A 57,671-nucleotide genomic window follows, 5' to 3' on the forward strand; every position below is an offset into this window, starting at 1 on the left:
AATACGGAGAAGAGGTCGAATACTTACGAGTGACTATCGGTCGAATCCGAAAAAAATTAAAAGCTGCCGGCGCCACAGAGGCGGCGGATCAATTAAAGACGTATCCTGGTATCGGCTACGCCTTACTTTCCTAAGCGCCTTCGGGCGTTTTTTTTATGGAATTGTTACGAAGACACCCTGTCTCTTTATGCGTTTCTTACGGGGTGAGACGTAAAGTATACATGTAAGCGATACCAAAAATAGAAAGGAAGTAACCCCATGAGTACATCCCCAGTTTCTCAACCCGTCTTGCAACCTAAGCGAGAACGAATCCCGTATTGGTGGAAAGTCGTCGCGGTCTTTTTCCTAGGCTGGATGTTTATGTATGCGGACCGGACCATCCTCAATCCGGTCATGCCGAACTTGGCTCAAGAGTTCGGGTTGAACAATGCTCAGCTCGGTTTGATTAACAGTGTCTTTTTCCTCACGTACGCCATCGCCCAAATTCCTTCTGGATCACTTGGCGATAAGTTTGGACGAAAACGCATTTTAGTGCCAGGCTTTATTCTTTTCGGATTATTTACCGGAATTACCGGACTTGCTACAACCTTTCTCTTGTTCATGATTGCCCGAGCAATCACAGGACTTGGTGAAGGAACGTATTACGGTCCGCAATATGCCTTATCATCTGAAGCCATTCCAAAGCAATTTTTGACGATTGGAACAGCCATTATCAACAGCGGTATGGCGCTCGGTATCTCGCTCGGTTACATTTCATCAAGTTATTTGACACTCGAACTTGGAATGAGTTGGCGTACCCCGTTTTACTTCATGACAATCCCGACAATTTTAACCGGGATTTTGATTTGGTTTGTCGTCAAAGAAAAACGCCCAGAACGTGTGGAGGCAACAGCTGAAAAATCAGATTTCTCCATCATGAGTTTGTTTAAAAACCGAAATTTATTAGCGACGTTCATCATGGTATTTTGTTCACTCTATGGCTTCTTTATGATCCTCACGTGGTTACCACAGTACTTGCAAGTCGAACGTGGGTTCCAAGGAAGTGACGTTGGATTTATCTCTTCTCTCGTTCCATGGGCTTCTATCCCAGGCGCATTGTTGATTGGATACCTGTCAGACAAGATGGGCAAGAAAAAGCCACTTGTCTTCATACTCGTCCCTCTATCGATTGCTTCGATCTTCGCTGTCGTATTCGTGGAAAGTACACCGCTCTTATTTGCGGCGCTCATCTTATACGGATTGACTGGAAAGTTAGCTCTTGATCCAGTTCTCCTTTCATTCGTAGCGAATAATGCACCAAAAAAAGTATATGGAACGGTGTTTGGTGTCTATAACTTTGTCGGAATGACTTCATCGATTCTTGCACCGTACATCACCGGTTATTTGGTCGATCAATCAGGATCGATGCAAACAGGCTTTTATTTGGCAGCAGTTCTTCTCGTCATCGGGATGATAGCCATGTTGTTCACAAAAGAAACCGTCAAACCGACGGAAGCGTAAGGAGAGAAACGTATGTTAACCACAATCATTCAAGAAAACACATACCAAGATTCGGTGACACTCATGGTGTTGTCAAATCATGTCTCGAGTCTTGAAGGAATCAATAAAGTCTCAATCATGATGGGAACGCCAGCGAACCTTGATATTTTTAAAAGTACAGGTTTTTACACAAGCGAATTAGAAACAGCAACACCGCAGGATATGTGCATCGTTGTAGATTCAGAAACAGATCAGACAGAGCGACTATTGACCGCCATTCACGACTTCTTGAACAATCAAACGAAACAAGATTCAGGAGATAAACAAGAAGCTCGTTCTTGGAAAGGAGCTTTGGAAGAGTTACCCGATGCGAACTTGGCTTTATTGTCGATTCCTGGACAATACGTTGAATATGAGGCGAGAAAGGCGCTCAATCAAGGACTGAATGTTCATATTTTCAGTGACAATGTTCCCGTTGAAGTCGAACGCGAATTAAAACAATATGCTGATCAGAATGGATTATTAGTCATGGGTCCAGACTGTGGGACTGCCTCACTCGCTGGAATTCCTCTGGCGTTCACGAACGTCGTTCAAACAGGACGTGTTGGTATTGTAGGTGCTTCCGGAACAGGGATTCAAGAAGTGGCGACGTTGATTGATCGTCTCGGTGGTGGTGTATCGCATGCCATTGGAACGGGAGGACGTGACTTGTCTACGGAGATTGGTGGAATTTCGATGAAAGCAGGTATACGAGCTCTTGAACAGGATGCATCGACAGATACGATTGTCGTGATTTCAAAACCACCTGCTAAGGAAGTACGAGAAGAAATTGAACAGCTCCTTCAACAGGTGACAAAACCGATCGTGGCTTTCTTTGTCGGTGAACATGGTCTCGCACCAAGACATCACGTCATTTACGCAGATACATCAGAAGAAGCGGCATTATTGGCGCTCGGTAAGTCGACAACTGAACAGAAACGAATGGAACAGGTCTCGAGGGAAGCGACACGGATCGTCGGATTGTTCTCGGGCGGAACGTTAGCTGCGGAAACTGCCGATTTGCTTGCGCTCTCGTTTGGTGTAGAGGCAGACAGAGAACATCGTGACGGATTCTCATTCGATTATGAAGGAAATGTCGTCATCGATTTAGGTGATGACGTCTATACCCAGGGTAAACCGCACCCGATGATTGATCCGTCGACACGTATTGATTTTATTAATCGTTACTGTGATACGGACGACTCGATTGTACTGCTATTAGATAATGTTCTCGGATACGGTTCTCATGAAAACATGGCTGGCGCATTGCTTCCGACGTTACAAGCACTACAGACGTCACGACCAAACGTTCATGTCATCGTCAACGTATGTGGTACCGAGCAAGATCCACAACGTTATAGTGCTCAAAAACAACTTTTTGAATCAGCGGGTATCTTCGTCGCCGAGAGTAATGTCGCAGCTGTTGAATATGCCCTTCATATGATTGGACAACCTGTACCAAAATTCGAGGAGAAAACAATGCCGTCGGTTGAACGGAACACACCCCAAGTAGAGTCGTCGGACGCCATTCAACAATTATTATGTGCACCTAAAGTGATTAACTTAGGACTTCGCTCATTCGCAGACGCAGTAACGAATGAGGGAGGACAAAGTGTGCAATACAACTGGCAACCGACTGCAGGCGGAAAACCACATCTTCAGCGCTTACTCGCGCTCATGTCTTGAGGAGGAAAACAAATGAGTATCGGAGCTATGATTCAAGAAGCAAATGAAAAAGTCGTACAAACCATTCTGAATGGACAGCCATTTTTGACGGATGTCGTTCCGGCCCACACGGTCATTCCGATTTTAAAAGATAAAGTACTGTTACACGCCGGTCCACCGATTGCCTATCACGAGATGACGGGACCAATGAAAGGTGCAGCGATCGGGGCAGTCATATTCGAACAATGGACAGACGATTATGAGGAAGCGGAACAGATGCTCGAGCGTGGTGAAGTGACATTTACCCCTTGCCATCATGTCAATGCTGTCGGTCCGATGGGGGGGATTACATCGGGACACATGCCGGTGCTCGTCGTTGAAAACCGTAATGGTAGCGCCAAAGCGTATTGCACGATGAATGAAGGAATCGGTAAAGTGATGCGTTTTGGTGCGAACGATGCTGAGGTCATTTCACGTTTACACTGGATGAAAGACGTACTCGGTCCAGTTCTTTCAAAAACGTTAAAAGAAACAGGTGAAGGTGTTAATTTAAACGTCATCATCTCAAAAGCGATCACGATGGGTGATGAGTTCCATCAACGGAATATTGCAGCTTCTGTTCTCTTATTGAAAGAGTTAGCGCCTTATTTAATGCTTGCAGATATTGATGATACGGAGCGGCGAGATGTTTTACAGTTCCTCGCGGACACCGATCAATTTTTCTTGAACGTGATGATGGCGACATGTAAAGCCGTGCTAGATGAGGCGCGTCAGCATGAGGAAGGCACGATTGTGACGGCGATGACGCGAAATGGAAAAGAGTTCGGTATTCGCATCAGTGGGATGGGGGACGAGTGGTTTACAGCTCCGGTGAATACACCAGAAGGTCTCTTCTTTACAGGATATAGCCAAGACGATGCCAACCCAGATATCGGAGATAGTGCGATTACCGAAACGTATGGTGTCGGGGGAATGGCGATGGTAGCCGCGCCAGGTGTCACTCGTTTCTTAGGTCGTGCAGGCGCAAGTGAGGCTCAATCAATTAGTGAAGAGATGATTGAAATTTGCGATCAGCACAATTCAAACTTAAGCATTCCATCTTGGGACTTCCAAGGATCTTGCGTAGGAATCGATATTCGAAAAGTTGTGGAAACTGGAATCACACCAATCATCAATACAGGCATTGCGCATAAAAAACCAGGAATCGGACAAGTTGGTGCAGGTACCGTGCGAGCGCCGCTCGCTTGCTTCGAAAAGGCGCTTGAAGCATATGCTGAAAAACTAGGATTGGTTCAGCACGCATGATTCAAATTGGGGCGGTATACAGCTCGTATGCTGCCTCTCTCCTTCATGATGCATTCCATCCTCTTCAAGTCGAAGCCGTTTTTCAAACTGGCTACAATGTTCGGGCAGGCGCAAACCTGCTCTATATTGGAACGACAAAGAATGGTTACGCGCCATTTGGTATTCATATGAAGACGGTGGATCAATTGAAATGGAGAGTAGGCGATTGTTTACTAGTTGGGACGGGAGCGACCATCCATCATATTTCGACTGGTGTGACAGTTTATCCGAATCAAGTGATGAGAATGAAAGTAGAGCGAATTAAGCCTAATCCTGTTCAACTCACAAGAAATATCGAAGAGATGAATCAATCTCTAAAGAAACTTGGACACGATTGGAGTCGAGCTTATCGAGAAAAAGAACAGCCGTTATATGATTATTTGTCGAACATTGGTCAGGAAAAAGGGAAGCAATTGATCGGTTACGGAAAAGGGTTAACCCCGAGTGGTGACGATGTAATCGTTGGCTATATGGCAGCATGTGAAGTGTTAGGGCGACCGATGGGATGGCAGGTGGATTATGTATCAAGCGCCAAATATCGAACGACCCGAAGTTCAGTCGCTTATTATGAAGCAGCATTACGGGGGGAATACACGAACGAACTGAACCGACTGATCACGGCACTTTTAACACAATCACCTTCTGACTGGCAGAGCGACTGGGAACGACTGATTGAGTTTGGTAGCTCATCAGGCCAAGATACGGCATTGGGAATCTATTTAGCATTGACACATGAAATGGAGGACATGGTTAGATGAAAAAACGAATTGTGATTGCCCTTGGCGGAAATGCCATTTTAACAGATGATGGCTCTGCGACCGCTCAACGCGAAGCGATTACTGAAACGGTACGTCACATTGCTGATTTAATCGAAGAAGGACATGAAGTTGTTTTGAGTCATGGGAATGGACCACAAATCGGTGCAATACTGATTCAACAACAAATCGCAGACTCGGAAAAAACACCGGCGATGGACTTAGGGACATGTGGAGCCATGACTCAAGGGATGATTGGTTACTGGTTCCAACAGTTACTGAGAAATGAGTTATCTCGTCGTGGAATGGAGCGTCAAGTCGTCACGATGATCACCCAGTCAGAGGTCAATGCTTCAGATCGAGCATTTACCGAACCAACCAAACCAATTGGTCCTTTCTATACGGAAATGGAAGCCTCGCATATGCGAGCTCAAGGTGAGATGATGGTTGAAGATGCAGGGAGAGGATATCGAAAAGTTGTAGCAAGTCCAAAACCAATTCAAATCGTAGAAGCCCCAGTCATTCAAGATTTGCTACGTGCCGGTCATCTTGTCATTGCCGCTGGCGGTGGTGGAGTTCCTGTCGTTCGAGAGCAATACACGCTACATGGAGTGAACGCTGTCATCGATAAAGATTTTGCGGCAGCTCAGTTGGCCCAATCAATCCAAGCGACACATCTTATGATTGTAACGGGTGTGCCTAACGTATGTCTTCACTTCAACCAACCTAACGAGGAAAAATTAGAAGAAGTGACCACTTCAAGACTTGAACAGTTGATTGAAGAGAATCATTTTATGGCAGGGAGTATGTTGCCGAAGGTAGAAGCGGCTCTTCAATTTATTCAAGACGACTCTGAACGTGAAGCGGTCATTACCGATATCGCTTCTTTAAAAGGAGCGATATCGGGTACGGCGGGTACGAGAGTTCGATATGATTTTACAGCAGCAGGAATCGTCGACTAAGGTCATTACAAATCGACGACCGATTCAACGCACACAAATGACGTCCTGTTCTTTATGATGAATAAAGAGCGGGACGTCTTTTGTGACTAAAAAATGGGTACTGATTAAGCATTCGGTTTGCCCCCGATCACCGCGACCGTACGATAGTCACGGGAGTTAGGACCGCGCCGCACGGACACTTCCTGAAAGCCGAGCTTCGTCGCCTCAGGGATGAACTGTTCATGGATCAAGTCAGCAATCCCGTTCCACTGCATATCGCCTTTCCCATCGCAGTAGGTAATCACAAACGTGCCTTTCGGTTTCAAGACGCGCTTGATTTCAGATAGGACGGTCGCCACATCTTCCCAAAAATACAGCGTATGAACGCTGAACACATGATCAATGGATGTGTCGTCGATCTTGAGCTGATGCACGTCTCCTTGAATCAGGTGAGCTCGTCCAGTTCGAATCGACGTGGCGTTACGTTTCTCGGCAGAAGCAAGAACGGTCTTCGAACGGTCGAGACCGATCACAGTCACATCTTCACGCTGTTGAAGGATGGTCGCTAGCGCATCACCCGCTCCGCATCCAAGCTCAAGCACGGTCGCGTTTGGATGCATTTGTAATTGATTGATTGTCCATTCGACTTCGATGCGATGTTGGCGCACCATCTTTTCCCCGATATATTTTCCGACGGGACCGCGTGGGTTTTCATACTGACTGTCCACCCAGTTTTTGAACACTTGTGGGAGCATACTGTCACCTCACTTTGAAAGTAGCTCGATTGTAGCACATTGACGAGACAAAGGAGTCAACAACATGCGTTCATTTTGGATACTTGGCAATCAACTCTCGCACGAACTCGAGATGTTGAAGCAGATGAAAGAAGATGACGTCATCGTCATGATTGAGGCGACGTCTCGCGCGACGTGGCGTCCGTATCATAAACAAAAGCTCGTCCTCGTTTTCTCGGCGATGCGACACTTTGCCGAAGAGTTGCGCGACAAAGGGTATACCGTCGATTATCAGGAGGCGGATTCGTTTCAAGACGCTTGGGATGAACATTTTAAACAGTATCAACCGGACGAGATTCATGTCACCGCCGTCACGGATGAACCGATGGCTAAAAGGCTGAAACAGTTCGGCAAAAAACATAAGCTTGTCGAACATACGGACGTTCCGCTTTTCTACTTATCGAAAGAAGAAGCGGTAGACTCTCTTGGAAGCGAGCCGTGGCGGATGGACCGGTTTTATCGCCACATGCGGAAGCGGTTCGATGTCTTGCTCGAAGACGGGAAGCCGCGCGGAGGGAAATGGTCGTTTGATGCGGAGAATCGAAAGCCACCGAAAAAAGGATTATCGTTCCCGTCCGCCATTCATTTTCGACCGGATGCCATCACGAAAGACGTCATCGAAAAGGTCGAGTCGACGTTCTCAGACCACCCAGGGGAGGTGACTCCGTTTCACTGGCCAGTCACACACACCGAGGCGAGACGTGCGCTCAAGCGATTCGTGGAAGAACGACTCGAGACGTTTGGTCCGTATCAAGATGCGATGATGACGGATGAACCTGAGATGTCACACAGTCTGTTGTCGGCTGCCATCAATATCGGTCTGTTGACGCCACATGAAGTGGTCGAGGCGGCGTGTCAGGCGGATGCCCCCTTGTCATCGATCGAAGGATTCGTCCGTCAAATTCTTGGATGGCGGGAATATATGCGCGCCGTCTACCTCGCCGTCATGCCGGGGTATGAAGAGGTGAACACGTTCAAGCACGAGCGCGACTTACCATCCTTCTTCTGGGACGCGAAGACGGATTTGAACTGCCTGCATCAAAGTCTGAAACCGGTCGTGGCGCATGGGCACAACCATCACATCCAGCGACTGATGGTGCTTGGAAATTATGCGACGTTGTTTGAAATCAATCCAAAACAGACGAGCGACTGGTTCAACGAGATGTATATCGACGCTTACGATTGGGTCGTCTTACCGAACGTGCTTGGGATGGCGCTCCATGCGGACGGTGGGAAACTCGCCACGAAACCATACGTTGCTTCCGGAAAATATATCGACCGGATGAGTGACTATTGTCGAGATTGTCCATATAACCCGAAACACACGACCGAAGAGGATGCTTGTCCGTTCAACGCCCTCTACTGGCGGTTCATCGATCGTCACGAGGAACGCTTCTCGAAAAATCAACGGATGAAGATGATGGTCCGCAATTGGCAAGGACGGGACGATGACGTGAAAGCAGACATATTAGTGAAAGCCGAACAGACGTTGACCGATTCCCCGTGAATCGGTTTTTTTACGTTCTCTTCATGAAACTTAGCGATTCCTTTATCGTAGCTTTACAATCATCCGCTACGATAGGAGCTGTGAGACCCCTCACTCCAAGTGAATAGTTACCGGTAGAACCTTTGAGAGACCAACAGAAGCCCGTACGTCCCTGACGTGTCGTTTCTGTTGGTCCTTTTTTTCAAGAAAGGATGATTCAAGTGAATGAAGCGATTGCACGAATCGGGCAGGAACGGATGATTGCCTCGATCAAGAGTCCAAAACAAATCGAAGCGTTTTTGCAGACAGATGTGACGACGACGTTCCTCATGATGGGGACGCTCAGCACGCTCGACCGCTATGTGGCGCATTTGAAACGAGAGAACCGAACGGTCTTCCTCCACGCCGAGCGAATCAACGGGATCAGTCTCGACCGGGATGGCATCGATTATCTCGCCAAACGAGTAGGGGCCGACGGAATTGTCACGACGAAGGCATCGGTACTACAGCACGCGAAACGGGCAGGGCTCTTGACGGTCCAACGCCTGTTCCTCGTCGACTCAGACGCGGTCACGAGCGGCCTTAAACTCGCAGAGACCCAGCAACCGGACGCGATCGAACTCATGCCCGGATTGATTCCGAGTGTCGTCGAAAAGATTTCCCGGGACGTTTCTTTCCCAATCGTGACGGGTGGCATGATTCGGCAACCGATTGATGTGCATCGCGCCCTCGATCATGGGGCATTCGCGGTATCGACCGGGGATGAACGACTTTGGAAAGTCCAAAGTCAGAAGGAGGAAATGGCATGAAAACAATTCAACTACAACAACTGACGAAATCATTCGGGGAGACGGAAGTCATTCGGAGCATCGACGTGACGATTGAAGCGGGAGAATTCTTCGCGCTCGTTGGACCGTCTGGGTGTGGCAAGAGTACGATGCTTCGTATGATCGCTGGGCTCGAATCGATCACGAGCGGAACGCTTCGCATCGACGGGGTGGCGGCAAACGGGATGAAACCGAGCGAGCGTCACTTATCGATGGTCTTCCAAAACTATGCGCTCTATCCACATATGACGGTCGAGAAAAATATCACGTTCGGATTACATACGAAAGGACTGACGAAATTGGAGCAGCGAGAGCGTTGCCTCATGGCGGCCGACACGCTCGGACTTACCGATTATTTGAAACGGAAGCCGCGTGAGCTGTCAGGTGGTCAAAGACAACGCGTCGCCTTGGCACGCGCTATCGTGACCGAGGCACCGATTTGCCTCATGGATGAGCCGCTCTCGAACTTAGACGCGAAACTACGGGCGAAGATGCGCTCGGAGATTCGGCAGTTGCAGCGTAAACTCGGGCTGACGATGATTTACGTCACACATGACCAGATCGAGGCGATGACGATGGCGGACCGCATCATGCTTCTCAATGAAGGGGAAGTACAACAAGTCGGGAAGCCGCTCGACCTATACAACAAGCCGGCGAACACGTTCGTCGCCTCATTCATCGGGTCGCCTCCGATGAACTTAGCCGAAGTCACACGACAAGAAAAAGGATGGATGGCGTCGGACGGACGCATGTTTCATCCGAACGCGATGACAGACGTTTCAGCGGCAACACTTGGCGTCCGTCCGGAGCAAATCAAACCGGCAAATGAGGACGTGACGTTTTATGCGGAATTGAAGAACATCGAAGTCCTCGGGACCGAGACGATTCTCGCATTCGATGTCGGTGGGAATGAATGGCTAGCCAAGTGGCCGGGACAATGGCCACTCAACGTCGGCGAAAAAGTGGCATGCTACGTGGAACCGAAACAGATGTCGCTATTCGATGCGGATGGGCAACGCATCGAGTCGAAGCACCCGAAACTGTTTGAGGCGTTGGAGGTGTTCCAATGACGGTCGCCTTACCGAGGGAGAAAGTCCGCGCGAGACTGTCGGACGCGGCGAGCGGACTGCTGTACTTGTCCCCGTCGATCATCTTGTTTGGTGTCTTTCTCGTCTATCCGCTCCTCCGGACGATGTATTTAAGCTTCTTTCGGACGGATACACAAGGAACGCCACTTGAATTTGTCGGAATCGGTCACTATAGCAACCTGTTCACGAGCGCGGCGTTTTGGCAAAGCATCCAAGCGACGGTCGGATTCGTCCTGTTGACCGTTCCGCTCACGATTCTCATCGCGCTCGGCCTCGCATTACTCGCCAATGAAAAATTGAAAGGCATCGGCATCTTCCGTACGGCGTTCTCGGCGACGATGGGGATGAGTGTCGCCGCGTCATCGGTCATCTGGATGTTCATGTACAACCCGTCGATCGGGATTTTCAACCGCTTCCTCGAGGCGATTGGTGCTAGCGGCTTACAGTGGCTCCTCGACCCACAATATGCGCTTCTTTCTGTGTCGATTGCGACCGTCTGGATGAATATCGGATTCACGTTTTTGATTCTCCTCGGCGGTCTGCAAAATATCGACCGGACGCTATACGAGAGTGCGGACATCGCGGGGACGAGTTACTGGACGCAACTTCGTGCCATCACGATCCCGATGTTGTCCCCGACGCTCTTCTTCGTCGGCATCATCTCGCTCATCAACGCCTTCCAGACGTTCGGGCAGATTGACTTGTTGACGAAAGGCGGACCGACGAATGCGACGAACGTCATCGTCTATGCCATCTATAAAGACGCGTTCATCAACTACAACGTCGGAAGTGCCAGTGCACAAGCGGTGCTCTTATTCATCGCCGTCCTTTTGTTGACATGGCTTCAGTTCAAACTGGTCGAAAGGAAGGTGCATTACCAATGAGATTACGGAATATCGGTGTGTATGTGCTTCTCATTTTGAGCGCCGTCGTCATGCTGTTTCCAATCGCGTATGCGTTCTCGATCAGTCTGATGGACGGGAAGGAAGTGCTCCAAGGGCATTTGCTCCCACGCGACCCATCCTTTGAGAATTACGTGGCCGCGTTCGAACGAATCCCGATGATGACTTACTTAGTAAACAGTCTGATTGTCGCACTCCTCGTCATGATCGGGCAGGTCGTCTTGTCGAGTCTTGCGGCATTCGCGTTCGTCTTCATCGACTTCAAAGGAAAAGGGCTTATCTTTATGCTTTTCCTCGCGACGATGATGGTGCCGTGGGAAGCGACGATGGTGCCGAACTTTTTGACGATCCAGTCGCTCGGCTGGCTCAACACCGTCTGGGGACTATCGGTGCCGTTCTTCGCACTCGCGTTCGGGACGTTTCTACTCCGACAACAGTTCAAGACGATTCCATATGAAATGTATGAGGCGTCGCAAATCGCCGGGATCAGCCGGTTCCGTTTCTTCTGGAATGTTGTGATGCCGGTCTCGAAGACACCGCTCGTCACGTTGTCGGTATATAGCTTTTTGACGACTTGGAATATGTACTTATGGCCGCTTCTCGTCACGAATACGGAACAGGCGCGGACGGTCCAAATCGGGATTAAACAGATGCAGTCGAACGAGGTCGCCTCGGACTGGGGCGTCGTGATGGCAGCCGTTGTCTTGATTATCATTCCGACACTTTTATTGTTATTCGCAGGGCAAAAACATCTACAAGAAGGCTTGACGCAAGGCGCGATCAAATAATAGGGGGACATGACAAATGAAAAAGTTTGGATTATTCGCAGGGTTGGCAAGTTCGGTATTATTACTCGGGGCATGTGGCAGTGAAGAAGCGGCACCAGTCGCGGCAACAACGGAAGACGGAAAGACAGAGGTCGTCTTTTGGCACGCGATGAGCGGGGATTTGGAGACGGCGCTCAACACGCAGGTCGATGCGTTCAACGCGTCGCAAGACGATTATGAAGTGAAGCCGATCTTCCAAGGAACGTATGAGGAAGCGCTGACGAAATTTAACGCGGTCGCCGGTTCGGAAGACGCGCCTGCCATCATGCAGACGTTCGAGGTCGGGACGAAATACATGATTGACTCAAATAAAATCACGCCGGTCCAAGAGTTCATCGACAAAGAGGACTTTGACACGAGCGTATGGGAAGAGAATATCTTGAGCTATTACCAAGTGGACGGCAAACAATACTCGATGCCGTTCAACTCCTCGACACCAGTCCTCATCTACAACAAAGATGCGTTCAAAGAGGCGGGACTCGACCCAGAGAAGGCGCCGCGCACGTATGACGAGTTGAAAGAGGCAGCGAAGAAATTGACGACGGACGACCAGACTGGATTCACGATGCTCAACTATGGCTGGTTCTTCGAACAGCTCGTCGCTGCGCAAGGTGGGCTATACGTCGATAATGACAACGGACGAAGTGGTAATCCGACGAAAGCCGTATTCGATGGAGAAGAAGGGCAGAACGCCTTCAACTTGATCAAAGACATGTACGATGAGAAGACGTTCCTGAACGTCGGTCAAAACTGGGATGACATGCGTGCGGCGTTCCAATCTGGAAAAGTCGCAATGTACTTGGACTCGTCAGCCGGTATTCGTACGGTTGCGGACAACGCGGATTTTGAAATCGGTGCCTCTTACTTGCCTGTACCGAACGAAGCAGATCGTCAAGGTGTCGTCATCGGGGGAGCCTCACTCTGGATGGGTGACGGCATCGCCGAAGAAACGAAAGAAGGCGCGTGGGAGTTCATGAAGTACGTGTCATCAACAGAGGCGCAAGCACAGTGGCATGTCGACACAGGCTACTTTGCCATCAACCCTGAAGCATACAATGAACCGATCGTCGAAGAAATGTGGGCGACATATCCACAGCTCAAAGTGACGGTCGACCAATTGAGTGAGACGAAACCTTCACCGGCGACACAAGGAGCGCTCATCTCGACATTCCCACAATCACGTCAGAGTGTCGTCAACGCGATGGAGAGCCTGTATCAAGGCGTGTCGGTCGAGGACGCATTGAAGCGCGCGGCTGACGAGACGACTTCCACCTTGGGGCAGTGATATGTTGATTTACGCACATCGTGGATATAGCGCCAATTACCCGGAAAATACGTTGTCCGCGTTCGAAGCGGCCCTCCCTCATGTGGATGGCATCGAGCTGGATGTTCAACTATCAAAAGACGGTCGGCTCGTCGTCATCCATGACGAGACCGTCGATCGGACGACAGATGGGGCAGGATGGGTGAAAGACATGACGCTTCAAGAACTGCGTCAATTAAAAATTGACGGATATGAACGGATTCCGACGTTAGAAGAAGTGCTCGGCTTGATTGAACGAAGTGACGTTACGCTTAACATTGAATTGAAGACGGACCAATACGCGTATCCAGGCATCGAACGACTTGCCTGGCTCGCCGTTGACGAGTTCCAACTGACTGACCGGGTCGTCTTCTCTTCGTTTAATCGCGAGACGCTCGTCCGGATGCGGGATGAGGCGCCGACCGCACGCCTTGCTGTCTTGACGCTGACGGGAGAATCGGACACCGTGTCGTTTGCTGAAACAATACAGGCCGAGGCAATTCACGCACAGGCCGAGTTTATCGGTTCGAAAGCGTGGGAAGCGATTCAACGGACGTCCCTCGAGACACGAATCTACACGATTAACGATGTGACAGAGCTGCCTCCGATTCCGGTGGCGGCCATCATGACGGATGAAGTCGAACGATTTACGAGATAACCAAGACAAAACCCCGCTCCTTGAAGGAGCGGGGTTCGTTCATGTCATGATCGGTTCAGATGATTCATAGGTTGAGATGACGACTTGGTTACGCCCCTCACTTTTGGCTTGATAGAGCGCCGAATCGGCGAGGTCGACCATCCGTTTGATTGGAAGGGATGTACCGTGGGCGACCCCTACGGATGTCGTTATGTGAATCGGTGGGAAATCGTCCAAGTAGAACGTTTCAGCGGCAATCCGTTCCCGAATCCGGTTCGCCACTTTATCCACTTTTTCTGGCGTCAAATCGTACATCAAAATGACGAACTCTTCTCCACCGATACGAGCAACGGTGTCGTGTGCACGCGTCTCTACTTTCAAAATGTCAGCGAACTGTTGTAACACGAGGTCGCCGTTCCCGTGACCATATGTATCGTTCACCTGTTTGAAGTGATCGATATCGAGCGCAAGAACATTGTACGTCCGATTCTCTTGTGCGATGGAAGCTGTGTACCGATCCCATACGCGTCGATTATAGAGACCGGTCAAGTGGTCTCGCTCTGATGACTGTTTGTATTCGATCGCACGCCGGGTCGTCTGTTCTAAATCGATGGTGAGGATACTCGAGAGTAGACCCACGAGCATGCCGACCATCCAAATGGTCAAGACGAGGGACACATACGCCGTATTCCATCCCATGTTGATGTAGACGGCAATTGAGATGACGAATAGCGCCCAGACGTTTAAAAAGATGCTTTGTAAGAACAGTCGCTCCCGAAGCAACCGATGAATCCAGAGCATCCCGATACTGACCACGAATGTCGCGACGAAGGCGATAAAAGCTTGTTCCGTCATCCCGAACAAGAAGCGCGTACTCGCAATGACGAGTGTCGCAATAAACAGTGGCATCCGAGCGCCGTAAAACGCGAGTAAGACGAGCGGTAGATGACGTAAATCCACACGCACCGTATCGTTGGCCTCGACGGCGTTGTACATTAAAAAGAGACCGAGCGCACCGGCCAACAGACCGATGATTAAGCTACGGAAAAAATGTGAGTGGAATAGCGTAGAATGATAAATCTTTGAGATGATGTAAAATCCGGTGAACGCAACACAGGCGTTCAGTAACAAGACGGTGAGCGTCATTCCTTCACGACCTTTTCGATAGACTATACATTAACCGTAGCAGTCTTCAAAATAATGTCAATCGGAGATGTGTAAAAATGCTTCTCGTCTTCACGCTTTTTTCTTCGTTCCCCGAAACGCAAAAAACATCGCAATCCCGATACCGATTCCGAGCCACCAGTTATCAAGGGTCAGACCAAAGACGACGGCGAACACGACGGCGACCGGGATAGATAAGTATCCACGTTGTTTCATCTTTATTTCCTCCTCTCTTCATCACTTCTCTATTCCCAAAATTGAATCGCTTTACATCACGAAATGAAAAACATCCGACTGATCGAATCAGTCAGACGTCAATGGAAAGGAGGTTTGTGGCAAAGGACAACTCGTTCGGGTATGAAGCTCGATTGTGAAGGTCGTACCCTCACCGTAAACGGAATCCGCATGGATGCCCCAACCATGGGCTTCTGCGATTCGTTTACAGATCCTTAGACCGAGCCCCGTACCTTTGATCGATTGGTGGGCGGCGGAGTCGACACGATAATATTCATCAAAGACATATGGGAGCGCATCAGCCGGAATTCCAATGCCGGTGTCTGATACGGACAAGACGACCGTATCGCCACATTCCTCGACTTGTGTATGGACCGTGCCCCCATCTGGAGAATATTTGATGGCATTGCCAATCAAGTTATGGAGCAATTGCCGTAACTTTTCTTCGTCGGCTTGAATCCAGACGTCATTCGTTTCAAACGTAACCGTATGAAGCGGCGAGGTCGTTTGATAACCCGACATGACATCTTCTAATAGCGGACGGAGTGCGAATGTCGTCACGGTCAATTGTTCGGCCGTATAACTCTCTTTTTGATAATCGAGAAAGTTATCGACGAGTCGCTCGAGCCGCTCCGATTCTTGTATCACTTGCTCTAGCATATGATACGACTTCTCAGAACCTTCATGTCGCGCCATCAATAATTCGGTATAGCCATGGATGGCGGTCAAAGGAGTACGGAAGTCGTGGGACAGCTCAGCAAGGAAAGCATCTTTTCGTTCTTCAAACCGAACGGCTTCCGTTTGGTCCCGCCACATGATGAAGACGCCCCGAGGTGTCCGAGTGAAGTTGAAGATAAGGTGGAGCGTTCGGTCGTCGAACTGAAGACGACGCGATGTCATACTTGGCCATTTCTCTGTCTCGCACTCCAGCAATTCTTGAATCAAGTGAGTGACTTGGGATATATCTGCGCCATGCGCTTCAAACGTCGTATAGAGAAAACGCGTCAATGCTTCCGTCGTGGGGAAGGATTGGGTCGTCATGGATGGACACCAGTGACGAAGGAGATGATTCGTATAGAGACGGTGTTTCGAGAAATCGATATAACACATCGCATCTTGTACTTCTTCCACAATGGAAGCGATGGAGAACGTTTGACGGTCCTGTTTTTGACGAGCGGATCGCTTTTGCCTAACCCTACGAAATCGGCGCATCCACTTACCTCCTCGCAATCATTTGTACATTCATTCACAACAAGTATACGACATTTGAGGAAGAATCCCTATACAGGCAATAGTCCTAACAGAAACGTACCAAAATTGGGATGGATCGACGAGACGATACGAAAACCTCTCCGCATAGCAAGCGGAGAGGTCGGCTTTAGTCCGTGACTTTCAGTTGTCCCATCATTCCGTTCTCTTCATGTTCGAGGATGTGACAATGGTACATGAACGTGCCGGTTTCAGTGAAGGTAAGTTCAATCTTCACTCGCTCATCTGGAGAAACGGCCACCGTGTCTTTCCAACCTTTCTCATGGTCGGCTGGCGGGTTACCATCTCGACTGATGATTCGGAATTGGACACCATGAATATGGAAGGGGTGCGTCATCCCACCCATCATATCCGGTTTGTTTTCAATCTCCCACACTTCGGTGTCTCCGCGTTTCGCTTCGATATCGGTACGGTCCGGGTCATATGTCTTTCCGTTGATGGATACCATATTGCCCATCCCGAACAGCGTGAGTCGGCGGTCGGTCTTCTCATCTGTAGAGAGCTCGATTGTTTCGCTCGTCGGCATGTCGATGGACGTCTTGTCGAGTTCACCAATACGAAACGTAGTGAACGGGACCCCATTCGCTTCTAAAGCAACGTTATCTTTTACTTGTGAGAAATCAATCAGCACCTCGGCCCGTTCGCCTGGCGTCAACGAGACGGTCTTCATCGGTACTGGGCGTTCCAATAGACCGCCATCTGTTGCGATTTGCGTCATCATCTCTCCGTTCGATAGGGTAAAGTCAAAATCACGCGCGTTCGAACCGTTGACAAGTCTCACTCGGAGCGTCTCAGTCTGAACATCGAACGTGGTATTGACGGCTCCGTTCGCAAGAATCGTATCCCCGGTTGTTCCGTCGACATTCATGTGGGCATCGTAATCCAATTCCCCGTTTTTAGTAAACAATCGGTCTTGTACGATGAGCGGGATATCGTCGACCCCGTATTCGTTTGGAAGGCCGCTTTGTGCATCGTCGGTCACATAGAGGAGACCAGCGAGTCCCTTGTAAACTTGTTCGGCTGTCGATCCCATCGGATGGGGGTGAAACCAAAGCGTGCTAGGCTCTTGGTCGATGTCGAGTCGAACTTGTGCACGTTCACCCGCAGGCACCGCTTGATGTGGCCCCCCGTCCATTTCAGCAGGGATGACAAGACCGTGCCAGTGGAACGTTGTCGGTTCGTCCAATCGGTTGATTGTATCAATCACGACCGTCTTTCCTTTCGGCAGCTCGAGCATCGGTCCGAGTAAGTCGCCGTTATATCCGAGCGTTTCTGTCGATTTTCCATCTTGAAAAAAGCGTGACGTTCCTTCATCCGCTACTACCGTATAATAGATGGCACTCTTCGTGACGCGATCTGGCTTTAATGGCGTTGGAATCGGAAGTGGTTGTTCCGGTTCGTCAGATGCCTCGAGTTCTTGGGTAGTTCCGTGTCCCATCGGCCCGCTATTACCATTCCCCATCATGTGATCATCCATCTGTTCAAACGCCGAATTGTCGCCCCACATATGATTCATATTGTTCATGTTCCATCTTCCATTGAATAAGACGAACAGTAGAACGAGAATGATTCCAATCAATATCCCGATCAAGAGGAACCACATTCCTTTTGATTTCATAATGTAACACTCCTTTTGTGATCAGTCCTTACTCTGTTTTACCACCTAAATGTGAAAGAAACATGAAAGTCAAAATCCGTTTATCCTGATACCGCACAGGGGTATACAACTCGTGTAAAGGAGAGGATATTATGATGGAACATGAGCACCATGAACACCATGAGGAAAGTCACGATTCTCATCATGGCGGACACGGACATGAGCATATGATTGACGATTTCAAACGACGTTTTTTCGTATCGCTCGGTCTGATGATTCCGATTTTGTTGTTGTCGGACATGATTCAAGAATGGCTTCGGTTTGAACTTGATTTCCCGTTTGAAAAAACAATCTTGTTTGTGTTGTCAACGATTGTGTACGTATACGGTGGATGGCCGTTCTTGAAAGGGAGTGTGGAGGAGCTGCGGGATCGTAGTCCAGGCATGATGATGCTCATTGGCTTGGCGATCAGCGTCGCTTACTTTTATAGTGCGGCTGTCGTTTTCGGATATGGAAGTGGGCATGACTTCTTTTGGGAACTCGCTTCACTCATTGTGATCATGTTACTCGGTCACTGGATTGAGATGCGCTCTGTCATGGGTGCGTCGAATGCGCTGGAACAACTCGTGCAACTCCTGCCGAACGAGGCGCATCGCATCAATGGGGAAGACACAGAAGACGTCCCCATCTCTGAACTAAAGGAAGGAGACCGGATTCTCGTCAAACCGGGGGAGCAAGTTCCCGTGGACGGGAAAATCGTGAAAGGACGGACGACCATCGATGAGTCGATGTTGACCGGCGAATCGGTCCCGGTCGAAAAGACAGAAGGCGAAGATGTCATTGCCGGTTCCATCAACCAAGAGGGCAGTTTGACGATTGAAACGATTGGTACGGGAGAAAGCACGTACTTATCAAAAGTGATCGAATTGGTGAGCGAGGCCCAAAAATCGAAGTCACGGGCTCAAAACTTGGCGAACCGTGCAGCGAAATATTTGTTCTATATCGCAATTGCGGCGGGGGTCATCACGTTCACGATCTGGTTTATGCTCGGATACTCGGTCGGGACAGCGGTCGAACGGATGGTGACGGTCATGGTCATCTCGTGTCCACACGCACTCGGACTGGCGACACCGCTCGTCGTTGCCGTCTCGACAGCGTTATCGGCGAAACAAGGTCTCCTCATCCGTAATCGGACTCAGTTTGAGGAAGCACGTCGACTCGATGCCGTCATCTTTGATAAGACCGGAACGTTGACGGAAGGAAATTTCGGCGTCACGGACGTACAAGCGAGCGCATCTTACACGGATGAAGATGTACTTCGGTTAGCAGGGGCTGTCGAACGGGAGTCGCAACACCCGCTCGCACAAGGGATTTTGCGAGAAGCCGAAAAACGAGAGTTGAAATTGTTGGCTGTCGACAACTTCGGGTCGATGACAGGTGTCGGATTAGAGGGGACGGTCGATGGTTCGCATATTCAAGTCGTCAGTCCCCGTCATATCCATGATCAGCATATTCAAATCGATGAGGAGACGTTCCGTCGACTCTCCGAGGAAGGGAAGACCGTCGTCTTTGTTTTGAAAGACGGAGAATGGGTCGGCATGATTGCGATGGCCGATTTAGTACGGGAAGAGGCGAAAGAGACCGTCGAGGCGCTTCGTGAAAAAGGTGTTCGTTCCATCATGTTGACGGGGGACAATGAAAAAGTTGCGCATTGGGTCGCGGGTCAGCTCGGAATCGACGACGTGTATGCCGAAGTGTTACCGGACGACAAGGCGAACCAAGTAAGGGATGTTCAAAAAGATGGTAGTAAAGTGGCGATGGTCGGAGATGGAATCAATGATGCTCCGGCACTTGCGCAAGCCGATGTCGGCATCGCCATCGGAAGTGGGACGGACGTTGCCGTCGAGACGGCAGACATCGTCCTCGTCCGCAGTAACCCGAAAGATGTGCTATCCATTCTAGAGCTATCACAAAACACATATCGGAAAATGATTCAAAATCTATGGTGGGCCGCAGGATATAACATCGTCGCCATCCCGCTCGCTGCAGGGGTGCTGGCTCCGGTCGGAATCATTCTGTCACCAGCCATCGGTGCTGTTTTGATGAGCTTGAGCACGGTCATCGTCGCCATCAACGCCCGACTTTTGAAGATTTAACAAGTTTTTCATCTTTAGCACGTATGCTAGATGGGATGCTATAGATGGAGGGATCGAGATGAAACGAACGTTGATGCTATCACTTTTACTGACGCCACTGCTTTTATCGGCTTGTGGTGCAAAGGAAGAATCGTCAGACACTAATCAATCAGAGAGTATGACGACAACTACAAAAGACGAGTGGCAACGCGTGGGAACGGATGAGATGGTGTCCCACATCCATGGGGCTGGATTTTGGCAAGACGACAACCGTCCGGTCATTGCAACGCATGCCGGATTGATGGAGTATCGAGAAGATGGCTGGTATACACTTCCGACGAATCGCCATGACTATATGGGCTTTGAACTCGTCGAGGACGGGTTTTATGCAAGTGGTCACCCGGATCGCCGAACGGACTATAAAAACCCGCTCGGTGTCATCTACGGGAAAGACCACGGTACGATGTTAGAAGTACGGTCACTCGAAGGAGAAGCGGATTTCCATTATATGAGCGCCGGATATGCGACAGAAACGTTGTACGTCTATTTAGAGGAGGCGACGTCCCAACTCGAGACAGGTTTCCATCGCTCGACAGATGGAGGGAAGTCATTTGAACCGATGCAGGTGAAAGGGATCGAAGGAGGACAAGTAGCAGGGATTGTCGCCGATGCGACGGATGCGGAGCGCGTCTTCTTGTACGGTCCGTCTGGCATCCTCGTTTCGAATGATTCCGGGGATTCATTTGAGCCACTTGTTGAGGCAGAACAAGTAGTCACGGTTGGAGCGGATGATGGGCAGTTGGCTTACGTCCGGCAGACAGACGGTTCTTTCGAAGGTGTTCGATTCAATTTAGAGGACGAGTCGACAGAGACGTTCAATCTTCCAGAACTTCAAACGGACGCTGTGCCAATCGAATTGGGCATCAAAGAGGAGCGCATGTTGCTTGTCGCATCGGATAATAGCGTATATGAGTATACAGACGGGGAATGGGAGATGCGCCTCGACAAAGGTGAGCTCAACTGATCAAAAGACGCCTTTCCATTACAGGATAGGCGTCTTTTTGTCGAGGGGAAGCGTGACGGTGAAAGAAGTACCCGATGCATCGGAGGATACCGTCAACGTCCCGCCGTGGCGAGTGACGATTTGATCGGCGATGGCGAGTCCGAGGCCACTACCACCGGTCTGTCTGGAGCGTGATTTTTCCACGCGATACAGCCTGTCAAAAATATGAGGCAAATCTTCTGTCGGAATGCCTTTCCCGTCATCGCTGATGGTCAAGACGAGGTGTGTGTCCGTGACGTGTGAGTAAAGCGAGACATGCGAGGCCTCGCTATGTTCAATCGCATTATGGGCGATAGAGCGGAAGACTTGAAGCATGCGGTGACGATCTAATGTAAGCGCGATATCTGGTTGTCCTGCGCTCGGTGAAGCATCGAAGCGAATCGTCGTCATCCGGAACATTGTATCGAGCATTCGGCGTAAGTCCGCACAAAACGTGGTGACGGTCACTTCTTCTCGATGCAACAAGAACGTGTTTTCATCGAGTTGTGCCAATTGAAACGCATTTTCGACGAGTTCGGTGAGCGAACGACTTTCTTCTAAAATGGTTTGAATCGATTGTTTGCGAAGTGATTCAGGCGTACTCTCTTTTGAAGCGATCTCGGCATACCCTCTCAAGTAGGTGAGAGGGGTCTTAATTTCATGCGAAAGATCGGAAAGGAACTGATGCCGTTCTCGTCGCAGTCGAGATAGTTCGACAGACATCGATTCGATTGAGCGGGCCAATTCGCCGATTTCATCGACTCGGTTCGTCGGCAATTGTAACTCGTCCGGGTTCGTGAGCACGTTCTCTGTCGCTCGTCTCAACGACTCAATCGGTTTTGAAATGAGACGGCTCAGGAGAATGAACGTCAGCACGGTCGTCACGAGTGCGATGGCCGTGATATATAGAAATCGCCATTGAAGGCGGTGACTGATCCCATGAATGATCTCGGTCGGTAAAAACATATAGACGTATCCATATCGTGTGCCGGCATCGTCCGTAATCGGTGTGCGGACACTCAAATACGGTTCGTTTTCCCAATCATCCTCTAGAACGGTCGTGTCATCAAAGGGACCAGTGCGTTTTTTCGAATCGACGGTGTCGACTAAGACTTGAGGAAAAGAGTGCGAAGTTTGTAGCGTATCATGAGCAGTATCGGTAATAGCGACTTTCGTGTCGGTCTCACTTTCCATGGTGGCCACATGACTGATCGTTTCTTCCGAAAAATTCATCGCCAATACGCTTGCATGGCTCTCGGCCCGAGATTCGAGACGATTGATTTCTTCTACCACGCGTTCCCCGAGTAACGTGTGATAGAGGAGAAGGAATAACACCCCTTCAATCAAGAGGGTGGATAGGAGAAAGACGAGGCTAATCCGAAACGGTAAACTGTTACGACTTCGCTTCATCCAGAACGCTCCTCGGTCCAACGATAGCCACGTCCCCAAACCGTCTTCAAATAGTCGTCGATTGGAAATCCAGCATCCCCTAACTTTTCTCGAATCATACGAATATGTGCATCGACCGTACGAGGGTCGGATTCGGCAGAATAGGGCCAGACGAGGTCATAGAGATCCAAGCGATTGAAAAGTCGATTCGGATGCTGGAGGAACAACTTCAGGATGGCCGTCGCTTTTGGGGTGAGGACGACCTCTTGTTCTTCATAAAGGATGCGTCCGCTCTCTTCGTCGTAACGGAGCGGACCATAATGGATATTCACAACCTTGCTTCGCCGTAAGACGGCACGGATCCGGGCGAGGAGCACGTTCCCATCGAATGGTTTGGTGACGTAATCATCCGCACCGGCATCTAGCCCTTGAATTGTCGTCTCATTGTCTGAACGTGCCGTCAACAAGACGACAGGCAATGTCGGATCGATCGTCTTCAGTTGACGACAAAGGGAGATACCATCCACTTCCGGCATCATGATATCTAAGAGGACAAGGTCCGGGCGTTCTTCAATTTGTTCGAGTGCTGAACGGGCATCGCTTGCTTCTAAACAAGAATAGCCATCGCTCTCGAGAAACAGACGAATCAAATGTCTCATTTTTTCTTCATCGTCCACAATGAGGATTTTCATCACGCATCCCTCCTTCCTGTTATCGTTCCGCGTGCTTCGCGTGATTTCCTTCCGGAACGAAAAGAGTCTGTAGTTGTTCATATGCACGTGTCACGTCTCGACAGTAAATAACTGGTACGCGCGCATCAATCGGTCGATCCGTAATGATAGCCACTGCACCGTTTCGGATAGCTGCTTTCACCAGGTCGACGCCGCGTTCATTGACGGGGCGATTACATACATATAAAAAAGTTTTATTTATTTTTTCTGGTGTCGTCCCGATTCCACGAATCGCCATCTCTTCCGGACGATCGAGATAGGACCACGATAAGACAGAATCCAATGTTGCCAGTACATCACGCAGTGTCACCTGTTGCATCAATGTTCCCCTTCCTTGCATAATCTCAATTTCATCAGTCTACCCTACGTTTGTGAAAAAGAAGTGAAAGCTTTGGAAAACACGCTATGACTGAGAAAGATGCAGGTTTGAGTGCAGAACAAGTAGGTAAAAGTACTTCTACATGCATAACTAGAAAGGGTGAACGAGATGAAATCGTACGGGAAATTTGGAATCATGATTGCGGTCTCTACGTTTATTATGTATTGGCTCATGTATTTGAACGTCTTTCAAATCAATCATATCTTCTACAGTCAGACGAGGTTGTATATGGCGCTCATCATGGGATCGGTCATGGCATTCGTCATGCTTCTCTTTATGTGGGGGATGTACAAGAACAAAACACTTAATTTTATCATCCTAGGGGTCAGTGCCCTCGTCTTCAGTGGCTCGCTCTGGCTCGTACGCAGTCAGACGACGGTCGATGACGTCAGTTGGATGAAGGCAATGATTCCCCACCACTCCATCGCCATCTTGACAAGTGAGCGTGCTGAAATCGAAGACCCGCGTGTGAAAGAACTGTCTGAAGAGATCATCAAGGCGCAGCGCCGTGAAATTGAAGAGATGAAGCAACTGATCAAAGATTTAGAGGATGAAGAAGAGAACGCAGAAGAGAATCAAGAGTAACAGGCATACACAGTCATGATTGACTGTGTATGTTTTTTTGATTTTAGGAAAAATGAGGGAAGTAAGTTAGAATTTGTTTTCCTTTATTTGAAATATAAATGACATATTTGTCGATTCGTTTTGGTGGTAAAATTTTTTCATCAAGATAATATAAAAAATAAAAATTTAAATACATAATTGAAAGGATTTACCATACTATGAAACGAAAGATGCTTTCCCTCCTCTGTGCTGCGTTGCTCACCATCGGAATCTTCACTCCAGCCGGTACGCCTGCTGAAGCAGCGACCACGTATTATGTCAAAGTCACGACCAACAGTTTAAACGTCCGTTCGGGCCCAGGCACGACGTATGCGATCGTTGGAAGCGCGAAGTTAGGCCAGTCGTTCAAGTATCTCGGCGTAAGCGGGGGATGGACGAAAATCAACTTTAACGGGACAGCCCGTTACGTATCGAGTACATATGTGAAGAAGTATAGTGTGACGACACTCTCGACGACGTCGACAGCAAAAATGATCATCCCGACAAAAGGAACGTTAACGCAAAAATACGGTCCAGCGAGCGGACAATACGGCTACACGTTCCATAACGGCATCGACTTGGCGGCACCGAGAGGGACTCCAGTCGTTGCGGCTGCATCTGGACAAGTTATCGTCGCCCGGAACTACGGGGCATATGGGAATCACATCATGATGACCCATCAGTTAAATGGCCAAACATACATCACGGTATACGCACACCTCGACCGCCTCAATGTCGTCAAAGGACAGACGGTCGCAAAAGGGGCAACAATCGGAGCAGTTGGCAACACCGGCAACTCATTCGGAAACCATCTCCATTTTGAAGTACATCGGAACAGCTATGTATATAGCAGTTCATCGCCAGCAAACAGTATTAATCCGTATACGATGTTTTAACGTAAAAGCACGCGCCCCATATTTGGGAGCGCGTGCTTTTACGTTAATGGATGGTCGTTCGTTTGTTCCGTCCGATTTGGTTGGCGACGACGAGGCTGACACCAAGGACGACACCAAACACCAGTCCGAATAGGTTGTTGAAGAGTAACATGAGGATGATCCCGAAAACGAGACCGATACTCATGAGGCCAATCCGATCAAACATAGTGAATCCCCTTTTCTGTAGTTGTGCACCTCATTGATTACCCGATTTTCAAAGAAAGAACACCGACGAAATGGATCGATTGATTCATTATACGTGTTTGGACGAACTAGGTTTCGTTTTGTAGAAACTATAGAGGACGCTAATCAAGATGACGAGAATGATTGTCCCGAGCGACATCCAAATCGGCATCTTGTACACATCGCCCGAGATCATCTTCGCCCCGATAAAGACGAGCATAAAGCTGAGACCATGTTTCAAATAGTAGAAACGGTCGATCAAGTTGGCGAGGACGAAGTAGAGACTACGGAGTCCAAGAATCGCCATGATGTTCGCATAGAAGATGATATACGGGTCACGCGAATACGCGAAGCTCGCGGCGACCGAATCGACGGCAAAGACGATATCCGACAATTCGATGAAGATGAGCGCGATGAAGAGCGGCGTGAAGAACAACTTCCCATTGATTCGCTTCGTGAACTTCCCTGATGAAATGTCTTGCGTGATCGGAAGGCGTCGCTCGAGCCAACGAATCGTCTTGTTCTCCTCGAGCGACTCGTCTTTCCCGATATTTTTATACATCATCCACCCTGTATAGACGAGGAACGCTCCGAACACGTAATAGACCCAACCGAAGTTTTCTAAAAGCGATACCCCAGCGACGATGAAGACGGCGCGGAAGAAAATGGCTCCGAGAATTCCCCAGAATAACACTTTGTGCTGATACTTGAGCGGGATGGCGAAGTAGGCAAAGACGAGCGAGAAGACGAACACGTTATCAATTGCGAGTGCTTTTTCGATGAAGTATACACTCGCATATTCTGTCGCCGCCGTACTACCTTGCGTGTAGAACAACCAACCTCCGAATACGATTGCAATTCCGATCCAGACAAACGTCCATGTCCATGCCTCACGGAGCGAGACTTCGTGTGCCTTACGGTGGAACACCCCGAGGTCAAGCGCGAGCATAAAGATGACGATGAGTAAAAACCCGATGAGTAGGGTCAATAACAATTCCTCCTTTTAAGTTCGTATGAACTTCTATATCATTAATTTAAGTTCATTTGAACTCAAAGTCAAGAGGTCAATGAAAAAACCACTCTCTAAAGAGTGGTTCATGAAGTGAATCTTTCAATCTGCAAGTTGTTCGATGTCTTTCACGACATCTCCGAGTGTAATCTGTTCAAGTACACGTTCCATTGCAGATTGGGCGGTTATAAAGATGGGTTCGATCGTTGTTTGGATATTTCTTCCGACTGGACAAGCGGGATTTGGTTGGTCATGAATCCCGAACAATTCATTCGGTTCAACGACAGAAACAGCTTGATAGATTTCGAGAAGTGAGATGGCGTTTAGTGATTTTTTTAGGGTTGCGCCGGCCACACCGGGTTTGACCTGAATCAATTCAGCTTTTTTCAACATAGCCATAATCTTTCGGATAAGGGCAGGGTTTGTATTTACGCTCCGCGCTAAAAAATCTGATGAGATGACTTCTGGTGGTGAAAGCGCGACAAGAGTCAGCATGTGGATGGCCACCGAAAAACGACTACTGATTGTCATAAATCTCTCCCTTTCTATTCATACGTGTAAACAACTTTGTTACATGTTTAGTATAACAGGGAAAGAGTAATTGACAAATGAGTTACCTGTAATTATGATGGTTACATGTAATTGATTCGATTACAAGTTGAAGGAGGAAAATAAAATGAAATATTTAATTACTGGGGCAACCGGTAAATTAGGGTCGAAAATTGTAGAGGAGTTACTGAAGTCAATCGATGCGAGCGACCTTGCTGTCAGCGTACGGAATCCAGAGAAAGCAGCATCGCTTAAAGAACGTGGGGTCGACGTACGCCACGGTGATTTCGATCAGCCGGACACACTCGATGAAGCGTTCAAAGGTGTCGAGCGTCTGTTGATCATCTCGGCAGATGGAGACAATGACACACGGATTCGTCAACATACGAACGCAGTCGAGGCGGCGAAACGGGCAGGTGTCTCATTTATCGCCTATACGAGTCTCGCCGATGCGACAGATAGTGAGAACTTGATGGCACCCCCACATGTCGTCACAGAGGAAGCGATTGTGGAATCTGGGATTCCGTATGCGTTCTTACGCAACAACTGGTACTTAGAGAACGAGTTGTCGAGTATTCAGGCAGTGCTTGATGGGGCACCGTGGATCACGGCGGCTCGGGATGGGAAGGTCGGCTGGGCACTTCAACAAGACTATGCAGAAGCGGCGGCGAACGTCCTGTTGAAAGAACAGCAGGAGAGTGCGGTATATGAATTGTCGGGACCGCTCCATACGCAGCAAGATCTCGTCGATGCATTGAGTGAGGTGCTTGGTCGCGACGTTGCGATGCAAGAGTTGAACCTCGAAGCGTATGAAGAAACGATGCGCGGGGCAGGACTACCTGATGACGTGGTCGCACTTCTCGCTGGCATTCAGCGTAGCATCCGTCAAGGAACGCTCGAGATTCACGAGAGTGACTTTGAACCGGTTCTCGGACGTCCGGTCACACCGCTCACTGAAGGGATTCGTCAACTGATCGACCGATAAACAACATTCCCCCGACCAAACGGTCGGGGGAATTTGTGTTAGGCACGAGATGCGTGATTTTCGAGTTGTGTCGTCACATCTTCAAGTGCGTTCGCTGTGACGGCGAGTCGGTCCGACATGGTGCTGAGCTCTTTTTGGATGGCGACTTGTTCTTCGGTTGCGGCGGCGACATGGTGAATCTGTTGCTGGAGTTCGCTTGCCGCATACTTTGTCGATTCGAGGCGTGTTTCGAGCGTTTCCATCTGGGCCGTCACGTGTTGCCGCGTCTCTTGAATCGACGCAATCTGTGCATCGATTTCAGACACGTCTTCTGTAAGGCGGCCGAAGACGGCCGTCACGTCGTTCGTGACGGTTTGACAGTTCTCTGTCGCTTCTTTAAACAAGTGGGCGGATTTCGATACGACCGCCGTATCCTCCATTAATCCGCCAAGGACACGTGTCATCTCGGACGCATATTCTCGGGACTGCACGGCGAGTTTTCCGACTTCTGAAGCGACGACCGCGAATCCACGACCGGCCTCTCCGGCACGAGCCGCTTCAATCGAAGCGTTCAAGGCGAGCATATTCGTCTGTTCACTGATCGAGCCGACTTGCTGCAAGATGCCTTGGATTTCAGATGAACGATTCGACATCGTTGCGACAATTCGTTCGAGTTGTTCGGACTCGATGATGATTTCTTGCACTTTTTCTTCCATGTGACGCATATCCGTATTCCCGGAAAGGGCATCTTTCGCGATACGTGACGAGGCAGCGGCCGTCTGAGCCATTCGTTCTTGGATGAGTGCAGTGAGTGAACGGATCGATTGAATCTCATCCGCCCCTTGCATCATCGATGTTTGTTGCGATGAAGCGTGCGCAACGATTGGGTCGACGGTGATGGCGATCTGCTCGCCAGATTCGAGCGATTGGTTCGCAGCCGATTCGAGTTCCTCCGCATGTCCGTTTAAGGAATGGACGAGGGAACTGACATCCTGTATTGCTTGTTGAAGCAACGCTCGTGTTTCCTGTTCTTGTGTCTCGATTCGTTCCGATTCTTTGTTGCGGTAGTAAATCTGGGCGACGAGTACCGCACTGAGCAGGATCAAGTAGACAGCATGAATGAGCAACAAGCTGAACGGATAATCGCTCGTTCCACAAATCATCTCAGGGAATAAAGCATATCCCGCTAAATGCTGGACCGCAAAGATGCCAGCGCTGTAGAGGATCAAGTCGATGCGACGCATGAACGACAAGATCGCCAAGACGACAAAGATGGAAAAGTGATATTCGACGAGCCCTTGTCCACCGGCGACCGTCGAGATGCTCGCGAAGGTGAGCGTCAACATCATCCAGTGCGGGAACGTCTTCTGTTCTCGTTTCAAGCTGACGAACATCATCCCGAAAAAGACGAGTGGAAGAGCGAATAACACCCACGTCATAGTTGAATACACATAATCATCTGCACCGTTCCGTAAAATCGTATACGTATAGGCAAATTCTGTGAATCGGTGAAGCAAGTGGACAACAATCGACGTCATCACAATCAATAACGTCGTCAACAACATCAACTGATTTCGTTTCGTAAAACTCATGTTTCTTTCCTCACATTCTCGTGTTCATTTGTTGTAGCTCTATACATATCGGACGAAGTTCATCGAAGTTTATACGGATTGCATATTCAACGCACAACAAAAGGAGCACGAGGCTCCCTTTTACTATTTTTAATTCAAGCCTAACCACTTCTTTACCGGTTCACGGAAAATATACGTCACGACAATCAATCCGACGAAGACGAGTGCGGCGATGAAGATCGTGGTGACGCTACCTGACGCGAGGCTTGCTCCGAGAAAACTATAAGCGAACGTCCCGGGAATCATGCCAAGAACAGTCGCTGGGACAAAGGCACGGAAACGGACGCGGGAGATGCCTCCGGCGTAACTGAGTAAGTCGAAACTGACGAGCGGGATGAGCCGTAAGACGAACACATATAAGAAACCGCGACGCTCCATCTGGGTGAACAGCTTCTCCGACCAAGGATAACGGTCGACGTTAACGACCGAGCGTCCGAAGAAGCGTCCCATGACGTAACCGGTCGTCGCGGCAGCGGTCGCACCGATGATGATATAGAGTACTCCAGGCCAAACGCCGAATGCGAGACCGGCCCCAAGTGACAGCACAGATGTCGGTAAAAAGGCGACCGGACCGATAGCATAAAGAAAAATAAAGAATAACGGACCCCAAAAGCCAAACGACAAGACGATATCCCGTATGTCAGACGGACGCAACTCATAATGGAAATGGGTGATGTAGAACAACGTGCCAAATACGAGTAAAAACAAAGTGATTTTCAGCCAACGTGGCATGAGGCGCCCCTCCTTTTTTCTAAGCATACCGCATTCATCGTTCATGACAGAAAACGAATGTGCGAAAAAACCGAAGCGTTAGCCTCGGTTTCCTTCATAGCGTTGAATCCATTCATCGACAGATATTTTTTCGGCGAGTTCCCCGACCAAATCAAACGGGATCCGCTTCACGTTGTTGAAGCGAATACAGCTTTTCCCCATGTCGAGTTTCGTGGGGACGCGTTTTGCATACTCTTGTTCGAACCAAGCGAGTAGTTCAGGATCAGCGTAAATTCCCATATGATAAAGCCCGACATGGCGCTTTTGTGCGATCACGCTGATGAAGGGAAGGGGTGTACCCGGCGTCACGTGATAACCCGACGGATATCGTTCGAGCGGGACGACGTAATGGACACCATGTCCGTCCGTCGTCTTTTCAAACCCGTCAGGTAAATGGTCATCGATGACCTCAATCAGATGGATGAAGGAATCGAGCCGTGCCTCGTCCACGAGCATCGTCACGTCCATCATGATTCGCCTCCTCGTAAGATTTTCTCCATTTTCTTCCCCTTCGCCAATTCATCAATGAGCTTATCGAGATAACGGATTTCACGCATGAGTGGTTCTTCAACGTTCTCGACGCGCACCCCACAGACGACACCTTTGATGAGGGCGCGGTCTTCGTTTAAATGAGGCGATGAAGCGAAGAACGTATCAAAATCAACCTCGTCAGCAATCTGACGCGCGAGTCCGGTCTCGTCATACCCGGTTAACCACTCTATGATCGTGTCGACCTCTTCTTTCGTCCGTCCTTTTCGTTCGGCTTTAGCGACGTAGAGCGGATAGACGCTCGCGAAGCTTGTCGTGTAAATACGATGTGCCATCTGTCTCCCTCGTTTCGGTCATATTTTCTCTATTTTCTCATATTTCGACCGAAGCAGGTTATACCCATTCCAAAATTCCATTCAAATCGTCATAGATCGTATCGGGCGCAACATCGAACTCCTCGAACGGTAGGTCATTTCGGTTGATCCAAGCCGCATGGAAGCCGAAGTTTTTCGCCCCGGCGATGTCCCAGCCGTTCGACGATAAGAAGAGCACCTCGTCACGGCGAAGACCGGACGTCTTGAACCAGTGCATATAGGCGGCTGGCGTTGGTTTCGGTTGTTTGATGCCGTCGACGCTGACGACTTCATCAAAATAGTCGGAGAGTCCGGCGTTGTGAAGCAGCGCCTCAAGCATCTCATCCGTTCCGTTTGAGAGGATGACGGTCTTCATGTCATGTAGCTGTTTCAAGACAGACTCGACTTCTTCGTAAGGGGTGAGGTGCGCATATGATCCGATCAGGCGCTGTTCGATGTCCTCCGTCGCTTTTGCGTCATGGACGGCGAGTGCGTAACGGAGTGCGTCCCGGGTCACCGTATCAAAATCTTCGTAGCGACCCATCATGTGTCGCCAAAAGAAATACTCGAGTTGTTTTGTCCGCCATACTTGGCTGATGGCTGCTCCTTTTTCAGGGAACTCTTGTTCACAGGCGTCCTTCACCGAATGGACGTCAAACAAAGTGCCATATACGTCAAATACGATGGCTTTGATTGTTGGTTTCATAAGAACATTCCTCCTTCTGTGTCGTTATACCCGTCTTTTCAGAATATAATGGGGGAAAGGGGGCTCGATCATGTATATCCAAAACCGCTATTCCGTAGAAGATCAGGCAGATATTATAGCTTTTTTACATGCCCATCCGTTTGGTACGGTCGTGACGCATGACGGGGATAAACCGATTGCAACGCACGTCCCGTTACGATTCGATGAGGCGAACGGTCAACTGACGACCCACGTATCAAAAGCGAATCCGCAGTGGCGAACGATTGAAGAACAGGACGTTCTCGTCATCTTCCAAGGTCCGGACGCGTACGTGTCGGCGTCATGGTACGGACATGAGGACGTATCGACATGGAATTACCAAGCGGTACACGTATATGGACGTGCGACGATTCTCAATGAGACCGAGTTGATTGAAGAACTCGCAGGTTTGCTGAACGAGCACGAAGGAGAACGTGAACATGCGGTGCGATGGGATGATTTATCCGAACCGGTGAAGCGACAAATGCACGGCGTCGTCGGGTTTCGGATCGTCATTACCGACATTCAGGCAACGTTCAAGTTAAGCCAAAACCGAAACGACGTGGACCATGAACGCATCGTATCAGAGCTTGAAAAACAAGATGAACCGATTGCAGATGTCATGCGACGGCAGCGGAAATCTTGATCAACCTGTCCTAAAACGGCAGGTTTTTTCATTTTTTTGAACCGAATAGCGGTTGACATGACTTAGGAGCAGGTCTATACTCATAAATGATAATGATTATCAGTATCGGCAAAATACAGAGAAGTTCGAAAAGGAGAAAATCACGTGAACAACACATTCAAGAAATGGTTACATATGTTCATCTTTGCATCGGCATTTGCACTCATCTTAGCCGGTTGTGGTTCGGAAGAAGCTGAGAACGCTTCCACGAATGAGGGGACAGAAGAAGCGGCAGAAGGTTACCCAATCACAATCGAGCACGCATTCGGTGAAACAGTCATCGAAGAGAAGCCAGAACGTGTCGCAACGATCTCATGGGGGAACCATGATGTCGCACTTGCCCTCGACGTCGTACCGGTCGGATTCTCGGCTGCGAACTACGGGGTCCAAGACGACAGCGGCATGCTCCCATGGACAGCAGAGAAGTTAGAAGCACTCGGGGAAGAGAACCCGAACATCTACCAAGACACAGACGGATTAGACTTTGAAGCAATCGCAGATTCTAACCCGGACGTCATCTTGGCGGCCTACTCAGGCATCACGCAAGAAGACTACGACACGCTCAGCCAAATCGCACCGGTCGTGGCATACCAAGAAACTCCTTGGGTCACGTCATGGCAAGATATGGTTCGCTATGACTCACTCGCAATGGGACTTGGTGAAGAAGGCGAACAGTTGATCAAAGATACAGAGAAATTAATCACGGACAAAGCGACAGCCGTCCCTGAGATTGCCGGAAAGAAAGCCGCTTTCGTTTCGATGAGCGCGGAAGACCTTTCAAAATTCTATATTTACACGACAGGTGACCCACGCGGTGCCTTCATCGAAGAACTCGGGATGGAGTACCCACAAAACATTTTGGATGAAGCAGAAAAAGCAGACAGCTTCTACCTTGAGCTCAGTAAGGAAAACGCCGACATCTTGAACGACGTCGACATCTTCGTCACATACGGGAACGAAGACACGTTGAAGGCGCTCCAGGCAGACCCGCTCTACGGTAAAGTGCCAGCAATCGAACGTGGATCGGTCGTCTTGATCGAAGACAACACACCGCTCGCAGCGGCAGGAACGCCGACGCCACTCTCGATTGAATATACGATTGATGAGTACGTCTCACGCGTATCGGATGCGCTCGCGAAAGTAAAATGATGCAACATCAGGTGAAACAGATGCATACCCCGAAGTATTTCCCACTTCTTTTGGTTGGGACGCTCGTACTGACGGTTCTATGTATCGTGGCATCTCTTGCCTTCGGCTCAAGGACAGTCGGGTGGAATGAACTGCTGGACGGTTTATTCCGCCCGGCTGTTCAGTCGTATGAAGCGGACATCGTCCGAGAGCGGGTCGTCCGGACGATCTTCAGTTTCATGTGTGGCGCAGCGCTCGGTGTGGCGGGGGCACTCATGCAGTCGGTGACGCGTAACCCGATCGCCGACCCGAGTATTCTCGGGGTCAACACGGGCGCGGCGCTTGCCGTTGTCATCGGGATCGCATTTTTCAACATCTCGACGGCGAGTGCGTTCATCTGGTTTGCGCTCGTCGGGGCATTGTTGACGGCCATTTTCGTCTTCGGTATCGGCTCGCTCGGACGGGGTGGTGCGACCCCGCTCAAACTCGTCTTGGCGGGTGCAGCGACGAGTGCGGCATTATCGTCCCTCGTCATGGCGCTCATGATTCCACGCTCGAACGTCATGGACCAGTTTCGCTTCTGGCAAGTCGGAAGTGTCGGCGCGGGGAATGTCGATTCCATCTATACGTTTCTACCGTTCTTATTGATCGGTCTCGTGATTGCGGTCGTGACCGCACCTTCCTTGAACGCACTCGCGCTCGGAGAAGAGATGGCGAAGAGCCTCGGTGTTCGGACCGGGACATTGAAGCTGACGGCTTCGTTCGCGGGCGTCATTCTATGCGGGGCAGCGACGGCACTTGCTGGACCGATTGGCTTTATCGGGCTACTCGCCCCTCATTTGATTCGGCTCGTGCTCGGTCCGGACCAACGCTATCTCATGCCGATGTCTGCCCTCGCGGGTGCGATCATCTTGACCTTCTCGGACGTCATCGGGCGTTTACTCGGGAGTCCGGGCGAACTTGAGGTCGGAATCGTGACGGCATTCATCGGGGCACCGATTTTGATTCTATTGACGATGAAAGTGAAAGTAAGAGGACTATGATGCAACCAGCGATTGAACAAATCAGACAAGGACGCATGAAGCGTCGCCGTCGCTACGTCGGCATGACACTACTCTTGACCGTCATTGCGCTCACGCTGAGCGGCTTGATGCTCATGTTAGGCAATACGATTTATCCGGTCCAGGACGTCATCCGCGTCCTGCTCGGGGAAGACGTGAAGGGTGCATCGTTCGCCGTTGAGGTCCTTCGGTTACCACGTATGCTCGCCGGTGTTTTTGCGGGGGCAGCGTTCGGTGCGGCGGGGACGATCTTTCAGACGATGCTCCGCAACCCGCTCGCCAACCCGAACGTCATCGGAATCACGACCGGGTCGAGTGCGGCGGCCGTCTTCTGTATCGTCGTCCTGCAGTCGAGCGAGGCCATCATCTCGATTGCATCGATTATCGGAGGTCTCGTGACGGTGCTCGTCATCTACTTTCTCTCTAAAGGGGCCTCCTTCTCGATCGGTCGCCTCGTCTTGGTCGGGATTGGGATTCAGGCGATGCTCACAGCGGTCATCAATTACTTACTCCTCATCAGCCGACAAAATGATGTCGCCATGGCGATGCGGTGGTTGACAGGAAGCTTAAATGGGGCGAAGCTAGAGGAGTTGCCGCCTTTAATCATCACGGTACTCATCTGTTTACCGATTGTATTGTTACTCACCCGTCAGCTCGAGATGCTCGAGCTCGGTGAAATGGCGGCGACAGGGTTAGGGATCAATACGAACCAAACCCGATTGCTTCTCATCGTTGCGGCGGTGTTCATGCTCGCCCTCGCGACAGCGACGACGGGACCGATTGCCTTCATCGCCTTTTTGGCGGGGCCGATTGCCAAACGTCTCGTCGGGACGAGTCACGCCGGAATCTTGCCGGCAGCGCTTGTCGGCATCATCTTAGTGCTCGCGGCCGACCTCGTCGGACAATTCGCCTTCACGGCACGCTATCCGGTCGGTGTCATCACCGGTATCATCGGCGCGCCTTATCTCTTATACTTGTTGATTCGGATGAACCAGAAAGGGGACTTCTAAATGGCATCCATTATGAAAGTGGAACATCTCACCTCAGGGTATGAGGACAAGATAATTTTGAATGATATCAGCCTTGAAATTCCGAGCAACCAGATTAGCATCATCATTGGTGCGAACGGTTGCGGGAAGTCGACGTTACTGAAGACGATGGCACGCCTCATCAAGCCGAATGCCGGTCAAGTGACGCTTTACGATAAGCCGATCTCGAAGATGGCACCGAAAAAACTGGCGCGTGTCCTCGGGATGTTGCCACAGTCCCCGGTCGTACCGGAAGGGATCACGGTCGCCGATCTCGTCGGTCGCGGCCGTTACCCGCATCAATCGTTTTTAAAGGGATGGACGAAATCCGATTATGAGGCCGTCGCCGAGGCGATGGAGATGATGAACATCACGGAGTTCGCGGACCGTCCGATCGACGAGTTGTCAGGCGGACAGCGTCAACGCGTCTGGATCGCGATGGCGCTTGCCCAACAGACGGACGTCCTCTTTTTAGACGAGCCGACGACGTATCTCGATATTACGTATCAAGTCGAGATTCTCGACTTGTTGACGGACTTGAACCGAAAGTACGGGACGACGATTGTCATGGTGCTACACGACATCAACTTGTCGGCACGTTATGCCGACTACATCTTCGCACTCGACAAAGGGAAATTGATCGCCGAAGGGAAGCCATCGGACGTCATCACATGTGATTTGATCCATCGGGTCTTCAATCTCCGCTGTTCGGTCATGTGTGACCCGGTGTCGGGTTCACCGTCGGTCATTCCGATCGGTCGCCACCATGTACAGACAGAAACGGAAGAGGCGCCTGTCGCGCAGCTCGAGTTGGTATAACGAGAATCGAGAAGGAGCGAATGTTCCTTCTTTTTTTTGCATTGATGAAAGCGTTCTAAAAAGTCGTTGACTTCTCTTTGAGGCGGGTGTATGCTAAAAATCCTGCCCAAAAATGAGAGGCATGGGGACTGGCATCAGTTCATTCGATATTCGAGAGGAATGACTTAAGATGAACCAACAACAATTAGTCGAGCGCGCACGCCAATTGAAAGACAATGCGTATTCACCATATTCAAAGTTCCGCGTCGGAGCGGCACTTCTCATGAAGGACGGCACGGTCATCGATGGCGTCAACGTCGAGAACGTCTCGTTCGGAGCGACAAACTGTGCGGAGCGTACAGCCATCTTCACAGCGGTCGCACAAGGATATAAAAAAGGTGACTTCGAAGCGGTTGCCGTGTCTGGGGACACGGAAGACTTCTTGCCACCGTGCAGCATTTGCCGCCAAGTCATGGTCGAGTTCGGCGATCCTGACTTCAAAGTACTCCTCACGAACGGCAACGCCGATGTGAAAGAAGTGACGCTCGGGGAGCTTGTCCCGCTCGCGTTCACTGATTTGGATATGTGATAAAAAGCGCTGATTCTATCTGGAGTCAGCGCTTCTTTATTAGTTGCTTTGTTGTACAATAAAAAGTACAATAAAATAAAAGGAGTGAAAATGATGTCCACCATTACGTATAGTGACGCTAGAAAAAACTTCAAGAAAGTATTGGACCAAGTGCATGAAAATAGTGAGGCAATTGTTATCTCGCGTAAAAATAGTGAAAATGCAGTGATTATGTCCGAACAAGAATATGAAAGCTTGATGGAAACGATTTATTTGTTGCGTAGTCCTAAAAATGCTGAACGTTTATTAGATTCTATTAAACAAATTGAGAATAACGAAACAAAAGAAAGAAAATTGATGAATGAGTAGGTCTCTATTATTCACAGACAATGGCTGGGAAGATTATTTATACTGGCAAAAAGAAGATAAAAAGAAATTGAAACGTATTAATTCTTTGATTGAAGACGTAAGAAGAAATGGCAATTTAAATGGAGTTGGAAAACCAGAAGCTTTAAAAGGGAACCTACAGGGTTTCTATAGTCGGAGAATCGACTCGGAACATCGACTTGTCTATCGAGCAACAGATCAGCACGTCGAAATCTTACAGTGTCGCTATCACTATTCATGAATTAGACTCACATCACTTGGAGATGAGAGTCTTTTTTGACATTTCGAGAATGATCAAATAACGCAAGCGTATGGAAAATCACCTGAAATACGCGTTTCAGGTGATTTTTGTTATAGATTGATTGATTCACCGTCTTCAGGAACTAAGAGTCGATTGGCAAATTCATGCTCTTCTGCATAAGCACGTAAGTCAGCCCGTGACAAGTTCCAATGGTTCACTGCCTCCATATGGACGGCGATGATGCTGGCGTCCGGGGCAGCTTCTGCTACTTGATGCACGTCCACTTCATTCATGACGAGCGAGCCACCTTCTAGGAATTGATTGTCTCCCGCATTGACGACGATCACTTCGGGGTGATGCGTTTGAATCGTTTCAGCGACACCCTCATACCAGACTGTATCTCCTGCGACGTATAACGTTTTTTCCGTTTCATGTGTCAAGACGACACCACACACTTCACCAGTCAACGATAAGATGTCGCCTCGACCATGTTCCCCGACCGTTTTGACGAGATGAATACCTTCGAATTCGGTCGATTCCGTCAACACGCGAACGTCCGTGAATCCATCCTGTTGAATCGTGTTCTGGTCTGACTCATTTTGAACGAAGATCGGAAGCTCATTTGGAAGTACCTCTTTTGCGACTTCGTCATAGTGGTCGAGATGAAGATGGGTCAAGATGACGGCGTCAATTCCGTGTAGAAGGTCTTCAATTGAAATCGGCAATTCAACAAGTGGGTTGTGTTCATCTTGACGTGCCGAGTTTGGAAAAGGCGGATATGTGCCTTTCTTCGCAAGAAACGGGTCGATGAGAAACGTCTTCCCAGCGTATTCGAGTCGTAATGTCGCGTTTCGGATCAATTGGATGTTCATAGGTGATTCTCCTTTTTCCATGTAGTATATATGTAGTGTAGAATGTACCTGTTTTGGAATACATTACTTCATTCAAGTCTTTTCGTACAAATACTTGAATGATGAAAGGAGTGGTCGCATGGACGCAACAGATCGACATATTATTGAAGCCTTGCAACAAAATAGTCGGATGACGATGAAGGAATTAGGCGAACTCATTCACTTAACGGGGCAAGCGACAGCCACACGCGTTAAAAAGTTAGAAGACCTGGGGATCATCGAAAGATATACGATTCGAATCAACGAAGAACGAATCGGTCTGCCCATTCATGCGATGATTACAATTTACACGATGAGTACATTTCATGATCCGTACCTGCTCTTTCTTAAAGAGCATCGGCAATTCGTGAGAAATAACTACAAGGTGAGCGGGGATGGGTGCTATCTACTCGAGTGTCGCTTCCCGACGAATCAAGAACTGAATGCATTTTTAGATGGACTCAGCAAATACGTGAACTACAAACTATCACTTGTCATTCATCAAAACACCCAGTGAATCGTTGGATTCACTGGGTGTTTGTTGTTTCGTGTCTTCGACCGGCTCGGATGATAAAGCGATATTCTTCACTTTTGAAATAGGTTTCGGTGAACTCGAAGCGGCTACCATCCATGAGAAATGAATAGAGTTCGACTTTGAGTATCGGGGTTCGATCGCTCACTTCGAGCATGTCAGCGATTTCTTTTGTCGGTAAGACTGGGATAAATTCTTGAACACTGTCGGCAATCTTCAAATTTTTGACGTTTTCAATGTAATCGTACTTCGAACGTGTCATTACTTCATACGTCAAATCAGGAAACAGTTGGAGCGGAAGATATGTGTCTTCTACAATAAGTGGTTCTCCGTTCGCAAAACGTAGACGACGAATGTAGTAAACGAGGGCATCTTCATCGAGTTCAAGTATTTCCCTGATCTTTTCAGTCGGAGGTTGGACAGTGAAAGTAAGAACTTTACTCGTGACATCTTTTCCTTCCCGCTTCATGTCTTCAGTGAAGCTTTTTAATTCGTACATATTATGTTCAATCTTTTCGGATTGCACATACGTGCCGCTTCCTTGTCGTTTCCAGAGCAAACCTTCTTCTTGAAGTAGTTTGACGGCTTGTCGAACGGTGACTCGACTGGCTTTAAATTCGTCGACGAGTTGTGCTTCTGTTGGAATTGCTTCACCGGGCGCCCAATCGCCTGACTCGATAAACACGCGCATCTCCTGTGCAATCCGCTGGTATAGCGGAGATTTGGCTTTCATGTAAATAACCTCCTAATCTCATACGTTCATTACTCATAGTATACAAAAATAAAACGTTTTCAAAAAGGTGTTGACGCTTTAAATAATATGTATTAAATTTGTATTGTAATCAATTAGATATGTATTGAAAGGGGAACGCACACATGAAAAAACCACAGCGTCTCGTCGTCGTCGGTGGAGGTAGTACGTACACAATCGGCATGATCATGAGTTTGATTGAGGAAAAGGCACACTTCCCACTCCGTTCCATCACGTTTTACGATACAGATGAATTACGTCAAGAACGTGTCGCGAAAGCGAGTGAAGTCATCTTGCGTGAGCATTATCCAGAACTTGAGTCGTTCGAATACACGACGGACAAAGAATATGCCTTCAAAGATAAGGATTTCTTCTTCGTTCAGATTCGGACAGGCGGCTTGGAGATGCGCGAAAAAGATGAACAGATTCCGCTTCGTCATGGCGTGGTGGGACAAGAAACGTGTGGACCTGGCGGAATGTCGTACGGGATGCGCTCAATTGGAGATATGATTGAACTCGTCTCCGACATTCGCGCTGGCTCACCGGATGGCTGGATCTTAAACTATACAAACCCTGCTGCGATTGTCGCCGAGGCGCTCAAACGTGCGTACCCGGACGATCAAAAAATATTAAATATTTGCGACATGCCTGCAGCAATCATGGTGAGCTATGCGAAGATTCTCGGGAAAGAGATTTGGGATCTCGTACCTGAATATTTTGGACTCAACCACTTTGGTTGGTTCACAGGTATCTTTGATAAAGAAGGAAACGAATTAACGGAAGATATCAAACGTGCCATTTTGGAAGATGGCTTCATTCCAGAAGATTCAGAGATTGCGAATGATCCATCATGGATCAAGACGTTCAAACAAGTAGAGAAGATGCTGACGGATTTCCCAGAGTATTTACCTAACACGTATCTTCAATACTACTTGTACCCGTCTGATATGGCGGAAAAAGAAGACGTCACGAACACACGAGCGCGGCAGGTGATCAATGGTCGCCAAGAACGTGTCTTCTCGATGTGTGATCAAATCATCCAGGATGACTCGCTCGAGAACGTCCATCTAGAAGTCGATATCCATGGCTGCTATATGATTCGGGTCGCTGCATCGCTAGCCTATAACAACGGAGATATTTTCATCGTCATGGTGAAAAATGATGGAATCATTTCAAACTTACCAGACGATGCGATGGTTGAAGTGCCTGCGATGCTTACAAATCGTGGTCCGAAACCATTTGCGGTCGGGAAAATCCCACGTTTCTATAAGGGAATGATTGAAGGGCAGCTCGCTTATGAGCAACTTGTCGTCGACGCATACTTCGAAAACAGTTATGAGAAGGCACTTCAAGCGCTCACGCTCAATCGTACAGTCGTCGATGCACCGGTGGCTCGTCGAATCTTAGATGATTTGATTGAGGAAAACAGAACGTACTGGCCGGAATTGAAATCGGGCGAAGCAGTAGCAACGCGATAACTTGAGAGGGGAGATAATCCCCTTTCTCATTGTCTGTATTGATAACGCTTACAAGATGAGGAGTGAATCGAATGAGTCAATGGTTTGGAGTTTTTCAAAAGTTTGGGAAAGCACTCATGGTGCCCGTCGCTTTATTACCGGCTGCCGGAATTTTGCTGGGATTAGGTGCAGCACTCACAGGTCCTTTAGCAGATAGTTGGACCTTTTTACAGAACGGCACGGTGGAAGCAATCAGTGCTGGCATGTTACAAATCGGTCTAAGCATTTTTGCGAACTTACCAATCATTTTTGCCATCGGGGTTGCTGTTGGTTTGTCAGGGGGATCAGGGATTGCCGCACTTGCTGCACTCGTTGGATATGTCATTATGAATACGACAATCTCCATCTCACTTGGCATTACGGCAGAAATGGCAGCTGAGAGTGGCGAATACGGTATGTTACTCGGTATTCCTTCGCTTGAAACAGGTGTACTCGGAGGGATTGCTGTCGGGTTGCTTGCTGTATGGGTATATAAAAAGTTCCATACGTTTAATCCGCCAGAAGTGTTAGGATTCTTTGCGGGTGATCGTTCTGTCGGGATTGTGATGGTTTTCTTCTCAATCGTGCTTGGATTTGTCATGATGCTGATCTGGCCACCAATCCAGTCGGCATTGACTTCAATGGCAAATGTCATTGCAAGTGATGCGACCAATCCGGCATACGTTGGGTTATATGGGATGTTGGAGCGGTTATTGATTCCGACAGGATTACACCATATTTGGTATGCCCCGTTCCTATGGACGTCTCTTGGTGGAACAGCGACGGTGGGTGATGCGGTCGTGAATGGTGATCAGTATATTTTCCTCGCACAAATTGCTGAGGGTGTTGAAGTGACGGCAGGTCGCTTCATGTCTGGTAAATTCCCAATCATTATGTTTGGTTTACTCGGGGCGGCACTTGCGATGTATCGTCAGGCTGATCCGGACAAACGTCCTGTTGTACGAGGATTGTTGATTGCGGCAGCTGGTACAGCATTTTTAACCGGGATCACAGAACCGATTGAATTTACATTCTTATTTGTAGCACCTATCCTTTATGTCATCCATAGCGTGTTGACGGGGATTTCCTTCGCGCTCATGTATGCACTTGATACACATATCGGTTGGGCTGGAGGTTCAGGGTTGATCGATTATGTATTAGTGAACGTCTTACCGGGAACGCCACGTTGGTGGATGAATATCGTTGTCGGTATTGGATTCTTCGTCGTTTACTATAGCATCTTTACCTTCGCAATCAAGAAGTGGAACTTGGCGACACCAGGGCGTGGCGGACAAGAAGCTAAACTGTTTACACGGAAAGACTACAATGATAAAAAATCAAGTCAGTCAGCGATTCAAACGACAGCACTTGCGATTGAAAAGGCACTTGGGGGACGCGAGAACATTCGCGATATCGATGCTTGTTTCACAAGACTACGTGTTGAAGTGAGTGACGTCTCACAAATCGATGAAGACGAACTAAAAGCACTAGGAGCAGCAGGGGTCGTAAAAGTGAAGAACAACATTCAAGCAATTTTCGGAGGTCGTTCAGATCTATACAAAAATGAATTACTTCGAATCCATAAAGAAATGGATGAGGCGAATTGATCTCAGGCTCAACCTCAATGGTTGAGCCTTTTCAGTTTTTCATTCGTATAATACAGCAAGATTCTCCGCGTGCTCCTTCATCATCCCCCGCAACACCCTAGGCGCCTTCACCTCTACTTCAGCCCCAGCCTTCAACAGCTGTCTCGACAAAAATGGAAGCTCTTCCTCGGGTACGTCCCACTCATTTTTCTCCTCGATATCGGGTAATACATCTTCAAGCAAACGACGACCGAGTGGGGTGAGTTCGAGTCGAACGGTCACACCGTTTCGTTCATCATTTGCCTGTAATAAGCTCACCAAATCCTCGGACTCAAATGTCTCCTCAAGCAGTTTGACCGTTTCGATGCGATCGATTCGATATTGACGGAGTCCAAGTTCAGAGAGGCCGAAGACGTACCACTTCAAATCAAGGAGTGCCATGCCGACCGGTGCGACGGTGAACGTGCGTTGTCCTTTCGTCGTCCGATACGTCATCTCTACCTTGTTTCGACGTTCGACCGCCTGATAGATGTCTTTTGTGAACGGGGCTTTTGGAATTTGTTTGTTCCCGAGCCACAAAATGTTTCGCTCCAATCGACGAATCTTCGCCTCCAAGTCATGAGGCAACTCGTTCACGTACCAGTCGGATAGCGTACCTCGTATATCCCCGAAGGGCACGTCTGGGATGTGTTCCATCCATTTCAGCGTGAGATAGAGGGCGACCGCTTCTTGTTCGCGGAGATGGAGCGGGGGCAATAAACGATTCGGCAACATCTCATAGCCACCGCCAGTCCCTGGCACACTCCAAATCGGATAACCGAGCTCCTCGAGTGACAGCATATCCCGTTGAATTGTCCGAATGGAGGCACCTGTCTCTTGCGCCAGTTCTTCAGCGGTAACACGTCGTCCATGATTGAGCAGTCGAATCAGTTGTAAATGTCGTTTTTTCATTTTCATCATTCCCGTCATCTTTTGTCATGTTTATCAGATAAGCTGAATTTATCACGAATCAAGGAGGAAGACACGATGCCACATGTAGTGTTATATATTGCGATGAGTTTAGACGGAAAGATTGCTCGATCGAACGACCAACTCGATTGGTTGTTCGCAGTAGATGGGGAGGGGGACAACGGCTATGCCGAATTTTTCAAAACGACTGGTGCTGTCATCATGGGACGAAAAACATATGAAGAAGTCCTTCAATTGTCAGAGGAGTACCCATATCCAAACATGCCGAACTATATTATGACGCGGAACCCGGACCGTGAGGCGGAGCATGTCACCTTTACGGACGAACCGATTGAAAAATTGATTCATCGGTTGAAAGAAGAAATCGATCAAGACATCTGGCTCATCGGTGGCGGGGAAGTCATCAAAGCGGCGATGGAACAAGATCTCGTTGATCGTTACGAGATTGCGATTGCGCCGGTCGTCCTCGGTGAAGGGGTCCCGCTCTTCCCAGAAGGCACGAAAGAGACGAAACTTCGGCTGACAGGTCAGCGCGCATCTGGCCAATTTGTGATGGTGACATATGAACGGTAAGTGAGGATCGAGTCCACATGTGGGCTCGATTTTTTGTGGTCACATTCATGTCTTGATATCTCATTTACTTCTATAAGAAAAATATTCTTTTAATTTAACTATATGGTGATTAAAATGTTAGTAAATGGTTTGAATTGGATATATGAAGAGAGTAGCACGAACATCACGCATGCTGAGAGGATCCAATTATGTTCATTAGCTTAATCGCAAATTCATGTATATCGTTTACTGGTATTTATTTCATTTCGAAAATCTTGAACCTTGATACGAAATACGAACACGTTCAAAACATTTTAATTGGCGTGCTATCAGGGCTCCTAGGAATTTTTCTCATCACACAAGGTGTCGTGTTTGATGATGTTGTAAAAATTGATTTTCGATTTCTTGTCCTCATTCTACTCGGCTTTTATCGGTTAGTATCCCCACTGATTATCGCGGCGACCATCATTTCAATCTATCGATTTAGTTACGGAATTGATTTTCCGTCTATCGTAGCATGTATCGCCATTTTCACAATTGTCATTGGGATCATTTTGACGTACAACATAGTCAGTTTAGAGAAGCGACTTTACCAGTTCGGTCTCACGTTGAACGTGTTGACGTGTCTCATCGCATGGGGAGCAATCTATATCAGTGGAGGGTTGAACGAATATGCTGCGACTGCCGCTTCATTAGTCGCCATCATCAGTTTCCCAGTCGGGTTATTGATCACCGTTTTGAACATTGACCTGTACCTCATCCATCATCGCGTGAAAGAGTATAAAATATCAGCGGAAACCGACCATTTGACGGGACTTGCAAACCGTAGAGCGTGGGAAATGCAGATGAAAAAGGTCAAAGAGCATTATGCGACGTGTAACGTGCTCATCATCGATATCGACTACTTCAAACAAATCAACGACCAATATGGTCACGCGAACGGGGATGAGATTTTGAAGCAGTTCGCAGAATTGTTGCATCGTGAAACGAGGGACCATGATATTAAAGCTCGAATAGGCGGGGAAGAGTTTGGCATTTTAATCCCGATGCTTTCTCAAGTCGAAGTAATCAAAGTGGCGGAGCGAATTCGGAGTAGCATATCCAAACATGAGTTCGAGTTACTCGATCAACAAAAGATTCATATCTCCGTTTCTATCGGAATTGCGAACGGAAAGAGCGAGCACCTTCGTGAAATGGTTCATTTGGCAGATGACTGCTTATACCAAGCGAAGAACAGTGGGAGAAATCGAACGTATATCCATGAAAATGTAGAATACGTTCAATGAGAAAGCGCATCAGGCATCCCGATGCGCTTTCTTTATGTGAAAAACTGTAGACCACAAGATGGCCTACAGTCATGGAGTTGTATGTTCGTCAGCATGCGGTTCCCACGCATCCAAAAAGTTATGGGGCGGGTGAACGCCCTCGAGCGTCCGAAATTCGTAATCTCGCTCTTTCGCATAGCGGATGATTGTATCGAGTGCTTCTGGCGTCATCGAATGATCGTGCGCCAAGATGATGGAGGCAATATTCGCCACGCGATTCGCCTCGAGACGATTGAACACGCGTTGCTCTACGCTGGCGTTGTCCTTCTTATAGATATGATCGAGACTACCGACATTCCAGTCCCAAATCGCAAAACCGGCTTCATCCATCGCTTGCCAATGCGCAGGCGTCATACCTGCATCACTGCCGTAAATCGTCCGAGCCATATTCGTATGAATGCCAGTCACGTCATAAATGAGACGTTGTACGTCCTTCATTTGACGGACGGCCGTCATCGGTGAAGCATAAAACTCCTCGCGTTCGTGTGTCATCCCGTGTAAGGCGATGAGATGACCTTCGGCGACGATGCGTCGAATAAGATGCTCATTCCCTTTGATATTCTTTCCGAGAATGAAAAAGGTGACCTTCACTTGATGTTTCTTCAAGACATCAAGCAGTTTTCCCGTCTTCCAGTTTGGTCCATCATCAAGTGTTAAATAGATGAGGCTCGGGTCGTTATACGCTTTCGGTTCCGGGATTGCCGCCTGTGACAAAGTACCAATCAACAAAAGAATAGACATGAGTAATAGAACGCGTTTCTTCATTCCAACAATAGCTCCCTCGAGTCAAAAAACAAGTGACATATGACACATACCTTATCACATATCCGAGACATCGAGACGATAAATTTGTTCGTCGAGTTCTGTCGTGAAATAGGTGAAATTCAATTTCTTCAATAGCGCGATGGACGCCTCGTTCGTCTCAAGGACGCCGGCCTTGAACACTTCCGCACCTTGGTCGGTCAAGTAACGAATTAATCCCGACATCACCTCGAACGCATAACCTTGGCGAGCGCGTGCGGGTGTGATGGTATAGCCAATCCAATACGTCGTACCTTCTTGGTGGATATACACGTCCCCAATCAACTCATCCGTCGATTGGTCGATGATGGCGAGTTGCATGCCGTGTTGAAGTGATTGTTCGCTGAGTAGGGCGTCCTCGTACTCGGTATAGCTAAGACCTTTGAACGATTGATGCTTCATCCAGTCTAAGTCGTTCCGATACGCCATGAACGGTTCGATGTCATGTCGTTCGAACGGTCGAATGAGGCAGCGGGTCGTCGTGAATGTCATCGTGAACCCCTCCTGTATCCTCTTAGTGTACCGTGGATGATCAACAGGGGATAGTCATAGAAAAGCCCCTCAATCCTAAGATTGAAGGGCGTGTTGTCAGTTCGTGACCGACGGTGCTTTATAGTGCTGGACGAGCTTGGTAAACATAAAAGTATGGTCTTCTCAAGAAGCTCCCCCTTCAATTTGCGAAGCAAATAAGTGGCGAGTAGTTCACTAGCTTATATGACATTTACGAAAAACGTTATCACGACAAATGATAGACCAAGCAAGATGAATGCGTATCCTAAGACTTTTGGTCTGAAAAAAGATAGAAAAAAACTGAACAGGATTTCAGTTCCGTCTGTCGGTGATCCGGTCTCTTTAGACTTCGTCTGATCTTTTGACCTAATGAGCAATACGCCAAAGAAGAAAAAGGGGATTGCCGCAATCAAAGAATCAAGGATGTTACTCATTCGATTTTACCTCGTCTTTCATCATCTAGAATGGATTTCTAATCATGAAAAGTATAACATCTCTTTCGCTCTAAGAATCTAACCTAGAAAAAAGATTAATTGTGTGGATCAATAAACAAGGCCGAGTTCGCGATGAACTCGGCCTCTTCTTATACATGCTTCCGCTGAAACGCAGAAATCGCTTCATATTCTTCCGACAGGTGACGCGACAGACGAATGTAGATCGGCAAGAGCTCCCGATAGACGTTCGTCGCCTCCATATTTGGCGTATGCTCGTGGGTCACTTGCGGCACTTCTTGGAACTCCTCGATATCCCCAAATGCGTACTCTCCGAGCATGACGGCTCCGAGGCATGAACTCTCGTGACTTTCCGGCACGACGACCGGTGTGTCGAAGATATCCGCCATCATCTGGCGCCAGAGACTCGACTGGGCGAATCCACCTGTCGCATGGATGCGGTTCGGTGCACCCGTCAACTCGTCGAGCGCGAGCATGACCGTATAGAGGTTAAAGATGACACCTTCCAACACGGCACGGATGAAGTGCTCCCGTTTATGGTGAATGCTGAGACCGAAGAACGAACCGCGGGCGTTCGAATCCCAGAGCGGAGCGCGTTCACCCATCAAATACGGATGGAACAACAGCCCGTCGGCACCCGGCTTGACCGTCTCGGCGATTCGCGTCAACACATCGTACGCGTCGATGCCGAGGCGTTTCGCCGTTTCGACCTCACTTGCTGCGAACTCGTCGCGGAGCCAGCGGAGAATGATGCCGCCGTTATTGACCGGTCCACCGATCACCCAATGCTTATCCGTCAGCGCATAACAGAAGATGCGACCTTTCGGATCTTCGACCGGTTCTGAGACGACCGTCCGGATGGCGCCACTTGTTCCAATCGTCACGGCGACGACCCCTTGTTCGAAGGCACCGACCCCGAGGTTCGACAGCACGCCGTCGCTTGCCCCGATGACGAGCGGGAAGTCCCAGCCGAGCGTCTCGGTCACGTCAGGCGTCACCTGCAAGATTTCCGTCGTCGGAACGAGTTCAGATAAACGCTCTGGTGTCACACCGGCAACCTCAAGTGCTTCCGCGTCCCAATCCCGTTGTTTCAAATTGAACAGTCCCGTCGCCGAGGCGATGGAATGGTCGACGACGAAGCGTCCCGTCAACCGATAGAAGACATACTCTTTGATAGAGACAAACTTGGCAGTCTGTTCAAAGACGTCAGGATGCTCCGATTTCAACCAGCGTAGCTTCGACAGCGGTGCCATCGGATGGACCGGGGTGCCGGTGCGCATATGGAGGGCGCTCGCGTCAAAGTCGCGTTTGATTTCTTGCGTATACGGGTTCGCCCGACTGTCGGCCCACGTGATGCTGTTCGTGAGCGGACGTCCTGACGCATCGAGCGCGATCAAGCTGTGCATCGCCGAACTGAACGATGCGAAGCGAATCGGACCGTCCGCTTTGGCACGGACCGCCGAAACAGCTTCAAGCACGGCCCCATAGATGACGACCGGGTCTTGTTCGGCCGTCTCCGTATCGGGCGTGAGAAGCGGATACAACACGTTATGTACCGCCAGTTGTTGATGACCGTTGAACAGGACGGCTTTCGTACTCGTCGTCCCGATATCGACCCCAATCGTAAACACACAATCACTTCCTAACTTAGATAATGAATAGGCTAATCAAGAACACGACGGCGAAGCCGGTGAGTCCGATAATCGTTTCCATGATCGTCCATGACTTGAGCGTATCTTTCACGTCGAGACCGAAGTAACGGTTGACGAGCCAGAAGCCTGAGTCGTTGACGTGCGAGAGGACTGTCGCCCCTGAGGCGATGGCGATGACGATCAAACCGAGCGCCGCGCCCGTGATATTTTGAATTTCAAGTAGTGGTGTGATGAGTCCGGCTGCTGTGACCATCGAGACGGTTGCCGACCCTTGGGCGACACGAACGACCGTCGCAATCAAGAAGGCGAGGACAATCGCCGGAAGTGGTGAACCGGCCATCATTTCACCGAGGACGTCACCGACACCTGAGTCGATGAGCACTTGTTTGAACACACCACCGGCCCCTGTGACGAGGATAATGATCCCGGCTGGCTCGAGAGCTTTCGTTGCAATCTCTTGGACTTCGTCACGTGAATATCCACGACGTGTGCCGAGGAAGACGAACGTGAGAAGCGTCGCAATCGTCAAGGCCACGAATGGATGTCCGAGGAACGTCAAGAAGTCACGGACGGCGTTGCCTTCATCTAAGAGAACCGCCGAGAGCGTGTTCGCTAAGATCAACACGAGCGGGATCAAGATGAGCGATAAGATCATTTTGAAGCTCGGCAATTCTTTCGATGTATCGATTTCTTTGAATTCCATGTAGTCCGGAATCGTCACATGGATCTTCTTAGCAATATACTTCCCAAAAATAGGGCCGGCTAAAATCATCGACGGAATCCCGGCGAGGACACCGAACAAGATGACCCAACCGAGGTCGGCACCGATCAAGTTCGCAACGGCGATCGGACCAGGTGTCGGTGGGATGAAACTGTGTGTGACCGCGAGACCCGCAAGGAGCGGAATCCCATAGTAGAGAAGCGAACGTCCCGTCTTTTTGGCGAGACCGTATACGATTGGGACGAGAATGATGAAACCGACATCGAAGAAGACCGGGACAGCGACGATGAACCCGGTGATGCCGAGCGCCCATTGTGCCTTATCTTCTCCGAACTTACTGACAAGCGTCTGGGCGAGGCGTTCCGCGCCACCTGACACTTCAAGCATCTTCCCGAACATCGCGCCGAGACCGACGACGACGGCGACGAAGCCGAGCGTTCCACCCATCCCGTTCTGGATGGAGGCGATGACGTCTCCGAGCGGCATGCCGGCTGCGACCCCGACGATTAAGCTGACAAGTAACAACGAAACGAATGCGTGAAGCTTCGTCCGGATGACTAAAAATAAGAGCAAGAAGATCCCGGCTAAGGCGATCAAAATAAGTGTTGAGCCAGACATTGAGTTTTCCCCCTAAATTCCGAATATGTAACCGTTTACAGTTTTTAACAAAGGAAAAGGCCATTTCCCCGTGACCTTTTCCGCATTTCTTACTTCTTGACGACCGCGTGACCACCGAACTCGTTGCGGAGCGCGGCGACGACCTTGCCTGAGAACGTGTCGTCTTCGAGTGAGCGATAGCGCATCATGAGCGACAAGGCGATGACCGGTGCAGCTGCCTGAAGGTCGAGCGCTGTCTCAATCGTCCACTTGCCTTCACCTGACGAGTGCATGACCCCTCGAATCTCATCAAGCTTCGCATCTTTCTTGAAGGCGTTCTCCGTGAGCTCCATGAGCCAAGAGCGGACGACCGACCCGTGGTTCCAGACGCGTGCGACTTGTTCGTAGTCATAATCGAATGGGCTCTTCTCCAAGATGTCGAATCCTTCCGCGATCGCCTGCATCATCCCGTACTCGATCCCGTTATGAATCATCTTCAAGAAGTGACCGCTTCCGGCAGGTCCCGTATATAGGTAACCGTTCTCGACAGACAAGTCTTTGAAGATCGGCTCGATGGTCGGCCACGCGTCTGCGTCACCCCCGACCATCGTACAAGCACCGTTCCGTGCCCCGTCCGTCCCGCCGCTCGTGCCGCAGTCGAAGAACTTGATGTCTTTCTCAGCGAACTGCTCGGCGCGTGCGACCGACAGTTTGTAGTTCGAGTTGCCGCCATCGATGACGATGTCACCTGGTTCGAGTCGCTCATACAATTCGGCGAGCACCGTTTCCGTGACGTCACCGGCAGGGACCATCGCCCAGATGACGCGTGGCGTCGATAACTTGTTCACGACATCTTCGAGTGTCGGCACGATTGTGAATGCGTCCGATGTGACGTGCCCGACATCCGTTCCGACGACTGTGTGTCCGTGGTCACTCAAGTTGAGCGCCAAGTTGTAGCCCATCTTTCCTAATCCAATCAAACCAATTTCCATATTGTCACCCCTGAAAAAGAATTTTTTTCCGTCTCTGCATTCATCATATCAAAATAAATTCGATTTACAAGTCGAATCGCGGAATTTTTTTCTTTTTTATACATAAAAAATTCGACCCCCGAGGTGGAGGTCGAACGCATCAGCTTGAAGATGCCTTTTTGAATTGCTGGAAGAAGACTTCGATCTCTTCCGCCGGCAATGGGCGATTGTAATAATACCCTTGCGCCTGGTTGCACGATTCGGCTTTTAAGAAAGCGACTTGATTCTCCGTTTCGACACCTTCCGCGATGACGTTTAAATCGAGCTCGTGCGCCATGCGGATGATTGTTTTGACGAGGGCCGCGTCTTTTTCGTCGCTCTCAATATTTTTCGTGAAGTGCTGGTCGATCTTCAGCGTGTCGATCGGGAACAGCTTCAAGTAGCTGAGCGACGAATATCCGGTCCCGAAGTCGTCGATAGACAAGTGGACACCGAGGGCGACAAGCTCATGCATCGTCTCGATGGCGCGGTCCGCACTCTGGATGACGCTCTCGGTCAACTCGAGTTCTAAGTACTGTGCCTCGAGACCAGACGCATCGAGCGCACGACTGACGACTTCCGGTAAATCTTTTTGGGCGAACTGGATGGCCGAGATGTTGACGGCGACCCGGAACGGGGGAATGCCTGCATCTTGCCACGCTTTGTTTTGACGACATGCTTCATTCAGGACGAACTCGCCGAGGCGGTGGATGCTTCCCGTCTCTTCGGCGATTGGAATGAATTCACCAGGCGAAACCATCCCGAGTTCCGGGTGCTGCCAGCGTACGAGCGCCTCCATGCCAATCACCATTTCCGACTCTAGTTGAATCTGTGGTTGATAGTGGACCGTGAATTCGCCACGTCCGATACCTTTACGGAGTGCCATCGACAAGTTTGAGCGACGAGACACGGACTCGTTCAATTCGTTCGTGAAGAACTGATAGCCGTTCTTTCCGTCAGCCTTCGCCCGATACATGGCGATGTCGGCGTTCTTGATCAACTCCTCGGCCGTATCCCCATCGGATGGATAGAGACTGATGCCGATCGAGGCGCCGGTGAACACTTCCTCGTTCTCGAGTTCGAACGGGGGATGGAGGACATTGATCAGTTCTTGTGCGCGATGGGCTGCCAAGTTACTTTTCGTAAGGGGCGACAAGATGATGAATTCATCTCCACCGAGACGGGCGAGCGTGTCCGACTTTTGAATCTTCGATTGGATCCGGGTCGTCACCTGTTTTAAGAACTGATCGCCAATCGAGTGACCGAAGCGGTCGTTGATCACTTTGAAGTTGTCTAAGTCGATATAGTACAACGCGAACGGGTCTTGCTGGGACTGACCGAGTAGGGCATCGAGTCGGTCGCTGAACAGACGACGGTTCGGTAGACCTGTAAGTGGGTCCAAATAGACGAGATCGTTGATTTGCGCCTCGATTCGTTTCCGTTCACTAATGTCACGGATGATGCTACTGAAGAAGATCCCCTTGTCCGTCTTCCACGTCCCGAGCGACATTTCAATCGGGACTTCGACACCGTCTTTCCGTAAGCCGATGAGTTCCACCGTCTGACCGATGACGCGTTTCTCACCCGTCGTTTCATAACGTTGCATCCCACGTTCATGGGCGTCCCGGAACCGTTCCGGGATAATCGTGACAATCGACTGACCAATCATCTCCTCGTGTGTATATCCGAACAAATCGGTCGCCCCTTGATTCCATTGAAGGATGACGCGGGTATGGTCGGCGACGATGATCGCATCCGATGCAGACTCGATGATGGATTCGAACTTCATCTCGAGCTCTTCGGATTGTGCCTCGAGCTGTGATGCCGTTCGGAGTGAGATGTACATAATTACGAACAAGGTCATGACGCTCGCTGCGATGACGTAGGCGAGAAGGGTGCTATCGACCGCGTAGCCACTCATCGGTTTGACGACTCCTTCTGTCGGCGTGAAACGGGCAGCGCCCATCCCGACGTAGTGCATGCCGGAGACGGCGACACCGATCAAGACCGAACTGGCGAGACGACGCCAATGAAACCGTGAGACGTTCGGGATATAGAAGAGGATATACAATCCAACGAGCGATGCGACATAAGCAACGAGGGCAGAAGCGACCCACATGACCGGGTCATACGTGAGAATGGCGTTCATCTGCATCGCTTCCATGCCGATATAATGCATCGAGACGACCCCGACACTGATCAAAAAGGCACAAAAAACAAGTTGAGTCGGTCGTGTCTCAGGATGACTGATAATCCAAAAGGCGAGACCAGAAGCGACGACTGCCGGCACGATCGACAATAAGACGATGCCGAGGTGATACGTCACGTCGTCGTTTAGATGGAACGCCAACATGCCGATAAAGTGCATCGCCCAAATCCCGAGCCCGAGGCTGAAAGCGCCGGCTACGATCCAACTGAATCGTGAGGCATATCTCGCATATTTTAAACGACTGCTAATATCGAGGGCGACACCGGCAGCAAAAATGGCGACAGCGATGGAAAGAATGACGAGTGGTAAGTTGTAAGAGCTACTGAGGTGATGTTCGATTCGAAACAGTCCTTTCGATTTCAAATGGTACAAAGAGTGAACTAGTCAAAAAGTGCTTCATTAGAGTAGCACATCAAACAATCCCACTTCTTGTCTCCTTTTGTAAGGTGGGTCAATCTTTTGAGCGAATCACACATTGCGGAATTTTTTTCGAAACGGTATCGTTAAGTGAAGAAGAGAAAGGGTGATTCTTGATGGAAACGATGAACGGGACGGCCCGCATCCGTGGGGCCTATTCGACACTGAGTAAGAAAGAGCAACGCATTGCCGACTACATTTTAAAACAACCAGAACAAATCATTCATCATACGATCAATCAAGTGGCAGACGACCTCGATGTCGCCGAATCGACGGTGTTCCGCTTTTGTCAGCGCGTCGGATTCAAAGGATATCAGGCGTTAAAGATTGCACTCGCCTCGGATGTCGTCGCACCGCTTCAAGACATCCATGAAGACATCACGGAGACGGACACGGCGCTCGAGATTGCGGAGAAAATTTTTTCGACGAACGGGAAGACGATTGAGTCGACCCGTCAGATTTTAGAAGGGGCTTCTCTTGAGAAGGCGATCGAATTGTTCCTCGGGGCACGTCGTATCGAATTTTTCGGAAGTGGGGGCTCGGCTGTCGTCGCACTCGATGCGTATCATAAGTTTGTTCGGAGCGGGCTTCAGGTGAGCGCGATTCTCGAGTCGCACATGCAGCTCATGTCGGCCTCGCAGTTGACGACAGAGGACGTCGCCGTCGTCATCTCGCACTCGGGTGCCTCGAAAGAGACGCTCGATATCGCAAAACTCCTAAAAGAGAAAGGTGTCCCGATGGTTGCCATCACGAACTATGCGAAGTCGCCCCTCTCGAAAATTGCGGACGTTTCCCTCTATACCGTGTCCCAAGAGACGGCGTTTCGTTCAGAGGCGCTCGCTTCCCGAATCGCTGAGCTCAGCTTGATTGATGCCTTGTTTACAGCTGTCATGATGCGGCGTGGGGAAGCGGCACGGATGTCTCTCCAACAGATGCGTGAGGCGATTTCAATGCGCCGAATCTAAAGAAAACAGGGTTAACTTCTACAAAAAGGTGGAAATTATAAACCCTGAGGACAACGCGAGGCTTAGAGAGAGAAGGTGGACCGATGAACCATATTGATTTTTTATCCTCCGACCATTACAACGAGTTCAAACGGTTAGCACAACGGCTCACGGATCCTGGCAGTACCAGTCGCGAATATTATGCCGCGCTGTACGTCATTGCGGGCAACCCACACATCCGAGAATGTTTGCTTCCTTATATAGACCTCGAGGCAGGGAAGATTCGAACTTCCACGATCATCGATGATAACTCGTTCGATAAACGAGAATTTGTGCTCGCCAAACTCGTCATTCATTTGTACAACTCCAAAGAATGGGTCCTTCCGACCGAATTGATCGCCTTGCCGGAAGCGGACTATAAATTAGCGATGCAGGCGATTACGCTTTGCCGAAATGAACAATTTGACGGGGTCACGATCCCGAGCGACTGACGACACCCTGTTATGTAGAATGACAGGGTGTTTTTCGTCTACCCAAAAGGAGGAGAGCGTGTGTCACTGAATACATCGATGTTGACCATCTTGCTTGTGCTCTTATTGCTGATCATGGCCGGGCCTCCGCTATTGATCTATTATTTTTGGTGGCGTGATCGAAACCAGCGTGAGCATTCTGTCCTTCGGAACTTCCCGATTCTCGGAAAACTGCGTTATATGTTCGAGAAGATGGGTCCCGAGCTCCGGCAATACTTATTTTTGAACGACAATGAGGCGAAGCCGTTCTCTCGGAACGAATACGAAGCAGCCGTCATTGCTGGGAAATATAAATCGCGCATCATCGGATTCGGCTCGGAGCGAGACTTTGAAGCCGGCGGATTTTACCTTCAAAACGCGCTCTACCCGACGAATCGGAACGAACTCCGCACCGACAATTCAACCAAGGTATCGACGTGGGTGTATGAACTCGATGAAGATAACCTCTTCACCCGAAAAGAGCATCTCGTCGAACGTGACATCTCTCCATACTTGTTAGCAGAGGAAGACACGATCATCATCGGGAAAGAGACGTGTCGGGAACCGTTCCATGTCCGGGGGCTCGTCGGGCAGTCGGCGATGAGCTTCGGGTCGCTCGGCGACAGAGCGATCACGGCCCTCTCGATTGGGCTCGGTCGTGCGGGTGGCACATGGATGAACACGGGGGAAGGGGGATTGTCGGACTATCACTTGAAAGGAAATGTCGACATCATCTGCCAGATCGGTCCGGCGCTCTTCGGCGTCCGGGATGAGGACGGGTCGTTTTCGGAAGAGGCGTTCAAACAGAAGAGCGCGCTCCCGCAAGTGAAGGCGTTCGAATTGAAACTCGCACAAGGGGCGAAGACGCGTGGGGGACATATCGACGGGTCGAAAGTGACCGAGGAGATCGCTCGTATCCGACATGTGCGGGTCGGGGAGACGATTGACAGTCCGAACCGATTCTCCGAGTTTCAGACACATACGGAATTGTTGACCTTTGTCGAGAAGTTGCGTGAAATCGGTGGGAAGCCTGTCGGCATCAAGCTCGTCGTCGGCAATATGAAGGACATCGAATCACTCATCCGTGAGATGGCGACGTCTCAGGTCGTACCGGACTTCATCACGATCGATGGAAGCGAAGGGGGAACGGGTGCTACGTATCAAGAACTCGCGGATACAGTCGGGTTGCCACTGAAAGCGGCGCTTCCATACGTCCATCGCCTCTTGATTGAGCACGGTCTTCGTGACCGCATCAAACTGTTCGCCTCGGGGAAACTCATCACGGCGGACAAGATTGCGATTGCCCTCGCGCTCGGTGCCGACCTCGTCAATATCGCCCGCGGGCTCATGTTCAACGTCGGCTGTATCCAGGCGCAGGTGTGTCACACGAACCGTTGTCCGGTCGGTGTGGCGACGACCGACCCAAAACTGCAGCGGGCCCTCGTTGTCGACGAGAAGAGCTTTCGGGTGACGAACTATATCATCTCGCTCCGGGAAGGACTGTATAATATGACGGCCGCGGCTGGGGTCCGTTCTCCGACTGAACTGTCAGAGGAACATGTGATGTATCATGAGCCGGACGGTCAGGTCCGTTTGATGCGTGATTGACCACAT

Annotated in this window: 59 protein-coding genes (1 of these 59 running past the window's edge); 34 read left to right on the forward strand and 25 right to left on the reverse strand. The window is 49.5% G+C overall.

Going from position 1 to position 57,671, the window contains the following annotated elements; all coding sequences use genetic code 11:
• From KNO91_RS04830 to arcC, 6 genes are all read left to right on the forward strand, one after another.
• Positions 1–134, forward strand: partial view of a response regulator transcription factor gene (locus KNO91_RS04830; RefSeq protein WP_214792991.1) — the 3' end only. It extends 550 nt beyond the left edge of the window; only the last 134 of its 684 coding nucleotides appear in the window; its start codon lies beyond the left edge, outside the window; its stop codon occupies positions 132–134.
• 124 nt (positions 135–258) lie between these two features.
• Entirely contained in the window at positions 259–1,500 is a 1,242-nt protein-coding gene (locus KNO91_RS04835; RefSeq protein WP_214792994.1) for an MFS transporter, read from the forward strand.
• Positions 1,501–1,512: 12 nt separating this feature from the next.
• The gene (gene fdrA, locus KNO91_RS04840) at positions 1,513–3,204 is read left to right on the forward strand and encodes an acyl-CoA synthetase FdrA (RefSeq protein ID WP_214816511.1); all 1,692 of its coding nucleotides are present in this window, start codon (positions 1,513–1,515) and stop codon (positions 3,202–3,204) included.
• A 12-nt stretch (positions 3,205–3,216) separates the two neighbouring features.
• Positions 3,217–4,488, forward strand: a complete 1,272-nt coding sequence (locus tag KNO91_RS04845; RefSeq protein WP_214816514.1) for a YlbE family protein — start codon at positions 3,217–3,219, stop codon at positions 4,486–4,488.
• Entirely contained in the window at positions 4,485–5,285 is an 801-nt protein-coding gene (locus KNO91_RS04850) for an oxamate carbamoyltransferase subunit AllH family protein (RefSeq protein WP_214793003.1), read from the forward strand. The genes KNO91_RS04845 and KNO91_RS04850 overlap by 4 nt, the downstream gene beginning before the upstream one ends.
• Positions 5,282–6,244, forward strand: coding sequence for a carbamate kinase (gene arcC / locus KNO91_RS04855; RefSeq protein ID WP_214816517.1), 963 nt, complete (start codon positions 5,282–5,284; stop codon positions 6,242–6,244). Before KNO91_RS04850 ends, arcC begins: the two co-directional genes overlap by 4 nt.
• 104 nt (positions 6,245–6,348) lie before the next feature.
• Here the strand turns inward: arcC and KNO91_RS04860 are convergent, their stop codons facing one another.
• Complete coding sequence (locus KNO91_RS04860) at positions 6,349–6,978, reverse strand: class I SAM-dependent methyltransferase (RefSeq protein ID WP_214816520.1); 630 nt, start codon at positions 6,976–6,978, stop codon at positions 6,349–6,351.
• A gap of 64 nt (positions 6,979–7,042) precedes the next feature.
• Between KNO91_RS04860 and KNO91_RS04865 the strand changes: the two genes are divergently transcribed.
• From KNO91_RS04865 to KNO91_RS04895, 7 genes are all read left to right on the forward strand, one after another.
• Positions 7,043–8,524 carry a cryptochrome/photolyase family protein gene (locus KNO91_RS04865; protein WP_214816523.1) on the forward strand — a complete coding sequence of 494 codons (1,482 nt, stop codon included), beginning with the start codon at positions 7,043–7,045 and terminating at the stop codon, positions 8,522–8,524.
• Between the two features lie 191 nt (positions 8,525–8,715).
• On the forward strand, positions 8,716–9,312 hold the full coding sequence (locus KNO91_RS04870) for a glycerol-3-phosphate responsive antiterminator (protein ID WP_214816526.1): 597 nt from the start codon (positions 8,716–8,718) through the stop codon (positions 9,310–9,312).
• Positions 9,309–10,400: an ABC transporter ATP-binding protein gene (locus tag KNO91_RS04875; RefSeq protein WP_214816528.1), complete on the forward strand. Its 1,092-nt coding sequence runs from the start codon at positions 9,309–9,311 to the stop codon at positions 10,398–10,400. Before KNO91_RS04870 ends, KNO91_RS04875 begins: the two co-directional genes overlap by 4 nt.
• A complete protein-coding gene (locus tag KNO91_RS04880) occupies positions 10,397–11,302 on the forward strand; it encodes a carbohydrate ABC transporter permease (protein ID WP_214816530.1) in 906 nt (301 codons plus the stop codon). Before KNO91_RS04875 ends, KNO91_RS04880 begins: the two co-directional genes overlap by 4 nt.
• Positions 11,299–12,108 (forward strand): carbohydrate ABC transporter permease, encoded by an 810-nt coding sequence (locus tag KNO91_RS04885; protein WP_214816532.1) that lies wholly within the window; start codon positions 11,299–11,301, stop codon positions 12,106–12,108. Before KNO91_RS04880 ends, KNO91_RS04885 begins: the two co-directional genes overlap by 4 nt.
• Before the next feature lie 16 nt (positions 12,109–12,124).
• Positions 12,125–13,432, forward strand: a complete 1,308-nt coding sequence (locus tag KNO91_RS04890; RefSeq protein ID WP_214816534.1) for an ABC transporter substrate-binding protein — start codon at positions 12,125–12,127, stop codon at positions 13,430–13,432.
• A 1-nt stretch (position 13,433) separates the two neighbouring features.
• Positions 13,434–14,108 (forward strand): glycerophosphodiester phosphodiesterase, encoded by a 675-nt coding sequence (locus tag KNO91_RS04895; protein ID WP_214816536.1) that lies wholly within the window; start codon positions 13,434–13,436, stop codon positions 14,106–14,108.
• Between the two features lie 39 nt (positions 14,109–14,147).
• Here the strand turns inward: KNO91_RS04895 and KNO91_RS04900 are convergent, their stop codons facing one another.
• From KNO91_RS04900 to KNO91_RS04915, 4 genes are all read right to left on the reverse strand, one after another.
• The gene (locus KNO91_RS04900) at positions 14,148–15,233 is read right to left on the reverse strand and encodes a GGDEF domain-containing protein (protein WP_214816538.1); all 1,086 of its coding nucleotides are present in this window, start codon (positions 15,231–15,233) and stop codon (positions 14,148–14,150) included.
• Positions 15,234–15,323: 90 nt separating this feature from the next.
• Complete coding sequence (locus tag KNO91_RS04905) at positions 15,324–15,467, reverse strand: hypothetical protein (RefSeq protein ID WP_026825140.1); 144 nt, start codon at positions 15,465–15,467, stop codon at positions 15,324–15,326.
• Positions 15,468–15,554: 87 nt separating this feature from the next.
• The gene (locus KNO91_RS04910) at positions 15,555–16,697 is read right to left on the reverse strand and encodes a sensor histidine kinase (RefSeq protein ID WP_214793037.1); all 1,143 of its coding nucleotides are present in this window, start codon (positions 16,695–16,697) and stop codon (positions 15,555–15,557) included.
• Positions 16,698–16,863: 166 nt separating this feature from the next.
• On the reverse strand, positions 16,864–18,372 hold the full coding sequence (locus KNO91_RS04915) for a multicopper oxidase family protein (protein ID WP_214793040.1): 1,509 nt from the start codon (positions 18,370–18,372) through the stop codon (positions 16,864–16,866).
• A gap of 131 nt (positions 18,373–18,503) precedes the next feature.
• On the opposite strand from KNO91_RS04915, the gene KNO91_RS04920 reads away from it, so the two are divergent.
• Entirely contained in the window at positions 18,504–20,507 is a 2,004-nt protein-coding gene (locus KNO91_RS04920) for a heavy metal translocating P-type ATPase (RefSeq protein ID WP_214793041.1), read from the forward strand.
• A gap of 58 nt (positions 20,508–20,565) precedes the next feature.
• Positions 20,566–21,510, forward strand: coding sequence for a F510_1955 family glycosylhydrolase (locus KNO91_RS04925; protein ID WP_214793044.1), 945 nt, complete (start codon positions 20,566–20,568; stop codon positions 21,508–21,510).
• Between the two features lie 18 nt (positions 21,511–21,528).
• Here KNO91_RS04925 and KNO91_RS04930 read toward each other — a convergent pair whose 3' ends face one another.
• From KNO91_RS04930 to KNO91_RS04940, 3 genes are read right to left on the reverse strand one after another with little or no spacing between them, the layout of a single operon-like run.
• Positions 21,529–22,938, reverse strand: coding sequence for a sensor histidine kinase (locus KNO91_RS04930; protein WP_214786351.1), 1,410 nt, complete (start codon positions 22,936–22,938; stop codon positions 21,529–21,531).
• On the reverse strand, positions 22,935–23,609 hold the full coding sequence (locus tag KNO91_RS04935) for a response regulator transcription factor (protein ID WP_251126079.1): 675 nt from the start codon (positions 23,607–23,609) through the stop codon (positions 22,935–22,937). Before KNO91_RS04935 ends, KNO91_RS04930 begins: the two co-directional genes overlap by 4 nt.
• A gap of 19 nt (positions 23,610–23,628) precedes the next feature.
• Positions 23,629–23,967, reverse strand: a complete 339-nt coding sequence (locus KNO91_RS04940) for a hypothetical protein (protein WP_214793046.1) — start codon at positions 23,965–23,967, stop codon at positions 23,629–23,631.
• Between the two features lie 168 nt (positions 23,968–24,135).
• On the opposite strand from KNO91_RS04940, the gene KNO91_RS04945 reads away from it, so the two are divergent.
• Positions 24,136–24,612: a DUF305 domain-containing protein gene (locus tag KNO91_RS04945; RefSeq protein WP_214793049.1), complete on the forward strand. Its 477-nt coding sequence runs from the start codon at positions 24,136–24,138 to the stop codon at positions 24,610–24,612.
• 197 nt (positions 24,613–24,809) lie between these two features.
• Positions 24,810–25,526, forward strand: a complete 717-nt coding sequence (locus KNO91_RS04950; protein ID WP_214816541.1) for a peptidoglycan DD-metalloendopeptidase family protein — start codon at positions 24,810–24,812, stop codon at positions 25,524–25,526.
• A gap of 43 nt (positions 25,527–25,569) precedes the next feature.
• Here the strand turns inward: KNO91_RS04950 and KNO91_RS04955 are convergent, their stop codons facing one another.
• The 3 genes from KNO91_RS04955 to KNO91_RS04965 form a co-directional block, all read right to left on the reverse strand.
• Positions 25,570–25,731 carry a hypothetical protein gene (locus KNO91_RS04955; RefSeq protein ID WP_214786356.1) on the reverse strand — a complete coding sequence of 54 codons (162 nt, stop codon included), beginning with the start codon at positions 25,729–25,731 and terminating at the stop codon, positions 25,570–25,572.
• 87 nt (positions 25,732–25,818) lie between these two features.
• Positions 25,819–26,736 (reverse strand): TerC family protein, encoded by a 918-nt coding sequence (locus KNO91_RS04960; protein WP_214793054.1) that lies wholly within the window; start codon positions 26,734–26,736, stop codon positions 25,819–25,821.
• A 123-nt stretch (positions 26,737–26,859) separates the two neighbouring features.
• Positions 26,860–27,288 (reverse strand): Rrf2 family transcriptional regulator, encoded by a 429-nt coding sequence (locus tag KNO91_RS04965; RefSeq protein WP_214793056.1) that lies wholly within the window; start codon positions 27,286–27,288, stop codon positions 26,860–26,862.
• A 145-nt stretch (positions 27,289–27,433) separates the two neighbouring features.
• Between KNO91_RS04965 and KNO91_RS04970 the strand changes: the two genes are divergently transcribed.
• On the forward strand, positions 27,434–28,291 hold the full coding sequence (locus tag KNO91_RS04970; RefSeq protein ID WP_214793059.1) for an SDR family oxidoreductase: 858 nt from the start codon (positions 27,434–27,436) through the stop codon (positions 28,289–28,291).
• Between the two features lie 38 nt (positions 28,292–28,329).
• Here the strand turns inward: KNO91_RS04970 and KNO91_RS04975 are convergent, their stop codons facing one another.
• The 5 genes from KNO91_RS04975 to KNO91_RS04995 form a co-directional block, all read right to left on the reverse strand.
• Positions 28,330–29,862, reverse strand: a complete 1,533-nt coding sequence (locus KNO91_RS04975) for a methyl-accepting chemotaxis protein (RefSeq protein ID WP_214816543.1) — start codon at positions 29,860–29,862, stop codon at positions 28,330–28,332.
• A gap of 129 nt (positions 29,863–29,991) precedes the next feature.
• Complete coding sequence (locus KNO91_RS04980; protein WP_214786362.1) at positions 29,992–30,633, reverse strand: TVP38/TMEM64 family protein; 642 nt, start codon at positions 30,631–30,633, stop codon at positions 29,992–29,994.
• 78 nt (positions 30,634–30,711) lie between these two features.
• Complete coding sequence (locus KNO91_RS04985; RefSeq protein ID WP_214816545.1) at positions 30,712–31,143, reverse strand: DUF1801 domain-containing protein; 432 nt, start codon at positions 31,141–31,143, stop codon at positions 30,712–30,714.
• Entirely contained in the window at positions 31,140–31,496 is a 357-nt protein-coding gene (locus tag KNO91_RS04990; protein ID WP_214816547.1) for a DUF2200 domain-containing protein, read from the reverse strand. Before KNO91_RS04990 ends, KNO91_RS04985 begins: the two co-directional genes overlap by 4 nt.
• Before the next feature lie 58 nt (positions 31,497–31,554).
• Positions 31,555–32,220 carry a haloacid dehalogenase type II gene (locus KNO91_RS04995; RefSeq protein ID WP_214816549.1) on the reverse strand — a complete coding sequence of 222 codons (666 nt, stop codon included), beginning with the start codon at positions 32,218–32,220 and terminating at the stop codon, positions 31,555–31,557.
• Positions 32,221–32,290: 70 nt separating this feature from the next.
• On the opposite strand from KNO91_RS04995, the gene KNO91_RS05000 reads away from it, so the two are divergent.
• The 8 genes from KNO91_RS05000 to KNO91_RS05035 all read left to right on the forward strand — a co-directional run bounded on the left by KNO91_RS05000 (position 32,291) and on the right by KNO91_RS05035 (position 38,134).
• The gene (locus KNO91_RS05000; RefSeq protein WP_214793080.1) at positions 32,291–32,884 is read left to right on the forward strand and encodes an FMN-binding negative transcriptional regulator; all 594 of its coding nucleotides are present in this window, start codon (positions 32,291–32,293) and stop codon (positions 32,882–32,884) included.
• Positions 32,885–33,028: 144 nt separating this feature from the next.
• Positions 33,029–34,072, forward strand: a complete 1,044-nt coding sequence (locus tag KNO91_RS05005) for an iron-siderophore ABC transporter substrate-binding protein (protein ID WP_371816636.1) — start codon at positions 33,029–33,031, stop codon at positions 34,070–34,072.
• Positions 34,069–35,094 carry a FecCD family ABC transporter permease gene (locus KNO91_RS05010; RefSeq protein ID WP_214816551.1) on the forward strand — a complete coding sequence of 342 codons (1,026 nt, stop codon included), beginning with the start codon at positions 34,069–34,071 and terminating at the stop codon, positions 35,092–35,094. The genes KNO91_RS05005 and KNO91_RS05010 overlap by 4 nt, the downstream gene beginning before the upstream one ends.
• Positions 35,091–36,122, forward strand: coding sequence for a FecCD family ABC transporter permease (locus KNO91_RS05015; protein ID WP_214816554.1), 1,032 nt, complete (start codon positions 35,091–35,093; stop codon positions 36,120–36,122). The genes KNO91_RS05010 and KNO91_RS05015 overlap by 4 nt, the downstream gene beginning before the upstream one ends.
• Positions 36,123–36,959 (forward strand): ABC transporter ATP-binding protein, encoded by an 837-nt coding sequence (locus KNO91_RS05020; protein ID WP_214816557.1) that lies wholly within the window; start codon positions 36,123–36,125, stop codon positions 36,957–36,959.
• 169 nt (positions 36,960–37,128) lie between these two features.
• Positions 37,129–37,527, forward strand: coding sequence for a cytidine deaminase (locus KNO91_RS05025; protein WP_074035820.1), 399 nt, complete (start codon positions 37,129–37,131; stop codon positions 37,525–37,527).
• Between the two features lie 93 nt (positions 37,528–37,620).
• Complete coding sequence (locus KNO91_RS05030) at positions 37,621–37,875, forward strand: type II toxin-antitoxin system Phd/YefM family antitoxin (protein ID WP_214816560.1); 255 nt, start codon at positions 37,621–37,623, stop codon at positions 37,873–37,875.
• A complete protein-coding gene (locus tag KNO91_RS05035; protein ID WP_214816563.1) occupies positions 37,868–38,134 on the forward strand; it encodes a Txe/YoeB family addiction module toxin in 267 nt (88 codons plus the stop codon). Before KNO91_RS05030 ends, KNO91_RS05035 begins: the two co-directional genes overlap by 8 nt.
• Before the next feature lie 110 nt (positions 38,135–38,244).
• On the opposite strand, the gene KNO91_RS05040 is transcribed toward KNO91_RS05035, so the two are convergent.
• The gene (locus tag KNO91_RS05040) at positions 38,245–39,006 is read right to left on the reverse strand and encodes an MBL fold metallo-hydrolase (RefSeq protein ID WP_214816565.1); all 762 of its coding nucleotides are present in this window, start codon (positions 39,004–39,006) and stop codon (positions 38,245–38,247) included.
• A 118-nt stretch (positions 39,007–39,124) separates the two neighbouring features.
• Here KNO91_RS05040 and KNO91_RS05045 point away from each other — a divergent pair, with 118 nt between their 5' ends.
• On the forward strand, positions 39,125–39,541 hold the full coding sequence (locus KNO91_RS05045; RefSeq protein WP_214816567.1) for an Lrp/AsnC family transcriptional regulator: 417 nt from the start codon (positions 39,125–39,127) through the stop codon (positions 39,539–39,541).
• Positions 39,542–39,551: 10 nt separating this feature from the next.
• Here KNO91_RS05045 and KNO91_RS05050 read toward each other — a convergent pair whose 3' ends face one another.
• Complete coding sequence (locus KNO91_RS05050) at positions 39,552–40,289, reverse strand: GntR family transcriptional regulator (protein ID WP_214816569.1); 738 nt, start codon at positions 40,287–40,289, stop codon at positions 39,552–39,554.
• 143 nt (positions 40,290–40,432) lie between these two features.
• Here KNO91_RS05050 and KNO91_RS05055 point away from each other — a divergent pair, with 143 nt between their 5' ends.
• Together KNO91_RS05055 and KNO91_RS05060 are read left to right on the forward strand one after the other, a co-directional pair.
• On the forward strand, positions 40,433–41,785 hold the full coding sequence (locus KNO91_RS05055) for a 6-phospho-alpha-glucosidase (RefSeq protein WP_214816571.1): 1,353 nt from the start codon (positions 40,433–40,435) through the stop codon (positions 41,783–41,785).
• A 71-nt stretch (positions 41,786–41,856) separates the two neighbouring features.
• Complete coding sequence (locus tag KNO91_RS05060) at positions 41,857–43,410, forward strand: PTS transporter subunit EIIC (protein ID WP_214816573.1); 1,554 nt, start codon at positions 41,857–41,859, stop codon at positions 43,408–43,410.
• A 39-nt stretch (positions 43,411–43,449) separates the two neighbouring features.
• Here KNO91_RS05060 and KNO91_RS05065 read toward each other — a convergent pair whose 3' ends face one another.
• On the reverse strand, positions 43,450–44,340 hold the full coding sequence (locus KNO91_RS05065; protein WP_214816576.1) for a helix-turn-helix transcriptional regulator: 891 nt from the start codon (positions 44,338–44,340) through the stop codon (positions 43,450–43,452).
• A 75-nt stretch (positions 44,341–44,415) separates the two neighbouring features.
• Here KNO91_RS05065 and KNO91_RS05070 point away from each other — a divergent pair, with 75 nt between their 5' ends.
• Together KNO91_RS05070 and KNO91_RS05075 are read left to right on the forward strand one after the other, a co-directional pair.
• A complete protein-coding gene (locus tag KNO91_RS05070; RefSeq protein WP_214816579.1) occupies positions 44,416–44,931 on the forward strand; it encodes a dihydrofolate reductase family protein in 516 nt (171 codons plus the stop codon).
• Between the two features lie 188 nt (positions 44,932–45,119).
• The gene (locus KNO91_RS05075; protein WP_214816582.1) at positions 45,120–46,196 is read left to right on the forward strand and encodes a GGDEF domain-containing protein; all 1,077 of its coding nucleotides are present in this window, start codon (positions 45,120–45,122) and stop codon (positions 46,194–46,196) included.
• A gap of 69 nt (positions 46,197–46,265) precedes the next feature.
• On the opposite strand, the gene KNO91_RS05080 is transcribed toward KNO91_RS05075, so the two are convergent.
• The 6 genes from KNO91_RS05080 to KNO91_RS05105 form a co-directional block, all read right to left on the reverse strand.
• Entirely contained in the window at positions 46,266–47,000 is a 735-nt protein-coding gene (locus KNO91_RS05080; RefSeq protein ID WP_214816585.1) for a polysaccharide deacetylase family protein, read from the reverse strand.
• A 54-nt stretch (positions 47,001–47,054) separates the two neighbouring features.
• Positions 47,055–47,528, reverse strand: coding sequence for a GNAT family N-acetyltransferase (locus KNO91_RS05085; protein WP_214816588.1), 474 nt, complete (start codon positions 47,526–47,528; stop codon positions 47,055–47,057).
• Between the two features lie 601 nt (positions 47,529–48,129).
• A complete protein-coding gene (gntK, locus tag KNO91_RS05090) occupies positions 48,130–49,629 on the reverse strand; it encodes a gluconokinase (protein ID WP_214816591.1) in 1,500 nt (499 codons plus the stop codon).
• Between the two features lie 16 nt (positions 49,630–49,645).
• On the reverse strand, positions 49,646–50,989 hold the full coding sequence (locus KNO91_RS05095; protein ID WP_214786398.1) for a GntT/GntP/DsdX family permease: 1,344 nt from the start codon (positions 50,987–50,989) through the stop codon (positions 49,646–49,648).
• Between the two features lie 89 nt (positions 50,990–51,078).
• On the reverse strand, positions 51,079–51,960 hold the full coding sequence (gnd, locus tag KNO91_RS05100; RefSeq protein ID WP_214816594.1) for a phosphogluconate dehydrogenase (NAD(+)-dependent, decarboxylating): 882 nt from the start codon (positions 51,958–51,960) through the stop codon (positions 51,079–51,081).
• A gap of 139 nt (positions 51,961–52,099) precedes the next feature.
• Entirely contained in the window at positions 52,100–54,550 is a 2,451-nt protein-coding gene (locus KNO91_RS05105; protein WP_371816637.1) for a bifunctional diguanylate cyclase/phosphodiesterase, read from the reverse strand.
• Between the two features lie 170 nt (positions 54,551–54,720).
• Here KNO91_RS05105 and KNO91_RS05110 point away from each other — a divergent pair, with 170 nt between their 5' ends.
• From KNO91_RS05110 to KNO91_RS05120, 3 genes are all read left to right on the forward strand, one after another.
• Positions 54,721–55,569 (forward strand): MurR/RpiR family transcriptional regulator, encoded by an 849-nt coding sequence (locus KNO91_RS05110; protein ID WP_214816599.1) that lies wholly within the window; start codon positions 54,721–54,723, stop codon positions 55,567–55,569.
• 83 nt (positions 55,570–55,652) lie between these two features.
• The gene (locus KNO91_RS05115) at positions 55,653–56,039 is read left to right on the forward strand and encodes a hypothetical protein (RefSeq protein ID WP_214793131.1); all 387 of its coding nucleotides are present in this window, start codon (positions 55,653–55,655) and stop codon (positions 56,037–56,039) included.
• Between the two features lie 78 nt (positions 56,040–56,117).
• Positions 56,118–57,665, forward strand: coding sequence for an FMN-binding glutamate synthase family protein (locus KNO91_RS05120; protein ID WP_214816973.1), 1,548 nt, complete (start codon positions 56,118–56,120; stop codon positions 57,663–57,665).
• The last annotated feature ends 6 nt before the right edge of the window (positions 57,666–57,671 follow it).

It is taken from the genome of Exiguobacterium sp. s59 (genome assembly GCF_018617475.1).
In the GTDB taxonomy this organism is placed as follows: domain Bacteria; phylum Bacillota; class Bacilli; order Exiguobacteriales; family Exiguobacteriaceae; genus Exiguobacterium; species Exiguobacterium aestuarii.

Bases quoted from the DNA above. Each gene is read 5' to 3' on its own strand.
- KNO91_RS04835 (WP_214792994.1), top strand. From the start codon at position 259: ATGAGTACATCCCCAGTTTCTCAACCCGTCTTGCAACCTAAGCGAGAA.
- fdrA (WP_214816511.1), top strand. From the start codon at position 1,513: ATGTTAACCACAATCATTCAAGAAAACACATACCAAGATTCGGTGACA.
- KNO91_RS04845 (WP_214816514.1), top strand. From the start codon at position 3,217: ATGAGTATCGGAGCTATGATTCAAGAAGCAAATGAAAAAGTCGTACAA.
- KNO91_RS04850 (WP_214793003.1), top strand. From the start codon at position 4,485: ATGATTCAAATTGGGGCGGTATACAGCTCGTATGCTGCCTCTCTCCTT.
- arcC (WP_214816517.1), top strand. From the start codon at position 5,282: ATGAAAAAACGAATTGTGATTGCCCTTGGCGGAAATGCCATTTTAACA.
- KNO91_RS04860 (WP_214816520.1), bottom strand. From the start codon at position 6,978: ATGCTCCCACAAGTGTTCAAAAACTGGGTGGACAGTCAGTATGAAAAC.
- KNO91_RS04865 (WP_214816523.1), top strand. From the start codon at position 7,043: ATGCGTTCATTTTGGATACTTGGCAATCAACTCTCGCACGAACTCGAG.
- KNO91_RS04870 (WP_214816526.1), top strand. From the start codon at position 8,716: ATGATTCAAGTGAATGAAGCGATTGCACGAATCGGGCAGGAACGGATG.
- KNO91_RS04875 (WP_214816528.1), top strand. From the start codon at position 9,309: ATGAAAACAATTCAACTACAACAACTGACGAAATCATTCGGGGAGACG.
- KNO91_RS04880 (WP_214816530.1), top strand. From the start codon at position 10,397: ATGACGGTCGCCTTACCGAGGGAGAAAGTCCGCGCGAGACTGTCGGAC.
- KNO91_RS04885 (WP_214816532.1), top strand. From the start codon at position 11,299: ATGAGATTACGGAATATCGGTGTGTATGTGCTTCTCATTTTGAGCGCC.
- KNO91_RS04890 (WP_214816534.1), top strand. From the start codon at position 12,125: ATGAAAAAGTTTGGATTATTCGCAGGGTTGGCAAGTTCGGTATTATTA.
- KNO91_RS04895 (WP_214816536.1), top strand. From the start codon at position 13,434: ATGTTGATTTACGCACATCGTGGATATAGCGCCAATTACCCGGAAAAT.
- KNO91_RS04900 (WP_214816538.1), bottom strand. From the start codon at position 15,233: ATGACGCTCACCGTCTTGTTACTGAACGCCTGTGTTGCGTTCACCGGA.
- KNO91_RS04905 (WP_026825140.1), bottom strand. From the start codon at position 15,467: ATGAAACAACGTGGATACTTATCTATCCCGGTCGCCGTCGTGTTCGCC.
- KNO91_RS04910 (WP_214793037.1), bottom strand. From the start codon at position 16,697: ATGCGCCGATTTCGTAGGGTTAGGCAAAAGCGATCCGCTCGTCAAAAA.
- KNO91_RS04915 (WP_214793040.1), bottom strand. From the start codon at position 18,372: ATGAAATCAAAAGGAATGTGGTTCCTCTTGATCGGGATATTGATTGGA.
- KNO91_RS04920 (WP_214793041.1), top strand. From the start codon at position 18,504: ATGATGGAACATGAGCACCATGAACACCATGAGGAAAGTCACGATTCT.
- KNO91_RS04925 (WP_214793044.1), top strand. From the start codon at position 20,566: ATGAAACGAACGTTGATGCTATCACTTTTACTGACGCCACTGCTTTTA.
- KNO91_RS04930 (WP_214786351.1), bottom strand. From the start codon at position 22,938: ATGAAGCGAAGTCGTAACAGTTTACCGTTTCGGATTAGCCTCGTCTTT.
- KNO91_RS04935 (WP_251126079.1), bottom strand. From the start codon at position 23,609: ATGAAAATCCTCATTGTGGACGATGAAGAAAAAATGAGACATTTGATT.
- KNO91_RS04940 (WP_214793046.1), bottom strand. From the start codon at position 23,967: ATGCAACAGGTGACACTGCGTGATGTACTGGCAACATTGGATTCTGTC.
- KNO91_RS04945 (WP_214793049.1), top strand. From the start codon at position 24,136: ATGAAATCGTACGGGAAATTTGGAATCATGATTGCGGTCTCTACGTTT.
- KNO91_RS04950 (WP_214816541.1), top strand. From the start codon at position 24,810: ATGAAACGAAAGATGCTTTCCCTCCTCTGTGCTGCGTTGCTCACCATC.
- KNO91_RS04955 (WP_214786356.1), bottom strand. From the start codon at position 25,731: ATGTTTGATCGGATTGGCCTCATGAGTATCGGTCTCGTTTTCGGGATC.
- KNO91_RS04965 (WP_214793056.1), bottom strand. From the start codon at position 27,288: ATGACAATCAGTAGTCGTTTTTCGGTGGCCATCCACATGCTGACTCTT.
- KNO91_RS04970 (WP_214793059.1), top strand. From the start codon at position 27,434: ATGAAATATTTAATTACTGGGGCAACCGGTAAATTAGGGTCGAAAATT.
- KNO91_RS04975 (WP_214816543.1), bottom strand. From the start codon at position 29,862: ATGAGTTTTACGAAACGAAATCAGTTGATGTTGTTGACGACGTTATTG.
- KNO91_RS04980 (WP_214786362.1), bottom strand. From the start codon at position 30,633: ATGCCACGTTGGCTGAAAATCACTTTGTTTTTACTCGTATTTGGCACG.
- KNO91_RS04985 (WP_214816545.1), bottom strand. From the start codon at position 31,143: ATGATGGACGTGACGATGCTCGTGGACGAGGCACGGCTCGATTCCTTC.
- KNO91_RS04990 (WP_214816547.1), bottom strand. From the start codon at position 31,496: ATGGCACATCGTATTTACACGACAAGCTTCGCGAGCGTCTATCCGCTC.
- KNO91_RS04995 (WP_214816549.1), bottom strand. From the start codon at position 32,220: ATGAAACCAACAATCAAAGCCATCGTATTTGACGTATATGGCACTTTG.
- KNO91_RS05000 (WP_214793080.1), top strand. From the start codon at position 32,291: ATGTATATCCAAAACCGCTATTCCGTAGAAGATCAGGCAGATATTATA.
- KNO91_RS05010 (WP_214816551.1), top strand. From the start codon at position 34,069: ATGATGCAACATCAGGTGAAACAGATGCATACCCCGAAGTATTTCCCA.
- KNO91_RS05015 (WP_214816554.1), top strand. From the start codon at position 35,091: ATGATGCAACCAGCGATTGAACAAATCAGACAAGGACGCATGAAGCGT.
- KNO91_RS05020 (WP_214816557.1), top strand. From the start codon at position 36,123: ATGGCATCCATTATGAAAGTGGAACATCTCACCTCAGGGTATGAGGAC.
- KNO91_RS05025 (WP_074035820.1), top strand. From the start codon at position 37,129: ATGAACCAACAACAATTAGTCGAGCGCGCACGCCAATTGAAAGACAAT.
- KNO91_RS05030 (WP_214816560.1), top strand. From the start codon at position 37,621: ATGTCCACCATTACGTATAGTGACGCTAGAAAAAACTTCAAGAAAGTA.
- KNO91_RS05035 (WP_214816563.1), top strand. From the start codon at position 37,868: ATGAGTAGGTCTCTATTATTCACAGACAATGGCTGGGAAGATTATTTA.
- KNO91_RS05040 (WP_214816565.1), bottom strand. From the start codon at position 39,006: ATGAACATCCAATTGATCCGAAACGCGACATTACGACTCGAATACGCT.
- KNO91_RS05045 (WP_214816567.1), top strand. From the start codon at position 39,125: ATGGACGCAACAGATCGACATATTATTGAAGCCTTGCAACAAAATAGT.
- KNO91_RS05050 (WP_214816569.1), bottom strand. From the start codon at position 40,289: ATGAAAGCCAAATCTCCGCTATACCAGCGGATTGCACAGGAGATGCGC.
- KNO91_RS05055 (WP_214816571.1), top strand. From the start codon at position 40,433: ATGAAAAAACCACAGCGTCTCGTCGTCGTCGGTGGAGGTAGTACGTAC.
- KNO91_RS05060 (WP_214816573.1), top strand. From the start codon at position 41,857: ATGAGTCAATGGTTTGGAGTTTTTCAAAAGTTTGGGAAAGCACTCATG.
- KNO91_RS05065 (WP_214816576.1), bottom strand. From the start codon at position 44,340: ATGAAAAAACGACATTTACAACTGATTCGACTGCTCAATCATGGACGA.
- KNO91_RS05070 (WP_214816579.1), top strand. From the start codon at position 44,416: ATGCCACATGTAGTGTTATATATTGCGATGAGTTTAGACGGAAAGATT.
- KNO91_RS05075 (WP_214816582.1), top strand. From the start codon at position 45,120: ATGTTCATTAGCTTAATCGCAAATTCATGTATATCGTTTACTGGTATT.
- KNO91_RS05080 (WP_214816585.1), bottom strand. From the start codon at position 47,000: ATGAAGAAACGCGTTCTATTACTCATGTCTATTCTTTTGTTGATTGGT.
- KNO91_RS05085 (WP_214816588.1), bottom strand. From the start codon at position 47,528: ATGACATTCACGACGACCCGCTGCCTCATTCGACCGTTCGAACGACAT.
- KNO91_RS05095 (WP_214786398.1), bottom strand. From the start codon at position 50,989: ATGTCTGGCTCAACACTTATTTTGATCGCCTTAGCCGGGATCTTCTTG.
- gnd (WP_214816594.1), bottom strand. From the start codon at position 51,960: ATGGAAATTGGTTTGATTGGATTAGGAAAGATGGGCTACAACTTGGCG.
- KNO91_RS05110 (WP_214816599.1), top strand. From the start codon at position 54,721: ATGGAAACGATGAACGGGACGGCCCGCATCCGTGGGGCCTATTCGACA.
- KNO91_RS05115 (WP_214793131.1), top strand. From the start codon at position 55,653: ATGAACCATATTGATTTTTTATCCTCCGACCATTACAACGAGTTCAAA.
- KNO91_RS05120 (WP_214816973.1), top strand. From the start codon at position 56,118: ATGTTGACCATCTTGCTTGTGCTCTTATTGCTGATCATGGCCGGGCCT.